The sequence below is a fragment of the Bradyrhizobium sp. Unk1 genome (assembly GCF_059512345.1).
In genome coordinates, this window is record NZ_JCAMOP010000037.1 from 1 (window position 1) to 55920 (window position 55920).

At 64.8% G+C, this 55920-nt stretch carries 55 protein-coding genes and 1 riboswitch (1 of these 56 only partly in view); of the genes, 37 read left to right on the forward strand and 18 right to left on the reverse strand.

Annotated features, from left to right (window positions below; genetic code table 11):
* Positions 1–189: 189 nt before the first annotated feature.
* The 9 genes from AC5ZFO_RS35320 to AC5ZFO_RS35360 all read right to left on the reverse strand — a co-directional run bounded on the left by AC5ZFO_RS35320 (position 190) and on the right by AC5ZFO_RS35360 (position 9205).
* Positions 190–2061 carry a bifunctional sugar phosphate isomerase/epimerase/4-hydroxyphenylpyruvate dioxygenase family protein gene (locus AC5ZFO_RS35320; protein WP_496123240.1) on the reverse strand — a complete coding sequence of 624 codons (1872 nt, stop codon included), beginning with the start codon at positions 2059–2061 and terminating at the stop codon, positions 190–192.
* A complete protein-coding gene (locus AC5ZFO_RS35325; RefSeq protein ID WP_028148065.1) occupies positions 2058–2795 on the reverse strand; it encodes an ABC transporter ATP-binding protein in 738 nt (245 codons plus the stop codon). Before AC5ZFO_RS35325 ends, AC5ZFO_RS35320 begins: the two co-directional genes overlap by 4 nt.
* A gap of 9 nt (positions 2796–2804) precedes the next feature.
* Complete coding sequence (locus AC5ZFO_RS35330) at positions 2805–3548, reverse strand: ABC transporter ATP-binding protein (protein ID WP_282525026.1); 744 nt, start codon at positions 3546–3548, stop codon at positions 2805–2807.
* Positions 3545–4543 (reverse strand): branched-chain amino acid ABC transporter permease, encoded by a 999-nt coding sequence (locus tag AC5ZFO_RS35335; protein WP_282525027.1) that lies wholly within the window; start codon positions 4541–4543, stop codon positions 3545–3547. Before AC5ZFO_RS35335 ends, AC5ZFO_RS35330 begins: the two co-directional genes overlap by 4 nt.
* Positions 4540–5415: a branched-chain amino acid ABC transporter permease gene (locus AC5ZFO_RS35340; protein WP_014491257.1), complete on the reverse strand. Its 876-nt coding sequence runs from the start codon at positions 5413–5415 to the stop codon at positions 4540–4542. Before AC5ZFO_RS35340 ends, AC5ZFO_RS35335 begins: the two co-directional genes overlap by 4 nt.
* Before the next feature lie 210 nt (positions 5416–5625).
* The gene (locus AC5ZFO_RS35345; RefSeq protein WP_282525028.1) at positions 5626–6756 is read right to left on the reverse strand and encodes an ABC transporter substrate-binding protein; all 1131 of its coding nucleotides are present in this window, start codon (positions 6754–6756) and stop codon (positions 5626–5628) included.
* 58 nt (positions 6757–6814) lie between these two features.
* Entirely contained in the window at positions 6815–7693 is an 879-nt protein-coding gene (locus tag AC5ZFO_RS35350) for a shikimate dehydrogenase (RefSeq protein WP_282525029.1), read from the reverse strand.
* Between the two features lie 144 nt (positions 7694–7837).
* The gene (locus AC5ZFO_RS35355) at positions 7838–8776 is read right to left on the reverse strand and encodes a LysR family transcriptional regulator (protein ID WP_282525030.1); all 939 of its coding nucleotides are present in this window, start codon (positions 8774–8776) and stop codon (positions 7838–7840) included.
* 252 nt (positions 8777–9028) lie between these two features.
* Positions 9029–9205 (reverse strand): hypothetical protein, encoded by a 177-nt coding sequence (locus tag AC5ZFO_RS35360; RefSeq protein WP_014491261.1) that lies wholly within the window; start codon positions 9203–9205, stop codon positions 9029–9031.
* 165 nt (positions 9206–9370) lie between these two features.
* Here AC5ZFO_RS35360 and AC5ZFO_RS35365 point away from each other — a divergent pair, with 165 nt between their 5' ends.
* The 7 genes from AC5ZFO_RS35365 to AC5ZFO_RS35395 all read left to right on the forward strand — a co-directional run bounded on the left by AC5ZFO_RS35365 (position 9371) and on the right by AC5ZFO_RS35395 (position 14720).
* A complete protein-coding gene (locus AC5ZFO_RS35365) occupies positions 9371–10108 on the forward strand; it encodes a helix-turn-helix transcriptional regulator (protein ID WP_282525031.1) in 738 nt (245 codons plus the stop codon).
* Positions 10109–10191: 83 nt separating this feature from the next.
* Entirely contained in the window at positions 10192–10851 is a 660-nt protein-coding gene (locus tag AC5ZFO_RS35370) for an acyl-homoserine-lactone synthase (RefSeq protein WP_282525032.1), read from the forward strand.
* 1 nt (position 10852) lies between these two features.
* Complete coding sequence (locus AC5ZFO_RS35375) at positions 10853–11071, forward strand: hypothetical protein (RefSeq protein WP_282525033.1); 219 nt, start codon at positions 10853–10855, stop codon at positions 11069–11071.
* Between the two features lie 309 nt (positions 11072–11380).
* On the forward strand, positions 11381–12298 hold the full coding sequence (locus AC5ZFO_RS35380; RefSeq protein WP_028148057.1) for a branched-chain amino acid ABC transporter permease: 918 nt from the start codon (positions 11381–11383) through the stop codon (positions 12296–12298).
* Positions 12295–13239, forward strand: a complete 945-nt coding sequence (locus AC5ZFO_RS35385; RefSeq protein WP_282525034.1) for a branched-chain amino acid ABC transporter permease — start codon at positions 12295–12297, stop codon at positions 13237–13239. The genes AC5ZFO_RS35380 and AC5ZFO_RS35385 overlap by 4 nt, the downstream gene beginning before the upstream one ends.
* Positions 13232–13999, forward strand: coding sequence for an ABC transporter ATP-binding protein (locus AC5ZFO_RS35390; protein WP_282525035.1), 768 nt, complete (start codon positions 13232–13234; stop codon positions 13997–13999). The genes AC5ZFO_RS35385 and AC5ZFO_RS35390 overlap by 8 nt, the downstream gene beginning before the upstream one ends.
* Positions 13992–14720: an ABC transporter ATP-binding protein gene (locus AC5ZFO_RS35395; protein WP_282525036.1), complete on the forward strand. Its 729-nt coding sequence runs from the start codon at positions 13992–13994 to the stop codon at positions 14718–14720. The genes AC5ZFO_RS35390 and AC5ZFO_RS35395 overlap by 8 nt, the downstream gene beginning before the upstream one ends.
* Before the next feature lie 610 nt (positions 14721–15330).
* On the opposite strand, the gene AC5ZFO_RS35400 is transcribed toward AC5ZFO_RS35395, so the two are convergent.
* Positions 15331–16767, reverse strand: coding sequence for a glutamine synthetase family protein (locus AC5ZFO_RS35400; RefSeq protein ID WP_282525037.1), 1437 nt, complete (start codon positions 16765–16767; stop codon positions 15331–15333).
* 157 nt (positions 16768–16924) lie between these two features.
* Positions 16925–18283 carry an aromatic ring-hydroxylating dioxygenase subunit alpha gene (locus AC5ZFO_RS35405; RefSeq protein ID WP_282525038.1) on the reverse strand — a complete coding sequence of 453 codons (1359 nt, stop codon included), beginning with the start codon at positions 18281–18283 and terminating at the stop codon, positions 16925–16927.
* A 111-nt stretch (positions 18284–18394) separates the two neighbouring features.
* On the opposite strand from AC5ZFO_RS35405, the gene AC5ZFO_RS35410 reads away from it, so the two are divergent.
* The 4 genes from AC5ZFO_RS35410 (at position 18395) to AC5ZFO_RS35425 (ending at position 21614) form a co-directional block, all read left to right on the forward strand.
* The gene (locus tag AC5ZFO_RS35410; protein WP_282525039.1) at positions 18395–19180 is read left to right on the forward strand and encodes an IclR family transcriptional regulator domain-containing protein; all 786 of its coding nucleotides are present in this window, start codon (positions 18395–18397) and stop codon (positions 19178–19180) included.
* 68 nt (positions 19181–19248) lie between these two features.
* Complete coding sequence (locus AC5ZFO_RS35415; RefSeq protein WP_041956976.1) at positions 19249–19581, forward strand: PRC-barrel domain-containing protein; 333 nt, start codon at positions 19249–19251, stop codon at positions 19579–19581.
* Positions 19582–19666: 85 nt separating this feature from the next.
* Positions 19667–21403, forward strand: coding sequence for a YbaL family putative K(+) efflux transporter (gene ybaL / locus AC5ZFO_RS35420; protein WP_282525040.1), 1737 nt, complete (start codon positions 19667–19669; stop codon positions 21401–21403).
* The gene (locus AC5ZFO_RS35425; RefSeq protein ID WP_282525041.1) at positions 21354–21614 is read left to right on the forward strand and encodes a hypothetical protein; all 261 of its coding nucleotides are present in this window, start codon (positions 21354–21356) and stop codon (positions 21612–21614) included. Before ybaL ends, AC5ZFO_RS35425 begins: the two co-directional genes overlap by 50 nt.
* A 64-nt stretch (positions 21615–21678) precedes the next feature.
* On the opposite strand, the gene AC5ZFO_RS35430 is transcribed toward AC5ZFO_RS35425, so the two are convergent.
* Complete coding sequence (locus tag AC5ZFO_RS35430) at positions 21679–22074, reverse strand: group II truncated hemoglobin (RefSeq protein ID WP_282525042.1); 396 nt, start codon at positions 22072–22074, stop codon at positions 21679–21681.
* 258 nt (positions 22075–22332) lie between these two features.
* On the reverse strand, positions 22333–23349 hold the full coding sequence (locus tag AC5ZFO_RS35435) for a helix-turn-helix transcriptional regulator (RefSeq protein ID WP_404979890.1): 1017 nt from the start codon (positions 23347–23349) through the stop codon (positions 22333–22335).
* Positions 23350–23377: 28 nt separating this feature from the next.
* Between AC5ZFO_RS35435 and AC5ZFO_RS35440 the strand changes: the two genes are divergently transcribed.
* From AC5ZFO_RS35440 to boxB, 5 genes are all read left to right on the forward strand, one after another.
* Positions 23378–24919, forward strand: a complete 1542-nt coding sequence (locus AC5ZFO_RS35440) for a benzoate-CoA ligase family protein (protein WP_282525043.1) — start codon at positions 23378–23380, stop codon at positions 24917–24919.
* Between the two features lie 224 nt (positions 24920–25143).
* On the forward strand, positions 25144–25962 hold the full coding sequence (locus tag AC5ZFO_RS35445) for an alpha/beta fold hydrolase (RefSeq protein ID WP_282525044.1): 819 nt from the start codon (positions 25144–25146) through the stop codon (positions 25960–25962).
* A gap of 18 nt (positions 25963–25980) precedes the next feature.
* Positions 25981–26505 carry a DUF309 domain-containing protein gene (locus AC5ZFO_RS35450; protein ID WP_496123241.1) on the forward strand — a complete coding sequence of 175 codons (525 nt, stop codon included), beginning with the start codon at positions 25981–25983 and terminating at the stop codon, positions 26503–26505.
* A 119-nt stretch (positions 26506–26624) separates the two neighbouring features.
* Entirely contained in the window at positions 26625–28313 is a 1689-nt protein-coding gene (boxC, locus tag AC5ZFO_RS35455; RefSeq protein WP_282525046.1) for a 2,3-epoxybenzoyl-CoA dihydrolase, read from the forward strand.
* Between the two features lie 157 nt (positions 28314–28470).
* Positions 28471–29907, forward strand: a complete 1437-nt coding sequence (gene boxB, locus AC5ZFO_RS35460) for a benzoyl-CoA 2,3-epoxidase subunit BoxB (protein WP_282525092.1) — start codon at positions 28471–28473, stop codon at positions 29905–29907.
* A 172-nt stretch (positions 29908–30079) separates the two neighbouring features.
* Here the strand turns inward: boxB and AC5ZFO_RS35465 are convergent, their stop codons facing one another.
* Both AC5ZFO_RS35465 and AC5ZFO_RS35470 read right to left on the reverse strand, forming a co-directional pair.
* Positions 30080–30880, reverse strand: a complete 801-nt coding sequence (locus tag AC5ZFO_RS35465; protein ID WP_282525047.1) for an SDR family oxidoreductase — start codon at positions 30878–30880, stop codon at positions 30080–30082.
* Between the two features lie 104 nt (positions 30881–30984).
* Entirely contained in the window at positions 30985–32043 is a 1059-nt protein-coding gene (locus tag AC5ZFO_RS35470) for a polysaccharide deacetylase family protein (RefSeq protein ID WP_496123242.1), read from the reverse strand.
* A gap of 164 nt (positions 32044–32207) precedes the next feature.
* On the opposite strand from AC5ZFO_RS35470, the gene AC5ZFO_RS35475 reads away from it, so the two are divergent.
* From AC5ZFO_RS35475 to phoB, 13 genes are all read left to right on the forward strand, one after another.
* Entirely contained in the window at positions 32208–33602 is a 1395-nt protein-coding gene (locus AC5ZFO_RS35475; RefSeq protein ID WP_282525049.1) for an OmpA family protein, read from the forward strand.
* A gap of 2 nt (positions 33603–33604) precedes the next feature.
* Complete coding sequence (locus AC5ZFO_RS35480) at positions 33605–33901, forward strand: hypothetical protein (protein ID WP_282525050.1); 297 nt, start codon at positions 33605–33607, stop codon at positions 33899–33901.
* A 121-nt stretch (positions 33902–34022) separates the two neighbouring features.
* Complete coding sequence (locus AC5ZFO_RS35485) at positions 34023–34613, forward strand: TetR/AcrR family transcriptional regulator (protein ID WP_282525051.1); 591 nt, start codon at positions 34023–34025, stop codon at positions 34611–34613.
* Positions 34610–35542 (forward strand): haloalkane dehalogenase, encoded by a 933-nt coding sequence (locus AC5ZFO_RS35490; RefSeq protein WP_282525052.1) that lies wholly within the window; start codon positions 34610–34612, stop codon positions 35540–35542. The genes AC5ZFO_RS35485 and AC5ZFO_RS35490 overlap by 4 nt, the downstream gene beginning before the upstream one ends.
* A gap of 12 nt (positions 35543–35554) precedes the next feature.
* Positions 35555–35665, forward strand: a complete 111-nt coding sequence (locus AC5ZFO_RS35495; RefSeq protein ID WP_496123243.1) for an Rdx family protein — start codon at positions 35555–35557, stop codon at positions 35663–35665.
* Between the two features lie 453 nt (positions 35666–36118).
* On the forward strand, positions 36119–37174 hold the full coding sequence (locus AC5ZFO_RS35500) for a lysylphosphatidylglycerol synthase domain-containing protein (RefSeq protein ID WP_282525054.1): 1056 nt from the start codon (positions 36119–36121) through the stop codon (positions 37172–37174).
* 32 nt (positions 37175–37206) lie between these two features.
* Positions 37207–38505 carry an ATP-binding protein gene (locus AC5ZFO_RS35505; protein ID WP_282525055.1) on the forward strand — a complete coding sequence of 433 codons (1299 nt, stop codon included), beginning with the start codon at positions 37207–37209 and terminating at the stop codon, positions 38503–38505.
* 144 nt (positions 38506–38649) lie between these two features.
* Positions 38650–39663, forward strand: coding sequence for a phosphate ABC transporter substrate-binding protein PstS (gene pstS, locus AC5ZFO_RS35510; protein WP_014491295.1), 1014 nt, complete (start codon positions 38650–38652; stop codon positions 39661–39663).
* A 143-nt stretch (positions 39664–39806) separates the two neighbouring features.
* Positions 39807–40796, forward strand: a complete 990-nt coding sequence (pstC, locus tag AC5ZFO_RS35515) for a phosphate ABC transporter permease subunit PstC (RefSeq protein ID WP_282525093.1) — start codon at positions 39807–39809, stop codon at positions 40794–40796.
* Between the two features lie 4 nt (positions 40797–40800).
* Entirely contained in the window at positions 40801–41646 is an 846-nt protein-coding gene (pstA, locus tag AC5ZFO_RS35520) for a phosphate ABC transporter permease PstA (protein ID WP_282525056.1), read from the forward strand.
* Entirely contained in the window at positions 41643–42464 is an 822-nt protein-coding gene (gene pstB, locus AC5ZFO_RS35525) for a phosphate ABC transporter ATP-binding protein PstB (protein WP_014491298.1), read from the forward strand. Before pstA ends, pstB begins: the two co-directional genes overlap by 4 nt.
* An 11-nt stretch (positions 42465–42475) precedes the next feature.
* Positions 42476–43192, forward strand: coding sequence for a phosphate signaling complex protein PhoU (gene phoU, locus AC5ZFO_RS35530; protein ID WP_028155152.1), 717 nt, complete (start codon positions 42476–42478; stop codon positions 43190–43192).
* A gap of 14 nt (positions 43193–43206) precedes the next feature.
* Positions 43207–43914: a phosphate regulon transcriptional regulator PhoB gene (phoB, locus tag AC5ZFO_RS35535; RefSeq protein ID WP_014491300.1), complete on the forward strand. Its 708-nt coding sequence runs from the start codon at positions 43207–43209 to the stop codon at positions 43912–43914.
* A gap of 102 nt (positions 43915–44016) precedes the next feature.
* On the opposite strand, the gene AC5ZFO_RS35540 is transcribed toward phoB, so the two are convergent.
* The gene (locus tag AC5ZFO_RS35540) at positions 44017–44529 is read right to left on the reverse strand and encodes a GcrA family cell cycle regulator (protein WP_014491301.1); all 513 of its coding nucleotides are present in this window, start codon (positions 44527–44529) and stop codon (positions 44017–44019) included.
* A gap of 456 nt (positions 44530–44985) precedes the next feature.
* Between AC5ZFO_RS35540 and AC5ZFO_RS35545 the strand changes: the two genes are divergently transcribed.
* The 3 genes from AC5ZFO_RS35545 (at position 44986) to AC5ZFO_RS35555 (ending at position 48381) form a co-directional block, all read left to right on the forward strand.
* Positions 44986–46194 carry an aspartate aminotransferase family protein gene (locus AC5ZFO_RS35545; RefSeq protein ID WP_212095151.1) on the forward strand — a complete coding sequence of 403 codons (1209 nt, stop codon included), beginning with the start codon at positions 44986–44988 and terminating at the stop codon, positions 46192–46194.
* Positions 46194–47117, forward strand: coding sequence for an ornithine carbamoyltransferase (gene argF, locus AC5ZFO_RS35550; protein WP_282525057.1), 924 nt, complete (start codon positions 46194–46196; stop codon positions 47115–47117). Before AC5ZFO_RS35545 ends, argF begins: the two co-directional genes overlap by 1 nt.
* Positions 47118–47373: 256 nt before the next feature.
* Positions 47374–48381 (forward strand): Hsp33 family molecular chaperone, encoded by a 1008-nt coding sequence (locus AC5ZFO_RS35555; protein ID WP_282525058.1) that lies wholly within the window; start codon positions 47374–47376, stop codon positions 48379–48381.
* 171 nt (positions 48382–48552) lie between these two features.
* On the opposite strand, the gene apaG is transcribed toward AC5ZFO_RS35555, so the two are convergent.
* A complete protein-coding gene (gene apaG, locus AC5ZFO_RS35560) occupies positions 48553–48945 on the reverse strand; it encodes a Co2+/Mg2+ efflux facilitator ApaG/CorD (protein ID WP_014491305.1) in 393 nt (130 codons plus the stop codon).
* 181 nt (positions 48946–49126) lie between these two features.
* On the opposite strand from apaG, the gene AC5ZFO_RS35565 reads away from it, so the two are divergent.
* From AC5ZFO_RS35565 to AC5ZFO_RS35575, 3 genes are read left to right on the forward strand one after another with little or no spacing between them, the layout of a single operon-like run.
* On the forward strand, positions 49127–50392 hold the full coding sequence (locus AC5ZFO_RS35565) for an OpgC domain-containing protein (RefSeq protein ID WP_282525059.1): 1266 nt from the start codon (positions 49127–49129) through the stop codon (positions 50390–50392).
* Positions 50392–51171 (forward strand): SGNH/GDSL hydrolase family protein, encoded by a 780-nt coding sequence (locus tag AC5ZFO_RS35570; RefSeq protein ID WP_282525060.1) that lies wholly within the window; start codon positions 50392–50394, stop codon positions 51169–51171. Before AC5ZFO_RS35565 ends, AC5ZFO_RS35570 begins: the two co-directional genes overlap by 1 nt.
* A 12-nt stretch (positions 51172–51183) precedes the next feature.
* Positions 51184–52173, forward strand: coding sequence for an SGNH/GDSL hydrolase family protein (locus AC5ZFO_RS35575; RefSeq protein WP_282525061.1), 990 nt, complete (start codon positions 51184–51186; stop codon positions 52171–52173).
* A gap of 175 nt (positions 52174–52348) precedes the next feature.
* Here the strand turns inward: AC5ZFO_RS35575 and AC5ZFO_RS35580 are convergent, their stop codons facing one another.
* Positions 52349–53545, reverse strand: coding sequence for an O-succinylhomoserine sulfhydrylase (locus AC5ZFO_RS35580; RefSeq protein ID WP_282525062.1), 1197 nt, complete (start codon positions 53543–53545; stop codon positions 52349–52351).
* A 71-nt stretch (positions 53546–53616) separates the two neighbouring features.
* Positions 53617–53696: riboswitch (SAM riboswitch) on the reverse strand.
* 80 nt (positions 53697–53776) lie between these two features.
* On the opposite strand from AC5ZFO_RS35580, the gene AC5ZFO_RS35585 reads away from it, so the two are divergent.
* Positions 53777–54913, forward strand: a complete 1137-nt coding sequence (locus AC5ZFO_RS35585; RefSeq protein ID WP_404979889.1) for a 2'-deoxycytidine 5'-triphosphate deaminase — start codon at positions 53777–53779, stop codon at positions 54911–54913.
* A gap of 195 nt (positions 54914–55108) precedes the next feature.
* On the forward strand, positions 55109–55920 hold the 5' portion of the coding sequence (locus AC5ZFO_RS35590) for a hypothetical protein (protein WP_282525063.1). The gene runs 241 nt beyond the window's last position; only the first 812 of its 1053 coding nucleotides appear in the window; its start codon is at positions 55109–55111; its stop codon lies off the right edge, out of view.

A 55920-nucleotide genomic window follows, 5' to 3' on the forward strand; every position in this document is an offset into this window, starting at 1 on the left:
ACGTCTTCAGCCTCAAGAGCCGATAACGCAACAGGCCCCTTGTGGGAGAAGGTGGCGCGAAGCGCCGGATGAGGGGTATGTATCCGCGTATTCAATTGTGAGAGATGTCCTCGCGGAGAGAGACCCCTCACCCGTCTCGCCGCTGCGCGGCGAGCCACCCTCTCCCACAAGGGGAGAGGGTAAGAAAGCCTACACCCGCGGCATGCTCGCAGGCCTTACCTCGCGGGCCTGCGCCGCGAGCCTGATCCCGGCATTGGCTGCGCCAAATCCCTGATAGTCCCTTCGCTCCACGATCTCGAAGAAGAAACGCTCGTCGAAGATGTGGGTGTAGACCTGGAAGAACTCGCCGTCGCCCTCGCGGTCGTAGAGGATGTGGTTGGCGCGCAGCTGCGCCATCAGGTCGGGCGCGAGGTCGTATTTGGCTTCGATGTCGTCGTAGTAATTATCAGGGATATCCAGGAAATCCGCGCCGCGCTTGCGCATCGCGGCGACCGTCGCAAAAATGTCCCGGCAGGAGAACGCGACGTGCTGCACGCCCGAGCCGAAGAATTCCGAGATGAAGCGCGCCGGCAGGGTGCGGTTGGCGGATGAGCCGTTGAGCACGAAGCGCAGGCTCTGGTCGGCGTTGATGACGGCCTGACTCTGCACGAGGCCGCGGGGATCGGCGATTTCCATCTGCGGCAGCCGCATGAGGTCGAGGATGCCGGTGTAGAACAGCAGCCAGGACAGCATCTCGTCATAGGGCATCGACTGCGCGATGTGATCGACGGCGAGCAGGGCGTCGGCGTTCGCGTCACTTGCGACCGGCTCGAAATCGGTATCCCAGTTCTTGCCGGCCTGATCGAGGAAATAGAGCAGGCTGCCGCCGACGCCATGGATCGCGGGAATCTCCAGCTCGCCCGGCCCGACCGGCTGGTAGAAGGTGCGCGTCTTCAGCGCTTCGGCGCGCTGCATGGCGAGACCGGCATTGTCGACGTCGAGCGCAATCGCGCAGACGCCGGGGCCGTGCGTGACGTAGTGCGAATGCGCAAAGCCGTCGGTCTCGCAATTGATCACGAGCTCGACCTTGCCTTGCGACCAGCGCTCCACGGCCTTGCTGCGATGCTTGCCGGTCTTGCGGAAGCCGAGCTGCGCGAGCAGGCGCGCGAGGTCGACCGCCTTGGTCTCGTTGACGGCAAACTCGATGAAGCCGGTGCCGTGGCTCTTGGCCTTCGGCGCCAGAGGCTCGCTGACAAGTTTTGGCCAATCCGGTGCGAGCTTGTCCTCCAGCAGGATCAGCGAACGCAGGCCGTCGACCGCGGTCTGCGCGGACGAGCCGGCGCGGAACTGGTCATTGAAGATTTCGAGCGACAGCGGCCCGGCATAGCCGGTCGCCGCGATGGCCTGCATGAATTCACCGACCGGGAGGTCGCCCTGGCCGGGGAAGGAGCGGAAGTGCCGGCTCCATGAGAGGATGTCGAGCTCGAGCTTCGGCGCGTCGGCGAGTTGCACCAGAAAGATCTTGTCGCCGGGGATCGAGGCCATGGCGCGAACCGGAAAGCCGGGCGCGAGTGCGTGAAAGCTGTCGAGGATGACGCCGATCGCGGAATGATCGGCGCGGCGCACGATCTCCCAGGCGTCGCGGTAGTCGTTGACATGGCGGCCCCAGGCCAGCGCCTCGTAGCCGACGCGCAAGCCGCGCTTGGCCGCGCGCTCGCCGAGCTCGCGAAAATCGTCCGCGGCGCGGTCGATGCCGCCGAGCGAGGCGGGCGAGACGTTGGAGCAGATCAGCAGCAGGTCGGTGCCGAGCTCCTGCATCAGATCGAACTTGCGCTCGGCGCGGGCAAAGTTGCGTGTCCGCTGCGGCTCCGGCATGCCCTCGAAATCGCGGAACGGCTGGAATGCGCAAATCTCGAGATTGAGGTCCTTGCACAGCTGCGCCACCTCGCGCGGGCCCAAGCCGAACGACAGCAGGTCGTTCTCGAAGATCTCGACCGAGTCGAACCCGGCTGATGCGATGGCGCGGAGCTTTTCGTCCAGGCTGCCTGAGAGCGAGACGGTCGCGATCGAACGCTTGTTCATGCTGCGTTGTCCTCCATGGCGCCGCCGAGAAAGAGCTGGCCGATGCGCGGATCGTTCAGAATGCGCTTCGCGCCGTCGACCATGCGGGTCTGGCCGAGCTCGAGCACGATGCCGATGTCAGAAATCTCCAGCGCCGAGCGCGCGTTCTGCTCGATCATCAGGATGGTGACGCCGCGGTCGCGCAAGCCTTTCAGGATGTCGAAAGTCTGCTGCACCATCAGCGGCGACAGGCCGATCGAGGGCTCGTCGATCAGCACGAGCTTTGGCTCGAGCAGCAGCGAGCGCGCGATCTCGAGTTGCTTCTGCTCGCCGCCGGAGAGTGTCGATGCCTGCTGCGCCGACTTGCGGCGCAGCGCGGGAAACAGGTCGAGCGCGGCTTCGATCCGTGCGGGCAGGTCGATACCTTTCCCGGCGGAGACCCCGCCAAGCTCGATGTTGCTGCGTACCGAGAGCTCCGGAAAAATGTTGCGGCCCTGCGGCACGTAGCAGATGCCGGCATTGAGCAGCGCGCGCTGGCTCAAATTCGTGACGTCACGGCCGGCGAAGCTGATCTTGCCCTCGCGCAGCTTCAACAGGCCGAAGATCGCCTTGAACACCGTCGACTTGCCGGCACCGTTGGGGCCGATGATGGTGGTGATGGTGGCCTGCGGCACGGCGAAGGTGGTGCCGTTCAGGATCGTCATCTTGCCGTAGCCGCCGACGAGATTGTGAACCGAGAGGATCGGGTCGCTCATGATGGCTTCCTAATGTCCGAGATAGGCTTCGATCACGGCGGGATTTTTCCGCACTTCGTCCGGCCGTCCCATCGCCAGCACCTTGCCTTCCGCCATCACCATCACGCGCGAGCACAGCGACATCACGAATTCCATGTTGTGCTCGATCACCACGAAGGTGGCGTTCTTCTCGCGGTTGATTGCGACCAGGCGATCCTTCAGGTCTGACAGCATCGACGGGTTGACGCCGCCGGCGGGCTCGTCGAGCAGGACCAGGCGTGGCCCGCCCATGAAGGCCATCGCGGCATCGAGCAGTTTTTGCTGGCCATAGGAGAGCCCGCCGGCCGGCTCGTCGGCGAGATGGTCGAGCTTGAAGAAGCCGATCATCTGGTTGGCGGCCTCAGTCAGCCCGGCATCGGAGCGGCCGACCAGGCGCGAGGCCATGCTGCCCTGGTGCTCCTGTCCCGCAAGGATCAGGTTCTCGCGCACCGAGAGCTTTGGGAACACCTGCAAGAGCTGGAAAGTGCGGCTGACCCCGAGCTTGTTGAGCTCGGCGGGACGCAGGCCCGTGACCAGCTTGCCGTCGAGCTTGACCTCGCCGCCTGATGGTGTGAGCTGGCCGAGGATGCAGTTGAACAGGGTCGACTTGCCGCAGCCGTTCGGGCCGATCAGGCCGAGGATCTCGCCCTCGCGGACGTCGAATGAGACGCCGTCGACGGCGCTGATGCCGCCGAAATTCTTCTTGATGCCGGTGACTTCCAGGACCGCGCTCATTGCACCGTCTCCAGTCGGGACTTTGCGACGGCGCGCAGCGCGGAGGCCGCCTTGGTGCGGCGCTCGGCGAGATAGCGGTCGAGAATTCCCAGAATGCCGGTCGGCGACCAGATCAACAGCAGCATCACCGCGACGGCGTAGAGCATCAGATAATACCCTTCCGTGAAGCGCAGCCATTCCGGCAACAGCACTGCGATCATCGCACCGAGGAAGGGGCCGAAATAGAAGCCGGCACCGCCGACGATCACCATCATCAAGAGGTCGAGCGAGAGTGACAGGTTGAACGGCACGGGATCGATATATTGCGTCAGCGGCGCATAGAGCGCGCCGGCGATGCCACCGAGCGCCGAGCCGATCGCGAACGCCATCAGCGTATAGCGCCTTGTGTCGACGCCGAGCGACTGCGCGCGCAGCGGATTTTCGCGCAATGCCATGAAGGCGCGGCCCCAGGGCGAGCGGATCAGCCACCACACCGCGAGCGACACGATCGCAAGCGAGCCGAGGCAGACATAGTAGAACGGCAGCGGCTTGTTGGTCGCGATGCCGAAGATGTGCGGCCGCGGAATGTTGGAGATGCCGTAGATGCCGCCGGTGAGCCAGCTTTCGTTGCGGAACACCAGGAAGGCGAGGGTGGAGAAGGCGAGGGTGACGAAGGCGAGGTAATGGTGCTGCACGCGCAGCGCGGGATAGCCGAGCACCCAGCCGACCGCGAAGCTCAAGACGATCGCGACCACGATCGCCGCCGGCAGCGGCCAGCCTTGGGTGGTCATGATCGCTGCCGCATAGGCGCCGATGCCGACGAAGGCGCCCTGCGCCAGCGAGACCTGGCCGGCATAGCCGAGCGTCAAATTGAGCCCCATCGCGGCGATGCTCATCACCGCCCACTGGCTCAGGATGAACAGGCCGTAGCGGTTGAAATTCATGGGGACGATGATCAGGCCGGCAATGACGATGAGGCCGAGCGCGATCTTCAACGGTTTGGCGAAGCCGCTCATACGGTGCGCTCCTCGGCGCGGCCGAGCAAGCCCTGCGGCCGAAACAGGATGACGGCGATCAGGAAGATCATCGGCACGGCGGCGCGGTACTGCGTCGAGACATAGGCAGCGGCGAGATTGTCGAGCACGCCGATCAGGAGGCCGCCGGCGATGGCGCCGCGCACCTGGTTGAAGCCGCCGACGATCGCGGCGATGAAGGCGGCTTGGCCCAGCACCTCGCCGGAGGAGAATTTTGCGAGATAGATCGGCGTGATCAAAAGCGACGCCAGCGCGACCAGGAAGGCGTTGATCAGGAACGTCAGCAGGATCATGCGCTCGACCGGCACGCCGATGATGCGCGCCACCGTCGGGTTCTGCGCCGCCGCCTGCATCTGGTGACCGAGCGACGTGCGGTTGAGAAGGCTCGTCAGGCCGAAGACGGCAAGAATGGCGAGGACGAGGACGCCGATGCTTTGCAGCGATACGGCATGTCCGAGAATGGAGATGTCACCGGTCGGCACGATCGAGGGGAAGGGCGAGGCCTCCGCGCTGAAGAACTGCTTCACGGCCTCCTTGATGCCGATCGCGAGCGCCATCGTCGCGATCGCCAGCGGCAGCACGCCATGGCGCATCATCGGATCGACCAGCAGCATCTTGAAGGCGAGGCCCAGCAGGATCATCGAGAGCAGGATGCCGAGGATGATCGCAAGCCAGAACGGCGCGCCGGCATGCATCGTCGCCAGCATCAGGAACGCCGGCAGCATCACGAACTCGCCTTGCGCGAAGTTGATGGTCTGCGAGGTCTGCCACAGCAGCGTGAAGCCGACCGCGACCAGCGCGTAGATCGCACCGGTGGCAAGGCCTGCGACCAGAAGATCGAACAGATTGGACATTTTCCCCTCTCGTGTCCCTCGCCCAGCTCTGTCGTCTCCCTCGCCCCGTTCTTACGGGGAGAGGGAGGGGTGAGGGGCTCTGTCCGCGAGCCCATCTCTCACCGTCCTTGCAGAAGCAGCCCCTCACCCCGCCCTCTCCCCGCGAAGGGCGGGGAGAGGGCGACGAAAGATCTCTCCCCGAAGAGCGGGGCGAGGGAGAGGGGCAGTCCCTCACTTCACCTTCGGCAGCACCTGCTTCACCACCTGCTTGCCTTCGACCACCTCGACCAGAAAGCTCTGCCGGTCGATGTCGCCGGTCTCGCTGAAGGTGACGTCCATCAGGATGCCCGGCTCGTCCGCGGCCTTGATGGTCAGGCCGTGCAGCGTGTCGGCGAACGCCTTGCTGTCGACCTTGCCCATCTTCTCGGTGGTGGCTTTCACCATGTAGACGGCGAGATAGCCCTTCAGGCCGTTATGGTCGGGCACATAATTGTACTTCTTGGCGAACTTGTCGCGGAACGTCTTGATCAGGTCGACCGGTGCGTCCGTGGTGAGGCCGACATGGCCGCGCGCACCGTTGGCGGCATCGCCGGCGAGCTCGATCACCTTCTGGCCGATCAGCGTGGTCTCGCCCATCAGGGGCGCGGTGACGCCTTGGCGCTTCAGCTCTTTCAGGATACGCGCGCTCTCTTCTTCATTCAGGTAGACGAACACCGCATCCGGATTGGCGGCCTTGATCTTGCCGACGTCGGCGGCGAAGTCGGCTTGTCCCGCTTCAGTCGAGAGATCGGCGACCACCTTGGAGCCAAGCCGGTCGAGCTCTTTGACGACGACGTCGCGACCGCCGCGGCCGAAATCGTTGTTGACCCAGACCACCGCGACCGTCTTCGCCTTCATGTCGTCGTGGATGTACTTTGCGACCTTCGGCATCGACGATTGCTGGCCGAACGAGGTGCGGAACAGGAACTTGTTGCCGGCTTGCGTCAGCTCGGCGGCTTCGCCGCCCATGATCTGCGCGATGCCGGCTTCGGCCGCGAGCGGCGCCGTCACCTTGACCGAACCGGAATAGCCGGGCCCGAGCAGCACATAGGGCTCGGCGTCGAGCGCCTTCTGCACCTGGGCGCGGGCAACGCCGGGGTTGGACTGCGAATCGGCGTGGCTGACCTCCAGCTTGCGGCCGAGCACGCCGCCCTTGGCGTTGATCTCCTCGATCGCGAGGTCGATGCCGTTCTTCCAGTTGGTGCCGACGGTGGCGCCGCCGCCCGAGAGTTCGGCGACGTCGGCGAGCTTGATCGCCTGCGCGTGGACGCTGGTTGCAGTCGCGAAGGCAAGCAAGGCGCCTGCCACTAGGGTCGATTTCATGGTCACTCCTCCCATTTTTCGTTGATGTCTTCCGCGGCCTTGTGTCCGGCCGCTTCGGTTACGCCGCGTGGTAGGCTGCGCTTCGTGCCGTCATCACCTCGTCGAATGCCTCTCCCATGACCTCGGTCGATGGGGCAAGGCCCGTGAACAGTTCGAAGGCATCGGCGGCCTGGTAGATCGCGAGCTCCCGCCCGGTCATGATCCGCGCGCCCTTGGCTTGTGCCGCTGCCAGCAGCGGCGTGATCAGCGGCGAATAGACGGCGTCCGCGACCCACATTTTCTCGTGCAGCAAGGCCGCCGGGACCGGCATGCCCCGGTTCGGCAGCATGCCGACCGGCGTGCCGTTGACGAGGCCGGTTGCGCCATCGAGCGCGTCCTCGACGCTTTTCGCCACCGTGGCGCCGCCGTGGCTGGCAAGCAATGAAGCGAGCTTTTCGGCGCGCGCCGTCTCGCTGTCGAAGATGCGGAGGTCGGAGACCTTCAGGCTCGCCAGCGCGAAGGCGATCGCCTTCCCGACGCCGCCGGTTCCGATCACGGCGACTGCATTTCCGGACGGTGCCAGCAGCGGCGCGACCGCGCGCGCAAACCCGGTCGTGTCGGTGTTGTGGCCGATCAGCCGGCCGTTGTTGGCGACGACGGTGTTGACCGCGCCCATGGCGGCCGCGCCCGGCGCCAGCTCGTCGAGCAGCGGGACCACTGCTTCCTTGTAAGGGTAAGTCACGTTGACGCCGGCGAAGCCGAGCCGCCGCACGCCCTCGAGCATCATGCGGAGCCCGGCCGCATCGGCGCCGGCGACCTCGATGAGCTGGTAGTGACCGCGCAGGCCGAGCGCCTCGGCGGCCCGCTCGTGCATGGCAGGGGAGGCGGAATGCGCGATCGGCGCCCCGATCAGGCCGGTGAGAAGCTTCTTGCTGGCGGCGTATCCGCGCTTGGACATGATTGCCTATCGTCTCGTTGGGAGCGTTGGGTCCTGGCCATTAGCGGGGAAATCCGCACAATTCCAAGGGGGCTTCCAGTTGCGACGATAGCCTTTCCCCTGCCTAACACAATTACCCATTTATCGGGCAAACCTAACATAATGTTATTTCTTCCGCCCGCGTGCCGGGGCGGCCTTGCCTTCGCTGCGGGACGGCTCGACCGTGCGCATCTCGGCGCGCAGGGACTCGATGAAATACTCGACATGGAGCGACAACGGCGCGCCGCGCTTCACCGCGATATAGGTCTCGAACCGCGTCGGCTCGGTGATCTTCAACAGCTCGATTCCCGGATAGCCGCCGTGGGCCACCGTGAACTGGTCGATGATGGCGATGCCGAGCCCCGCCTTCACCAGCGCACATACCGTGGTGCCGAAGCGCGCGCGGATCGTGATGTTGTAGTCGAGCCGGTGGCGCGCAAAGATCCCGGCCATGATCCGGCCGTAGGGATCGTTGGGATCGATGCCGATCAGCGGATAGCGGGTGATCTCGGCGGCCGAGACCTGCTTGCGGCCGGCAAGCTCGTGACCCGGCGGCACGATGCAATAGAGCTCACCCGAGGCGAGCGGCATGAAGTCGAGCCCGGAATGCTCGAGCCGATAGCTCATCGCCACGCACTCGCCGCGGCCCAGCATGAGATAGTCGATGGCCTCCTCGAGCTTGAGGATGTTGATGTCGATGCCGAGATCGGGATAGCGGCGCCGGACGCGCTCGATCGCGCGCGGCACCATCACCTGGGAGATGCTCGGAACCGAGCCGATGCGCAATTCCGACAAGCCGCCGCGGCCGATCTTGGAGATGAGCTCGGAGAGGTCGTCGACCTTCTTGTAGACGCCATTGATCTGCTCGAAGATGTTCTCGGCTTCCGGCGTCGGGAAATAGCGCCCGTTCTGGCGCTGGAAGAAGCGGATGCCGAGCGTGCGCTCGGTGTATTTGACCAGCCGGCTGATCCCCGGCGCCGACACGTTGAGCAGCTTCGCCGCGCCGCCGATGGTACCCGTCACCATCACGGCACGGATCACTTCAACCTGGCGCAGCGTCATCATCTCGTGGGCATCCCAAAGAGGATCGTGGTGGCGATCATCTCACGAGAGCCGTGATGTCATCCAGCGGCAAGTGTGCGTTGATGTGGACGGAGCGGGCGGTGCTTTCCGCCTCCAAGGGAGAGTGAGAGCGCAGCGCGCTCACCGGCAACAATTGCTGATTAACTTCGCGGTCAGAAAGTTTCGGCCAAAATCGGCACGTTCGAACGGGGGGCGTCGCTCGCCCAGAACGTACGCCACACCTGTAACTGCGTTCTAGCTCGCCGGGCTCTCGGGCGACGCGCTGCCGGGCCGCTCCGCGCGTTCGCGCTGCAGCACCTCGCGCGCGTACTCGATGATCTTCTGCTTGTTTGCCGTTTCGCGGACGGCGAAAAACACGCGGTTGAGTTCCAGGCCGAGCACGCTGTTGAGGGCGATGTCCTCGTCTTCCATCGTGATTTTCCCGCTTCAGACGCCATAGGTGTAACTTGACGTCACTTCCTCCACAAGTAGATTAAATCTGCGGTGCAGACGAGGGCCGGTAAACTACGGAAGCAGCGAATTGAGGCAGCTCCCAAATACGTGCTATACCGACGGCGAGGCTCAGGAAACGCACCGATGTCCGCCGTAGACGCCGTAGATTATGGCCGGGAAGCGCTCGACTTCATCGAAGGCCTCGGAACCTATCGGAAGGTACCGGACGCCATGGGTGCGCTTGAGGCGGCGTTCGGTCGCTTCGGCTTCGAGACCATCATCGTGACGGGATTGCCGAATCCCGATCAGCGGTTCGCGCAGATGGTGCTCGCCAAGCGCTGGCCGGCGGGATGGTTCAATCTCTACACGCAGAACAATTACGACCGCGTCGACCCCGTGGTGCGGCTGTGCCGGCAATCAGTCAATCCGTTCGAATGGGCGGAAGCGCCTTATAATGCCGAGCTCGAGCCGAACGCGGCCGAGGTGATGAACCGTGCCACCGATTTTCGCATGTCGCGCGGCTTCATCGTGCCGATCCACGGGCTCACCGGCTACGAGGCGGCGGTGTCGCTCGGCGGCGTCCATCTCGACCTCAATTCCCGCAGCAAGCCGGCGTTGCACCTGATGGCAATGTATGGCTTCGACCATATTCGCCGCCTGCTCGATCCGGCGCCGCATCTCTCGACGCGTCTTACGCCGCGCGAGCGCGAGGTGATCGCCTGGGCCTCGCAGGGCAAGTCGGCCTGGGAAATCGGCGAGATCCTGCACATCACGCAGCGTACCGCCGAAGAGCATCTTGCAACCGCCGCGCGCAAGCTCGGTGCCGTCAACCGTACGCATGCGGTTGCACTGGCGATTCGCAACAAGATCATCAATCCCTAAGCGACGTACTGGGAAATTTCCCAATATCGAACCTGCCTCTTTTCGCGGAGGCTGTCCCTCATTCAGGCTGAATGGGGGTTTTCATGATTCACGCAATTTCTTCGGTCAATCGCCACCTTTACGAAGACGTACTCGAGCAGCACTTCCGGCTGCGCCACGACATCTTCGTCGAAGAGCGGCACTGGGAGACGCTGCGCCGGCCTGATTGCCGCGAGGTTGATTCCTACGACGACGAGGACACCGTCTATCTGCTCGCGCTGGAAGGCCGGCGCGTCGTCGGCGGTCACCGGCTCTACCCCACCACCAAACCCTCGATGATGAGCGAGGTCTTCCCGCATCTGGCATCGGTTCGCGGTTGCCCTGCGAATCCGCTGGTCTGGGAATGGTCGCGCTACTTCGTCGTGCGCGATCGCCGCGACGGCGCTCTCAACCTGCAACTGATGGCGGCGGTGCAGGAGTTCTGCCTCGATCAGGGAATCGCGCAGGTCAGCGCGATCATGGAGACCTGGTGGCTGCCGCGCTTCCATGAGGCCGGCTTCGTCGTGACGCCGCTTGGTCTGCCCGCGCTGGTGGAGAACGCCTGGACCATGGCGGCGACCATCGACATTCGCCGCGAGACCCTCGATGCCCTGCATGATCGCATCGGCGTGGATTCGATCGTACAACAGGACGGCCCGCGTCTGGACGCCGTCGCCCGTGCCAACCTCTGCGGCCTTGCTGCCGCGCAACGAAAGAGCGCCTGAGATGTCGAACATGATGCGGGACAGCCAGATCATGGCGCAGACCAAGGACGAGAATCTCGGCTACATGTCCGACATGGCGCTCGAGCTGGCGCAGATGGCGGAAGACACCGGATTGGCAACGCTCGCCTATCTGTTCCGGATGGCGGCGCTGGAAGCCTCGACGGCCAACAACGTGCTGGCCGAGCCGGATGATCTTCCCCGGCAGATGACGTCGCACTAGACGCCTTCTCCTGCTTCCGTCGACCTTCGCGCCCTCTTCCAGGCATGCCTGGGGGAGGGCGATCGTTTGGGTGCGGCAGGTTGACCCATCCTGCACGGCAGCCTTCTTGCAAGGCCAATTCGCAAGGCCAATTTCGATCGCATGCACCGGCATGCAACAAAGTGCATGTCTGGTGTTGAATCGCTCTTGCCTCGGAACGATACTGCCATTACCCATTTTTCCGCCTTGAAGAGGCAGGGGGAGCTCTTTCACTGATGGCGACCGTGTTCGAACTTTGGCGCGACACCGCGTGCGCCTGAAAGAGTTTTGATGCTGCTCGTCGTCGAACAATTCTTGAACGGATTGCAGTTCGGCCTGCTCCTGTTCCTGCTCGCCGCCGGCCTGACGCTGGTGTTCGGGATCATGGATCTCGTCAACCTCGCGCACGGCTCACTCTACATGATGGGCGCCTATTTCGCCGCGACCTTTGCGGCCTGGACCGGCAGCTTCCTGCTCGGTGCGCTGATGGCGCTCGGCGCGACCTTGGTGCTCGGCATCGTGCTGGAGATGACGGCGCTGCGGCATCTCTACGGGCGCGACCATCTCGACCACGTGCTCGCGACCTTCGGCCTGATCCTGTTCTTCAATGAAGCCGTGCGGCTGATCTGGGGCCCGGCCGGGCTTGCGCTGCCGCTGCCGGCCTGGCTCACGGTGCCGGTGCCGATCCTGCCAGGCATCCACTATCCCGCTTACCGTCTCGCCATCATCGTGGTGGCGCTGCTGGTCGCGCTGCTGCTCTATCTCGGCGTGATGCGCACCCGCATCGGCATGCTGATCCGCGCCGGAGCCTCGAACCGCGAGATGATCGGCGCGCTCGGCATCAACATCAAGCTGCTCTACACGCTGGTGTTCGGCCTGGGCGCCGCGCTCGCCGGCCTCGCCGGCCTGATGCAGGCGCCGATCCTCACCGTGCAAATCGGCATGGGCGAGAACATCCTGATCCTCGCCTTCGTCATCATCGTGATCGGCGGCATCGGTTCGATCCGCGGCGCGTTCCTGGCCGCGATCTTCGTCGGCATGATCGACACGCTCGGCCGCGCCTTCCTGCCCAACCTGTTGCGGCAGGTGCTGAGCGGCGCCGCGGCCTCCACCGCCGCGCCCGCGCTGTCGTCCATGCTGATCTATCTGCTGATGGCGATCGTGCTGGTGGTGCGGCCGGAGGGGCTGTTTCCGGCCAACCGTCGATGAAGGCTTTCACTGTGAGCAAGGCCGTCACGGCCCTGATGCTGGCGGGCCTCGTGCTGCTGCCGCTGTATTCGCAACTGTCCGGCAACATCTTCATCCTGACGCTGTTCACCCGCATCGTCATCCTGGCGCTGGCGGCCGCGAGCCTCAACCTCATCATGGGGTTTGGCGGCATGATGAGCTTCGGCCACGCCGCCTATCTCGGCATCGGCGGCTACGCGGTCGGCATGCTCGCGCAGGAAGGCGTCGGCTCCGGCTTCATCCAGTTCCCGGTCGCGCTCGCAGCTTCCGCGACTTACGCGCTGGTGATCGGCGCGCTCTCGCTGCGCACGCGTGGCGTCTACTTCATCATGATCACGCTGGCCTTCGCGCAGATGGCCTATTACGTCGCCTCGGGCCTCGCACGTTACGGCGGCGACGACGGTCTCACCGTCTACAAGCGCAGCGACTTCTCCGGCCTGATCAACCTGTCGAACCGCACGCAGTTCTATTATCTCTGCCTCGCCTGCCTGTTCGCCGTGATCGTCCTGATCTGGCGCATCGCCAATTCGCGCTTCGGCCTCGTCTTGCAGGGCCTGCGCTCCAACGAGCAGCGGATGCAGGCGATCGGCTTTCCGGCAAAACGCTATCAGCTCGTCTGCTTCGTCATCTCAGGCACGATGTGCGGCCTTGCCGGCGCGCTGCTTGCCAACAACACCGATTTCGTCAGCCCGGCCGTGATGTACTGGACCCGCTCCGGCGACCTCATGGTGATGGTGATCCTTGGGGGCATGGGCACGCTGTTCGGCCCGGTGATGGGCGCGGTGGTGTTTTTGCTGCTGGAAGAATTTTTGTCGCAGATCACCGAATACTGGGCGCTGATCATGGGTCCGCTATTGCTGCTGATCGTGCTGTTCGGCCGCGGCGGCATCATGGGCCTGCTCGGGAGGCTCAATCGTGGCTGAACCGCTGCTCCGCGTCGAAAAACTGGTGCGCCGCTTCGGCGGCATCGTTGCGACGGACAACGTCTCCCTTGATGTCGCGGCCGGCGAGCTGCACGCCATCATCGGCCCGAACGGTGCCGGCAAGACCACGCTGATCAGCCAGCTCACCGGACACCTCGAACCGCATTCCGGCAGCGTCTCGCTGGCGGGGCGCGACATCACCTATCTGCCGGCCTATCGCCGCTGTGCGCTGGGGCTCGCCCGTTCGTTCCAGATCACCTCGCTGCTGCTCGACTTCACCGCCGCCGACAATGTCGCGCTGGCGGCGCAGGCGCATGCAGGCCACTCGTTCCGCTTCTTCGCCAACGCCCGCAAGGAAAAGGGTTTGCGCGATGCCGCGCACGCCGCCCTCGACCGCGTCGGCCTGTTGCACCGCGCCGAAGTCGTGGTGTCCAGGCTCAGCCATGGCGAGCGGCGCGAACTCGAGCTTGCGGTCGCGCTCGCGAGCAAGCCGAAATTGCTGCTGCTCGACGAGCCGATGGCGGGCCTCGGCGTCACCGAGTCCCAGCGCATGGTGAAACTGCTCCAGGAGCTGCGCAAGGAGGTCTCGATCGTGCTGGTCGAGCACGACATGCCGGCGGTGTTCGCGCTCGCCGACCGCATCTCGGTGCTGGTCTATGGCCGCGTCATCGCCTCGGGCGATCCGGCCGCGATCCGCGCCAACGACGACGTCAGGCGCGCCTATCTCGGCGACCAGCACGTGGTGACGCACCATGGCTGAAAAGGTGATGGCTGATACGCTGCTCGACGTCGACGGCATCGAGACCTGCTACGGCCTCTCCCAGGTGCTGTTCGGCCTGTCGCTATCGATCAAGCCGGGCGAGATGGTCTCGCTGATGGGCCGCAACGGCATGGGCAAGACCACCACCATCCGCTCCATCATGGGCCTGACGCCGGCGCGCGCCGGTACGATCCGCTTCGCCGGCGCAGAAGTACGGCAGCTGCCGTCCTACCGCATCGCCAAGCTTGGCGTCGGCCTCGTCCCCGAGGGACGCCAGATCTTCCCGAACCTCACCGTGCGCGAAAATCTGGTCGCGGCCGCCGCCGATCGGTTCGGCAGCAGTAATCCGTGGACGCTCGCTGCGATCTACGTGATGTTTCCGCGCCTCGCCGAGCGTGCCTCCAACATGGGCAACCAGCTCTCCGGCGGCGAGCAGCAGATGCTCGCGATCGGCCGTGCGCTGATGACCAACCCAAAGCTGCTGATCCTGGATGAAGCGACCGAAGGCCTCGCCCCGCTGATCCGCGAAGAGATCTGGAACTGCCTGTCGCTGCTCAAGAGCCGGGGCCAGTCGATCCTGGTCGTCGACAAGAACGTCGACCACCTCGCCCGCATCTGCGACCGCCACTACATCATCGAGCGCGGCAAGACGGTGTGGAGCGGCACGTCCGTCGCGCTGATGGCGGAGCCGGACCTCCAGCACAAATATCTGGGAATTTAGCGACGCGTTGAGGTGAGAGGCAGGACGCTGGCCGCTTACTCGGTGTCGTCCTGGCGAAAGCCAGGACCCATACCGCGGAATCTATCGGGTGCGATCGGTATTGGTACCGGGCGACCCATCGTCGCCAGACTTCTCCCTGAGGTGATCGGGATGAGCGCTGCGCTTTACCAATAAATCCCATGCCGGTGCAGTTCCCGGATCACGCGGGCTTCGGTAGACGGCTGGCGGCGCTTTGGCTTCGCCGTTTCGCTCGTGCTTGCAGTGGACTGAGTGCGGGTTGTGGCGCCCGGAGAGGTCGCGACCGGTGCGCATACGGACCCCGTTATCGGGTCAATATGTCTTACCCAAATCGCACTCGTCAGCGACTAACGCGACAAATGATGCGTGCCGATTTCGATCAGGGTGGTCCGGCAGGACAAGCGATAGATCAGACTGAACAATTGACCCCACATGACCGAACTCCGCTGTTGATCATCTGGGTGAAGTCTAAACCCCGTGTCTTTCCGGCGGTTTTCGCGGAGGGAGGAAAATGGCTTCGTCGGCGAGCGCCGCGATGTCGTCGGAACAGACCGGACGAAGTCGCCTCACGCGGGCGTGAGACGTATCTCCATCAAAACACCTCGAAATATTCGCGGTGCTCCCAATCGGTCACCTCTGACAGGAAGCGGTCGATCTCGGCATTCTTGATGTGGGTGTAGTAGTCGACGAACTCAGGCCCGAACTTCTCGCGGAAGAACGGATCGTCCTTCAGCGCGGCGACCGCATCGCGCAGCGACTTCGGCAACGGCGGCGCCTTGGTCTCGTAGGGCGTGTCGGCGGACGGACCGGGGTCGAGCTTGCGGTCGACGCCGTCGAGGCCCGACAGAATCTGGGAGGCCATATAGAGATAGGGATTGGCGGCGGGCTCGCCGATGCGGTTCTCCAGGCGCGTTGCGGCATCATTGGCGCCGCCGAGTACGCGGATCATCACGCCGCGATTGTCGCGGCCCCAGATCGCGCGGTCCGGCGCCAGCGAATAGGAGCGGTAGCGCTTGTAGCCGTTGATGGTCGGGGTGGTGAACACGGTCGAGGCGCGGGCGTGGTCGAGCAGGCCGGCGAGATACGCCTTGCCGAACGCGCTGAGCGGCTCGCTGCCCTCTTTCGTCATGAACTGATTCTCGCCGCTCGCGCGCGAGACGATCGACTGGTGCAAGTGCCAGCCGCTCGCGAACACATTCGGCAGTTTCGGCCGGCACATGAAGGTGGCGTGATAGCCGTGGCGGCGCGCGATCTGCTTCACGGCAGAGCGGAACAGCACCATGTTGTCGGCGGGCTCCAGCCCCTTCTTCGGCGCGAAGGTGAATTCGCACTGGCTCGGCCCGAACTCGACCTCGACCGAGCGCAAGGGCAGTCCGAGCGCGACGATATCGCGGCGCAGGATCTCCAGCACCGGCTCCATCTGATCGAAGCGCTGCTCGGTGAGGTATTGATAGCCGTGGCTGAGCAGGCTCACCGAGGGCGGCGTGCCGGGCTGGCCGGCATCCTCGGGCCGCATATGCGCGTCGTCGAGCTTGAAAATGTGGAATTCAACCTCGAGGCCGGCGACGAAATCGTGGCCCCGGCCGCTGAGATCATCGAGCACCTTGCGGTAGAGGCCGCGGGTCGCGAACGGCACGGGACGGCCGTCGCCAAAATGGAGATCGCAGAGCACCCAGCCCGTCGCGGGCGCCCATGGTAGCACGCGGAACGTGGTTGGGTCGGCGACCATCAACACGTCGGCCGCGCCCTCCATCTCCTTCATCCCGAACCCGCCGCCTGAAGTGAACACCGGAAACACCGTGCGGTGCGAGGTATCCTTGGCGAGCATAGTCGTGGTGATGGAGCAGCCGCTCTCCAGCGAGGCGATCGCTTCGGCGGCGATGATGGTCTTGCCGCGCAAAATGCCGTGCTGGTCCGGGAAGGCGAGGCGGATGACCTCGAGGTTCTTTTCCTCGACGATGCGGCGCAGGCGCGCTGCGGCGTCCTTCTGCTCATCCGACCACAGCGCATGACGCGCGACGAAAGTCACTTCGGTTGCTCCTCAGTCACGATGTTGGACGGGTGCAAGACGCCTGCCACATTCTCCGTCATTGCGAGCGCAGCGAAGCAATCCAGAATCTTTCCGGAGAGGCAGTCTGGATTGCTTCGCTTCGCTCGCAATGACGAGGGGGAGGCGTGCAAGATCGTCACTCCGCCGCCGTCAGCCGGTGCACGTTGTCGGCGATCTCCTTTGGCACCGGCGCGGCCCAAGGCGCGCCGCGGCGGCGCTTGACGTCGACCTCCATCCAGTAGAGCTCCCAACCCTGGGTCGGCCCGATTCCGTCCATGGTGGCCGGTCCCTGGATGCTGCGCGCCCTGCTCTCGTCCAGGAACAGCATCGGCTTCTCGCCGCCGCCGACCTTCTCGATCTCCTGCCGCAGCAGGCGGCGGTACTGCACGATCGCCTTGTCGCTCGAGCCGAGATGCTCCTTGGTGCGGTCCTGGATCGCACCCATCGATTCCACCGCCCACTGGTCGTGGACGTTGATGTCGGTGCCCATGCCGGTGTAGGTCGCGGTCGCCTGCTCGTGCGGATCGAAGCCGTAATCGTTGCCGCTGTTCTTGCACGATTTGTAGTCGGGCAGCTCATAGAGCTCGAGCCGCTGATCGCGCATCTTCTGCTTGTCGACCGGGTTCGAATAGCTGGTGAAGATCGCGTACCAGTAGCAGTTCTCGTCGTCGACCGGCACGTGCCACTGCGTGATCGTCATTTCCGTGCTCATCGGGATGACGAAGCCGTGCGGAAAGAGCTGGTTGGTGACGCGCACATGGGTGCGCACCTCGTCTATCTCGCGCAGCGCGATCAGCCGCAGGCCATATTCGGTGTGCTCGACATTGATGATCGGCCGGTCGTACTCGCGCAGGATCTTTGTCATCGGCAGGTCGCTGCCGGCGGAGGCGCCGCGGAACTGCTTGCCGTAAGCCGTCGACGTATCCTCGTCCTCGAAGAAGCGGTGCAGATAGGAGGCGTGCGCGGGATCAATGCCGACCTCGAGGGCCTGAAGCCAGTTGCAGGCCATGTGGCCCTTGAACGCAAAAGTGTGCGTGCCGGGCGCGACAAAGCAGTCGAGCTCCGGAAATGCCGGCGGCTCACCCTCGCCGAGATAAGCCCAGAGGATGCCGCTCTTCTCGACCACGGGATAGGAACGCTGGCGAATGTTCTGGCAGAGTTTTGAGTCCTTCGGCTCGGCCGGCGTCTCGATGCACTGGCCGGTGGCGTCGAACAGCCAGCCATGGAAGGCGCAGCGCAGGCCGCCATGTTCGAGACGTCCGAAGGCCAGGTCGGCGCCGCGATGGGCGCAGTGACGATCGATCAGGCCGTAGCGTCCGCTCTCGTCGCGGAACAGCACCAGGTTCTCGCCGAGCAGTTTGACGGGACGGATCGGGCGCGCGCCCTCCAGCTCGTCGACCAGCGCCGCCGGCTGCCAGTAGCTCCGCATCAGCTTGCCGCAGGGGTCCTTCGGACCGGTACGGGTGATCAGGTCGTTCTGCTCCTGGCTCATCATGGCGGGCGTCCTTTGTCGGAGAGGCGTTTGTTCGCCTATTGAACGAATGGGCGAATTATGCCATGCCTGGGTCCGGCAGCAAGCAATATTTTGCAGGATGTTCCCGGACCAATGCCCAAGCTGAAGCGCAGCGAAAACGACGAGCGGGCGACGGATTTCGTCGAGAGCCTCGATCGCGGTTTGCGCCTGCTTCAATGCTTCGGCGCGACCAAAGGCCCGATGACGCTGAGCGATCTCGCCCGCGCCGCGGGGCTGCCGCGCGCCACCGCGCGGCGCATGCTGTTCACGCTCCAGCGCGGCGGCTTCGTCGCCGGCGACGGCAAGCTGTTCTCGCTGACGCCGCACGTGCTGACGCTCGCGGCGTCCTACCTGCGCTCCAGCCAGCTCGTCGCTGTGCTTCAGCCGGTGCTCGATCGCGTCGCCACGGCAGCGCAGGAAATTTCCTCGCTCGCGGTGCTCGACGGCGACGATGTCGTGTTTGTCGCGCGCAGCAGCCCGGCGCGGATGTTTTCGGGTGGGCTCGAGATCGGCTACCGGCTGCCGGCGTTCTGCACCTCGGTCGGACGCGCCATGCTCGGGCAGTTCGATGATGCAGCGCTTGCCGCACGCCTGAAGACAATGAAGCGCGATATGTTGACGCCGCAGACGGTGACGGATCCCAAGGCGCTGCTGGCCAGCATCACAGCCGATCGCGACCAGGGCTATTCGCTGGTCGATCGCGAGGCAGAGCCGCATTTCCGCTCGATCTCGGTTCCGGTGCGCCGCTACGACGGCGTGATCGTCGCGGCCATCAACATGGGGGCCCATGTCGACCGCGTGCCGGCAGGGGAGCTGATTGACCGGTTGCTCCCGCTGCTCCGCGAAGGCGCGGAGTCCGTGCGGTCGCAGCTGCTCTAGCAACGATCGTTGGCGCCGCGCGTCCGCGGGCCTATAATCTCGTCACGCAAGACAACGGGGAGGACGCCATGAAACACACCATGGTTCCCAGTGATCGCGTGGAGCACGTCTGCGTCTACGGACGCGACGGCGCGAAGCTCGGCTCGATCGAGCGGCTGATGCTCGACAAGGTGACCGGCACGGTCGCCTACGCCGTGATCAAGACTGGCGGGCTGCTCGGCACGCACCACCATTATCCTGTGCAGTGGGGCGCGCTGAAATACGATCCCGCGCGGCAGGCCTTTCGTGTCGAGGTGACGCAGGACGAACTCGCCAGCGGACCGTGCGAGTTCGACGGCGACGAATTCGACTGGGGCGATCGTTCGCGGCCCTACGCGCACCCGAATTATTGGTCGATCTGACGGCGCGATTGCGGCAGGCGTCGCGCGCTGAGCCGCCTCACTTGGTCGCGGTGCGCCGGCGCGCTCGCTGTGTCAAAAGGCAAAAATGCCGCATGACACACCTCTCATCGCCACCATCGTCGTCGGACTTGGACTAGCGTTCGTACTTGGAACTATAGCGCAGCGGTTCCGCATTCCGCCGCTTGTCGGCTACCTGCTCGCCGGCGTTGCCGTCGGCCCGTTCACGCCGGGCTTCGTCGCCGACCAGGCGCTTGCGACCGAGCTCGCAGAGCTCGGCATTATCTTGCTGATGTTCGGCGTCGGCCTGCATTTTTCGCTCCAGGATCTGCTGAGCGTCCGGCACATCGCCGTTCCGGGCGCCGTCGTGCAGATTGCGGTCGCCACACTGATGGGGCTCGGCCTTGCATGGCTGATGGGTTGGAGCGTCGGTGCGGGACTCGTGTTCGGACTGGCGTTGTCGGTCGCGAGCACTGTGGTCCTGCTTCGCGCGCTGCAGGAGCGGCGCCTGATGGAGACCGATCGCGGCCGCATCGCGGTCGGCTGGCTCATCGTCGAGGACCTCGCGATGGTGCTCGTGCTGGTGCTGTTCCCGGCGATCGCAAGCCTTCAGGGCGGCAGCGGCGACAAGCCGGCCTTCGAGCCGCTGGCCGCGCAGGCCGGCTTCGGGCTTGCCGGCATCGTGATGCTGACCCTGGCCAAGATCATCGTGTTCATCGGGCTGATGCTGGTGGTGGGGCGCCGGGTGATTCCCTGGATCCTGCACTACATCGCGCATACCGGCTCGCGCGAATTGTTCCGCCTCGGCGTGCTTGCGATCGCGCTGGGCATCGCATTCGGGGCGACGAAGCTGTTCGACGTCTCGCTGGCGCTGGGCGCGTTTTTCGCCGGCATGATGCTGCGGGAATCGCCGCTCAGCGCGCGCGCCGCGCAGGAATCGCTACCGCTGCGCGATGCCTTCGCCGTGCTGTTCTTCGTCTCGGTCGGCATGATGTTCGATCCGATGAGCGTGATCCGCGAGCCCTGGCCGCTGCTGGCGACGCTCGCGATCATCATGCTCGGCAAATCACTCGCGGCGTTCCTGATCGTGGTGCTGTTCCGGCATCCGGTCGCGACCGCGCTGACGATCTCGGCGAGCCTGTCGCAGATCGGCGAGTTCTCCTTCATCCTGGCCGAGCTCGGCGTCGCCTCGCAGATCCTGCCCAGCGACGGCCGCGACCTGATCATGGCCGGCGCGATCCTCTCCATCATGCTCAACCCGCTGATGTTCGCGGCCGCCACCTGGCTCGCGCCGCGTCTCGACCCGCGCCGGGATTCACCGCAGGCCGCGGCTGCCGTGCCCGAACCGATCCGCACCACGGACCTGACCGACCATACGATCGTGATCGGCTATGGCCGCGTCGGCGCGCTCGTCGGCGATGCCCTGAAGCAGCGGCAATTACCGTTCCTTGTCGCCGAAGTCGGCGAGGGTGCGTTGGCGAAGCTGAAGCAGGGCGGCATCGAGACCGTCATGGGCAATGCCGCGCAGCCCGAAATTCTCGGCGCCACCAATCCGTCACGGGCGCGGCATCTCGTGATCGCGATCCCCGAGGCGTTCGAGGCGGGACAGATCGTGCAGCAGGCGCGCGCGGCCAATCCGGACATCCGCATCATCGCGCGGGCGCATGCGGATGCCGAGGTCGATCATTTGAAGGGGCTGGGGGCGGATGTCGTCATCATGGGCGAGCGGGAGATCGCGCGCGGCATGATCGAGGAGCTGGAGAGGAGAGTTCCAGATGCTGCCCAGCAAGATCCCCGTCCGCTCGCGATCGGTTCGGTCGTTTGAGCTGATCACGCCGCAGGGCCGGACCTACCGCTTCCCGCCGCCGACATTGTCGCAGCGGTTGTTGCGGTTGCTGCTCGCGCATGCGGAGACAATGGCGATCTCCGCGGCGATCCTGGCGTTGATCTATGTGGCGGGCTTTGCCGCCGAAGCACTCGACCGTTCGGTGTTCGATGCGTGCAACGATCGGGCTGGGGTGCGCAGGGTCGGTTAGCCTGCAACTGCGCGAAGCGCAGTCCGCTGGCGTAACCCACCGCGTCCCCGCCTCGCGCTCTGTGTCACTGTCGGTTGCGCATCCAGTCGGCAAGACCGGACAGCGCCTTGTCGAGGTCTTGCCGCGCGGCAGCGTCCGTGACCGTCTCGTCCAGCGCGCCGCGCATGCAGAGTAGCCACGCATCGCGCTCGGCGTCGCCGATGGCAAAGCTGATGTGCCGCTGCCGTAGCCGCGGATGGCCCTTCTCGACCGAATAGAGTTTTGGGCCGCCGGTCCATTCGGTGAGGTAGCGCTTCAGCACGTCCCTGATCAGTCCGAGGTCATCCGCGTGCATCGCGCGGATCATCTTCGCCTCCGGCAGCGTGTCCATGCGCTCGTAGAAGCGGTCGACCAGAAGGTCGATCGTGCCGCTGCCGCCGATCCGCTCGAACATGGAGATTGCGACGTCGCTGGAGGTCATCGTGAGTCCTGTCTGATGCAAGGCTCTTCATATCGTCTCCCTTTGCGAAATGAAAAGGGGACGCATGGCGTAGCTGCGCGCTCAGCTCTGCTCCCTCCCCCCTTGCGGGGGAGAGGGGTCGCCCAGGAAATGGTATTGGTTGTCGCGAAGAAGAAGCGCGTTTCGCGAGTGATGGAGTCCCCGTGTGGTACCCCTCTCCCTAACCCTCCCCCGCAAGGGGGGAGGGAATGCAGCGGAGAACGGAGTTAGCAGATCGCTCTACAGCGCCACGCTGCGCAGGCCGAAACTCCGCGCTTCGTTCTGCAGCACCGGCCGCACCGCATCGATCAGCCTTGCAGCCGCCGCATCGACCGACAGCCCTGCCGTATCCACCACCGCCGTCGCACGCGAATAAAGCGGCTCGCGGCTCAGCAAGATGTTGCGCAGCTCGGCCATCGCGGAGCGGTCGTCCGCCATCGGGCGCAGGTCGCCCTGGCGGCGCACGCGGGCCATGTGCTCCTCAGGCTCGGCCTTCAGCCAGATCGTGTAGAACGACGACAGGATCTGGTCGAAGGTCAACGGCTCCGACACGATGCCGCCGCCGGTCGCCAGCACCATCAGCTCGTTGCGTGCGAGCAGCTGTTGCAGCGCGGCCTGCTCCATGCGGCGAAAGCCTTCCTGGCCGTAGAGCGCGATGATCTCGGCGACCGAGAGCCCGTTCTGCTGCTCGACCTCCTTGTTGAGCTCGACAAAACTCCAGCCGACCTTCTTCGCCAGCATCCGCCCAAGCGTCGATTTGCCGGCGCCGCGCAGGCCGATCAACGCAATGCCGCAGAACGGGGCGCGCCGCGGCGCCGACGCGCTGCCGCCGGCGAGAACGTCCTTGGCCTGAGCGATCTGCGCCGGCGTCGCCTTGCGCAGGAGATCGCGAAACATCTGCCAGTCCGGCGTCGGGTCGGCCGAGGGCAGCAGGTCTTCGAGATGCGCGCCCATCGCGTCGGAGACGCGGCGCAGCAGCACGATGGAGACATTGCCCTTGCCGCTCTCGAGCTGCGCGATGTAGCGCTCCGAAATCCCTGATACCTTGGCGAGCACCTTGCGCGACATGCCGCGCAGCGCGCGCATGGTGCGCACGCGCTGGCCGAGCTGTTCGAGAAATCGGGATTCGGCGTCGGGACTGTCGGTCATGGACTGCAGATCATGGGCCTTCTTGAGAGGGTGTCCTGCGGCGCATTTTAATGAAACATAGTGCCTGCCAGCATTGACAGCAAGCCGCGGCGGTGTCTTTCTATGAATTATAATTCTAAATTCGGGGGAGAAGTCCGTGAGCGAGGGATCCTATAACGCGGTGACCTGGCTGCTCGACCGCAACGTCGAGGACGGCAGGGGCGGCAAGCTCGCCTTCGACGACACCGCCTCGCGGCTCACCTATGGCGAGCTCCAGCGCGAGACCCGACGCGCCGCCAACATGCTGCGTCGGCTCGGGGTCCGCCGCGAGGAGCGCGTGGCGATGATCATGCTGGATACGGTCGATTTCCCGATCGTGTTCCTGGGCGCGATCCGCGCCGGCATCGTGCCGGTGCCGCTGAACACGCTGCTGACCGCGGATCAATACGCCTACATCCTCGCCGATTGCCGCGCGCGTGTGCTGTTCGTCTCCGAGGCGCTCTATCCTGTTATCAAGGACGTCGTCGGCCGCATGCCGGATCTCGAGCACGTCGTGGTGTCCGGCGCCAAGCAGAACGGTCACAAGCAGCTCGCGGAAGAGCTCGCCGATGAGAGCGACCGGTTCACGACCGCCGCGACGCATCCGGACGAGCCGGCGTTCTGGCTCTATTCGTCGGGCTCGACCGGCATGCCCAAGGGCGTGCGCCATCTGCATTCGAACCTGCAGGCGACCGCTGACACCTATGCAAAGCAGGTGCTTGGCATCCGCGAGAGCGACGTCTGCCTGTCTGCGGCAAAACTGTTCTTCGCCTATGGCCTCGGCAATGCACTGACTTTTCCGATGTCGGTCGGCGCCACCGTGGTGCTGAACAGCGAGCGCCCGACGCCGGCGCGCATGTTCGACCTGATGAACAGGTACAATCCCTCGATCTTCTACGGCGTGCCGACATTGTTCGCGGCGATGCTCAACGACGAAACCATGAAGAGCGAGCGCGGTGGCAAGTCGCTGCGCATCTGCACCTCGGCCGGCGAGGCGTTGCCGGAATCCGTCGGCAACAGCTGGAAGGCGCGCTTCGGCGTCGACATCCTCGACGGCGTCGGCTCGACCGAGCTGCTGCACATTTTTCTCTCGAACGCGCCCGGCGACATCAAATACGGCTCCTCCGGCAAGCCGGTGCCGGGCTATGCGGTGCGGCTCGTCAACGAGGCGGGCCAGGATGTCGCCGACGGCGAGGTCGGCGAGCTGCTGGTTGATGCGCCCTCCGCCGGCGAGGGCTATTGGAACCAGCGCCACAAGAGCCGCCGCACCTTTGAAGGTCCGTGGACCCGCACCGGCGACAAATATGTCAGGGATGGCGAAGGCCGCTACACCTTCTGCGGCCGCGCCGACGACATGTTCAAGGTCTCAGGCATCTGGGTCTCGCCGTTCGAGGTCGAGAGCGCGCTGATCACGCATCCCGCCGTGCTCGAAGCCGCCGTCGTGCCGGAAGCCGATCCGGAAGGCCTGTTGAAGCCGAAGGCGTTCGTCGTGCTGCGTCCGGGCGCGGCGACGGCGGACTTGCAGGAGATGCTGAAGGAGCACGTCAAGCAGAAGATCGGCCCGTGGAAATATCCGCGCTGGATCGACGTGGTGGAGTCGCTGCCGAAGACCGCGACGGGGAAGATCCAGCGGTTCAAGCTGCGGGAAGGGGCGAATTGAGCGCGCAGGCGGTGGACTCGCTTGCTTACCCTCCCCTGGAGGGGGAGGGTCGCTTCGCATGGTGCGAAGCGCAATGCGAAGCGGGGTGGGGTGATCTCTCCACTCGGGCACCGCATCCGCCGAGAGACTGTCACCCCACCCCGTCTCACATCTCGCTGCGCTCGATGTGAGCCGACCCTCCCCCTCCAGGGGAGGGTACAGACGGAGCGAACAGGAATACGACCATGACCAACCTCACCCCCACCGGCTTCCTGACCATCGGCAGCGCCAGCCTCGAATATAAATGGCTTGCGCCACAAGCCGCTGACGGCCCCACCATCGTCATGCTGCACGAAGGCCTCGGCTCCGTCGGCCTGTGGGGCGACTTGCCCGAGAAGCTGCAGCAAGCCACCGGCGCCGGCATCTTCGTCTATTCGCGTGCCGGCTACGGCCAGTCGAGCCCGGTCACGCTGCCGCGGCCGCTCGATTACATGCAGCGCGAGGCGCTGGATGTGCTGCCGAAGATCCTCGATGCGATTTCCTTCAAGCGTGGCCTCCTGCTCGGCCATTCCGACGGCGCCTCGATCGCGACGATCTATGCCGGCGCGCATCAGGATCACCGTCTGCAAGGCCTCGTGCTGATGGCGCCGCATTTCATCGTCGAGGACATCTCGGTGAGATCCATCGCAGCGATCAAGACGACCTTCGAGACCACCGACCTCAAGGTGAAGCTGGCGCGCTGGCACAAGGATGTCGACAACGCCTTCTACGGCTGGAACGGTGCCTGGCTCGATCCGAAATTCCGCGACTGGGACATCTCGGAATATCTCGCCTACATCCGCGTTCCCATCCTGGTCGTGCAGGGCAAGAACGACCAATATGGGACACTGCGTCAGGTCGATATTGCGCAAGAAGAGTGCTATTGTCCGGTAGATTTGAAAATTATTTCAGACGCGGGACATTCCCCGCATCGTGAAGCGCCGGGGGCGACGCTTGACGCGATTGAGCAATTTGCAAAAGCGGCCCTGCGCGACGACCAGGGACTTCAAGGACGCGCCGCGTGATCCTGCGGAGGCACATTTATGAATGTGCCTTCGGATGCGAGCGGCCCGTTGCCGTGGCCGCGATGGGCCTATGTGCCGGGCGAGACCGGCGGGGTCGACGCGGATTACAAGACGCTTGATTTGGCCAAGGCACTGGTGCCCCCGGCGTTCCGCGGCTACGTGCCGGCGCGCCATCCGGCGCTGCGCTACGGGCTCGCGCTCAACGACCGCGGCTATTTCTGGGAATCGCAGGAGGTGCTGGAAGCGGTGTGGGCCGCAGCCCCGCAAGGCGGCCGCGAGCGCATCCTGCTGCGCGCCTGCATTCACATCGCCAATGCCAATTTGCGACTGCGCATGCAGCGGCTGCATTCGGCCGCGCGCCTGTTCGGCGACGCGCAGGCGGAGTTGCGGGCGCTGAGCTCGCGCAAGGCGGCCGCGGGAGGCGACGGCTTTGTCGAGAGCTTCCCCATTCCGGCGCTGGCGGCTCTGCTCCAGGCCAAGCTGGGCCGTCCCCAACTCTCCAAGGCGGACTGGATCACCCTCGGCGCCATTGTGCGGTCTTGATAGGCCTCATGAAACAAAGTGCATGCGGCAGCCGTTAAGGGCTAGACGCTTTCGAAAAGATGCACTATTGTGCATCTAACGCTACAGCCAGAACGCATAATCAAGCTCAAGGGTGGCCCATGGCCGGGGAAGATCGGCGCCTCGCAGGCGGCGCGACATTCATCGATTTCCAGACCGAACCGTCCCGCTACAAGCACTGGAAGCTCGCGGTCGATGGCGACGTCGCCACCCTGACCATGGACGTCGACGAGAATGGCGGCCTGTTCGAGGGCTATCTGCTCAAGCTCAATTCCTACGATCTCGGCGTCGACATCGAGCTGGCAGACGTCGTCCAGCGCCTGCGCTTCGAGCACCCCGAGGTGAAGGTCGTGGTGATGCGCTCGGCCAAGAACCGCGTGTTCTGCGCCGGCGCCAACATCCGCATGCTCGCGGGCTCGACGCATGCCCACAAGGTGAACTTCTGCAAATTCACCAACGAGACCCGCAACGGCATGGAAGATTCGTCGGAGAATTCCGGCCAGCGCTTCATCACGGTGGTGAACGGCTCGGCCGCCGGCGGCGGCTATGAGCTGGCGCTCGCGACCGACCACATCATCCTCGCCGATGACGGCTCGTCGGCCGTCGCCCTGCCGGAAGTGCCGCTGCTCGCGGTGCTGCCCGGCACCGGCGGCCTCACCCGCGTCGTCGACAAGCGCAAGGTGCGCCGCGACCACGCCGATTTCTTCTGCACCATCGAGGAAGGCGTGAAGGGCAAGCGCGCCGTGCAGTGGCGCCTCGTCGACGAGATCGCGCCGAACTCCAAACTTGAAGCCAAGGTCGCCGAGCGCGCCAAGGCGTTCGCAGGCCAGTCGAAGCGCAAGGGCAGCGGCAAGGGTATTGCGCTGACACCGCTCAGGCGCGTCATCGACGAGACCAGCATCCGCTACGGTTTTGTCAGCGTCGACATCGATCGCACGGCGCGCATCGCCACCATCTCGATCAAGGCGCCGGAGGCCGCGCCGCCGGCCGACATCGATGGCATGATGGCGCAGGGGTCATCGTTCTGGCCGCTCCAGGTCGCGCGCGAGCTCGACGACGCCATCCTGCATCTGCGCATCAACGAGCTCGAGATTGCGATGCTGGTGTTCAAGAGCCATGGCGACCGCGCCCACGTGCTGGCATCCGATGCCTTCCTCGATGCCCACAAGGCGCACTGGCTGGTCAACGAAATCAGGCACTATTGGAAGCGCGTGCTGAAGCGCATCGACGTCACCTCGCGCACGCTGGTGACGCTGGTCGAGCCCGGCTCCTGCTTTGCCGGTACGCTCGCCGAGCTCGTCTTCGCTGCCGACCGCTCCTACATGCTGATCGGCACGCGTCAGGGCGACAACCGTCCGCCGCCGTCGATCGAACTCTCCGCGATGAATTTCGGTCCGTATCCGATGAGCCACGGCCTGACCCGGCTGGAATCGCGCTTCCAGGCCGATCCGTCCGACGTCGAGCGTGCGGAAGCCACCATGGGCACCGCGCTCGACGCCGAGCAGGCGGAAGAGCTCGGCCTCGTCACCTTCGCGCTCGACGACATCGACTGGGACGACGAGGTCCGTGTGTTCCTGGAAGAGCGCGCCAGCTTCTCGCCCGACAGCCTCACCGGCATGGAAGCCAGCCTGCGCTTCGTCGGCCCCGAGACGATGGAATCAAAAATCTTCGCGCGCCTCACCGCGTGGCAGAACTGGATCTTCCAGCGCCCGAACGCGGTCGGCGAGGAAGGTGCACTGCGCCGCTACGGCAGCGGCCAGAAGCCGAAATTCGATATGACGAGAGTTTGATGACTCTCGTGTCCCGGGCGCGCTGCGGCACGAAGTGACGCCGCGCAGAACCGGGACCCACAGGATCAGACAATAGGTCCCGGCTCAGCAGTGCAGCACTTCGCGCCGCACTGCGTCCGGGACACGAGACGGAGCAAGGAGCACGGCCATGAACATCATGAACGTCGACTACTCGACCAAGATTCCGAACAACGTCAATCTCGCCGAAGACCGCCAGGTGCTGAAGGCGCTGGAAGGATGGCATCCCGGCTATATGGATTGGTGGAGCGACATGGGGCCGGAAGGCTTCCAGGAGTCGCTGGTGTATCTTCGCACCGCGTACTCCGTCGATCCGCGCGGCTGGGCCAAGTTCGACTATGTCCGCATGCCCGACTATCGCTGGGGCATCCTGCTTGCGCCGCAGGAGGAGAACCGCGTCGTTCCGTTCGGTGAGCACTTTGGCGAGCCGGCCTGGCAGGAAGTCCCGGGCGAGTATCGCGCCATGCTGCGCCGCCTGATCGTGATCCAGGGCGACACCGAGCCGGCTTCCGTCGAGCAGCAGCGCCATCTCGGCAAGACCGCGCCCTCGCTCTACGACATGCGCAACCTGTTCCAGGTCAATGTCGAGGAAGGCCGCCATCTCTGGGCGATGGTCTATCTGCTGCAGAAGTACTTCGGCCGCGACGGTCGCGAGGAAGCGGATGACTTGCTGCGCCGCCGCTCGGGCGATGCCGACGCGCCGCGCATGCTCGGTGCGTTCAACGAGGCCACGCCGGACTGGCTGTCCTTCTTCATGTTCACCTATTTCACCGACCGCGACGGCAAGATGCAGCTGCACTCGCTCGCGCAGTCGGGCTTCGATCCCTTGTCGCGCACCTGCCGTTTCATGCTGACGGAAGAAGCGCACCACATGTTCGTCGGCGAGACCGGCATCACCCGCGTCGTGCAGCGCACTTGTGACGCGATGCGCGAAGCCGGCATCACCGATCCCACCGACATCGCAAAGGTCCGTGCGCTCGGCGTGATCGACCTGCCGACCATCCAGAAGAAGCTGAATCTGCACTATACGCTGTCGCTCGACCTGTTCGGCTCGGAGGTCTCGACCAACGCGGCCAACGCCTTCAACACCGGCATCAAGGGCCGCTATCACGAGACCCAGATCGACGACGATCACCAGCTCAAGAACGCCACCTATCCGGTGCTCAAGTTCATCAACGGCGAGATCAAGCTCGTCGACGAGCCGGCGCTGACCGCGCTCAACATGCGCCTGCGCGACGATTACAGCCAGGACTGCGTCAAGGGCATGCTGCGCTGGAACAAGGTGATCTCCACCGCGGGCTATGATTTCAAGCTGACGCTGCCGAATGTCGCCTTCCACCGCCACATCGGCGAGTTCAAGGGCATCCATGCGACGCCGGATGGTCTTTTGATCGACGACGCTACCTGGGCCAAGCGCAAGGATGATTGGTTGCCCTCGACCGCCGATGGCGACTTCATCACCTCGCTGATGCAGCCCGTCACCGAGACCGGCAAGTTCGCCTCCTGGATCTCGCCGCCGAAAGTCGGCATCGACAACAAGCCCGGCGATTTCGAGTACGTGAAGATCGAGTCGTAGACGTTAGACGACGACGCTCGCGCCACACGAATGCTGTCATCACCCGCGGAAGCGGGTGATCCAGTATTCCAGAGGCGGTCGTTCTAGAGCCGAGAAGCCGCGGCGTACTGGATGCCCCGCTTTCGCGGGGCATGACAGCGGAGTGTGCGGCACGGCTTCTCCTGAAGCTCGCCTACCCCGCAATCTCCAGTCCCGCATTCGCATAGACCACGCCGCCATCGACGGCGATGGTGTTGCCGACCACGTAATCGCCCGCGCGCGAGGCGAGGTAGATCGCCACGCCGGCCATGTCCTCATCGGTTCCGATCCGCCGCGCCGGGATGCGCTTTGCGACCTCGTCCGCATGGTCGCGCGCGGCGCGGTTCATGTCGGACTTGAACGCGCCCGGCGCGATCGCGGTGACGTTGATGTTGTCCTTGATCAGTTTCGTCGCCATGCGCCGCGTCAGGTGGATCACGGCGGCCTTGCTGGCGGCGTAGGAATAGGTCTCGCTCGGATTGACGAAGATGCCGTCGATCGAGGCGATGTTGATGACCTTGGCGGGCCGCTCGTGCGACGCCGCCGCACGCAGAGGTGCGGCAAGCGCCTTGGTCAGGAAGAACAGCGACTTGACGTTGAGGTCCATCACCTTGTCCCAGCCGCTCTCCGGGAATTCGTCGAACTCCGCGCCCCAGGCCGCACCCGCATTGTTGACGAGGATGTCGAGCTTCGGCTCCAGCTTGATGATCTCGGAGGCCAGCCTGTCGCAGCCTTCGATGGTCGAGATGTCGATCGGCAGCGCGATGCATTCGCCGTCATATTGGGCGGAGAGCTCCTTCGCCGTCGCCTCGCAGGGACCTGCCTTGCGCGCGGTGATGTAGACCTTCGCCGCGCCCTGCGCGAGGAAGCCCGCCGCGATCATCTTGCCGATGCCGCGCGAGCCGCCGGTCACGAGCGCGACACGGCCTTTGAGCGAGAACAGATCGTTGAACATGGTGCCTCCCTTGGTTGGCGCCGTTTTGAGCGCGGCGGAGAGGGGAGTCAATCTCCGCCGTCGCTCTTACTGAGCGCTCCTCAGGATGAGGTCTGAGTGATGGATCAGGCCGCGGCGATCCGGCGAAAGCCGTTCCACATCGCGGTCGCGGCGCCTGAGGTCAGCACCGGCAAAATTCGCGCGTCCTGGTAATTGCCGTTGAGCGAGACGCGCGGCAGCGCGGTCATGTGGCCGGCGTTCTCGGCGAACAGCATGCCGGGCCGGGTCGTCACGGCGGTCTTGAAGCCGGCCGATGCAGCGAGTGCGAATTCGCGCTCGCCGGCCGCTTCGCGGTCGCCATAGGGGTAGGCGAAGTGCAGCACGGTACGGCCGAGCGCCTGCTCGATCCGCGCGCGGCTGACCGCCATCTCCTGCGCGGCGATCCCCTCGCTCTGCTTGGCCAGATTACAATGGCTGATGGTGTGCGCGCCGATCGTGACCAGCGGATCGGCGGAAAATGCCCTCACCTCGTCCCAGGACAGGCACAGGCTGCGGCACAGTGCGGCCATGTCGACGTCGTATCTGGCGCAGAGCGCCTCGATCTCGCGTTTGAGATCATGTTCGCCCGGCAGCGCGCGCAGCCAATCGTGCAGGCGGTCGAACGCCATTTGTTTTGCGGCTGGGGTCGTTGCATCCAGCCGCAGGGCGGAATTGCCGATCTGGATGTCAATCTGTTCGGCCTTGGCGATCACGGCCTCCAGCGCGGTCCACCACAGACGTCCGGTGCCCTCGGCAAACTCGCTCGCGACATAGACGGCCAAGGGCGCGTCAAATTCGCGCAGAACCGGCAGCGCGAATTCGAGATTGTCGCGGTAGCCGTCGTCGAGGGTGAAGGCGGCGAAGGGGCGGATGAACCGGCCCTGCACCAGCCGCTCATGCAGCTCGTCCATGCTGACGATGTCGATCCCGCGCGAGCGCAAATGGCTCAGGGTGGCGCGGAGGAAATCGGGGGTGACTTCGAGGTGCCGGTTCGGCTGGAACGCGGCCTCGCGGGCCGGCCGCACGTGGTGCAGCATGAAAATGGCGCCGACGCCCGACAAGAGCGGGCGCAACAGGTGGTGCGCCCCGCTGAAATAGAGTGCCCCCAGCCCTGCGCGGATGACGTTGTTTCGGAGTTGTTTCATGACCGGCTGGCGAACTCTGGCATTCCACTTTCAACTTACGGAAGAACCCTTGAAGAAAAAGTTATTCCAATTGTCGACGCATGGCCCTCGGAAGGGCATCATTTCCGGTTTGACAGCCCGCCAAGGGTTTGTTTTGTCTCCGGTTCCAGAGTTCGGGTCGTTGAATGCAGAAGCTTTTCAGGTGGGCCAGCAAATGGTGGCCAGGGCTGATCCCCCTGGCCGTCATGTGGGGATTTGCGGCCTGGAATAATACCTTGCCGGTCGAGGCGGACCTGTCCGCCCGCAGCTCGGCGGCGCTCAAGGAGACTGTTCTGGACAAGACCCGGATCGCGGTCGACGGCCGGGACGTCAGCCTGGCCGCGGACGCCTTTTCCGAGGAGGGGCGCCGCGATGCCGTGATGGCGGTCGAGCTCGTCCCGGGCGTGCGCCTGGTCGACGACCGGACCCGCCTTGTTCCCGAAGCGACGCCCTTCGTCTGGAATGCCGAGCGTGACGTGGTGCGGGTAACGCTGTCCGGCTCCGCGCCCCTGCCGTCGATGAAGGCACGCCTGACCGAGGCCGCGCGCAAGGAGGTCAACGGGACCGAGGTCGCCGATCAGATGGGCCTCGCGCGCGGCGCGCCGCCGCGGTTCGAGGCGGCCGCGATGCTGCTGCTCGACCAGATCGGCAAGCTCAAGGACGGCAAGATCACGATCACCGACACCAAGGTTAATCTGTCGGGCATGGCGCGCGACCTCGGCGGCCGTGAGGCGATCGCGGCCGCGCTCAAGAACCTGCCCGAGGGCTTTTCGGTCGCCGCCAACGACGTCAAGGCGCCGCCCTACATCTTCCAGGCCTACAAGGACCCGGTCGCGGCGACCGTGACGCTGACGGGCTACGTGCCTGACAACAGCGTGCACGCGGCCATTGCAACCAGTGCCTCGCGAAAGTTCTTCACCGAAAAGGTCGTCGACAATCTCAAGGCCAGCGTCGGCGCACCCGGCTCCTTCAATACTGCCGTGGTCGCAGCGCTCGGCGCGCTGTCGCGGCTGTCGACCGGTACGCTCGTGGTGTCCGATCGCGAGGTGAAGCTGTCGGGCGATGCCCTCTACGAGGGCGCCGCCAACGACATCCGCGCAGGCCTCGGCAAGGACTTCCCGAAGAACTGGCAGTACAAGCCGGAGATTACGGTGAAGCCTGCCGCGGGTCCGGTCGATGGCACGGTCTGCCAGCAATTGTTCTCGGAGCTCCTGAACAAGGGCAAGATCCGCTTCGCAACGAAACGCGCCGACATCGACCCGGATTCCGCCGGCATTCTCGACCATCTGATCGAGACGGCGCTGCGCTGCCCCACCACCAATATCGAGGTGGCCGGGCACACCGATGCCGATGGTGAGGACTCCTTCAACCAGGCTCTCTCGGAGAAGCGCGCGCAGGCCGTGATCGACTATCTGGTCAAGGCCGGGTTGCCGGCCACCCGCTTCACTCCGGTTGGCTATGGCGCCACGCAGCCCCTCGCCGGCAATGACACCGACGAAGGCAAGGCGCAGAACCGCCGCATCGAATTTCTGGTGAGGTGACGATGCCCTATCTCGTCTCGTTCCATCTGGGCTGGCTGATCGGCTCGCTGCTGCTGGGCTTTTGCATGGGCTGGATCTCGGTGGTCCAGCGCGGCAACGGCACCTCGAAGGTGACCGCGCGCTGGCTCGGCGCGCTTGCTGCCGCCCTGGTCGCTGCCTCCTTCGCGCATGTGGTGCCCGGCCGCTTCGGCTATTGGCTCGATCTCGGGCTGGTCATGTTCGCCTGCTACCTCGTCGGCTGCACCATCGGCGCCTGGCTGCGCGACAGGGTGGTCTCGCGGAGCCAGCCTGCGGCTTAGATATTCAGGTTCGCTCGGAGGGCGGGGCCTCTATCCAACATTGCAATAACGGCCTGATCGGCAAGCAAATTGCCGATCAGAATGCGCTTGACAATAATACGTACGTACGTATTATTCGCTCATGCCAAAGCCCTCACTCAAAGACGCCATCCTCGATGCCGGCCTGAAGGTCATGTTCCGGACCGGCTATCACGGCACCAGCGTGCGTGATGTCACCGCCGCGGCCGGCGCGCCGCAGGGGTCCTTCACCAACCATTTTCGTTCCAAAGAGGTGTTCGCCTCCGAGGTGCTCGACCGCTACTTCGACACCACGAGGGGACTGGTCGCGGAGGCGCTCGACGACACCTCGCTGACGCCGCGCGCGCGGCTGCGCCGCTATCTCGACATCATCACCGGCCGTCTGGAGGCCGACGGCTATGGGCGCGGCTGCCTGATCGGAGATCTCAGCTTGGAGGCATCAGCCAGCAGCGAAATGCTGCGCGCGCGTCTCGCCGAAATCTTCGCTGAGTGGCGCACGCCGTTCGCCGCCTGCATCAGGGACGCCCAGACGTGCCGCGAGATCGCATCCGATTTCGAGCCCGAAGATCTCGCCGATTTCCTGCTCGCATCCTGGCAGGGCGCGATCCTGCGCATGAAGGTCGACCGCAATCCCAACGCCCTCGAACGTTTCAAGACCATCGCCTTTCAAACCGTCTTCAGGGAGCTGACATGAGCAAGCCAATCGAAATCGAGATTCGCAAAGCGTCTGTGCTGGGAAGCACGATGGCCTATCGCGAGATGGGAGATCGCGATGCGCCCGCTGCCCTGTTCCTGCACGGCAACCCGACGTCGTCGCATATCTGGCGCAACATCCTGCCGCTGGTATCGCCGGTCGCACATTGCATCGCGCCCGATCTCGTCGGCTTCGGCCAATCCGGCAAGCCCGACATCGGCTATCGCTTCGTCGACCACGTCCGCTATCTCGATGCATTCATCGAACAGCGCGGCATCAAATCGGCCTATCTCGTCGCGCAGGACTGGGGCACCGCGCTCGCGTTCCATCTCGCCGCGCGCCGGCCCGATTTCGTGCGCGGCCTGGCCTTCATGGAGTTCATCCGGCCGATGCCGACCTGGCAGGACTTTCACCACACCGAGGTCGCGGAGGAGCAGGATCACGCCGAGGCGGCGAGGGCGGCGTTCCGCAAATTCAGGACGGAGGGCGAGGGCGAAGCGATGATCCTGGAGGCGAACGCGTTCGTCGAACGCGTGCTGCCCGGTGGGATCGTCCGCAAGCTCGGCGAGGACGAGATGGCGCCTTACCGTGCGCCATTCCCGACGCCGGAGAGCCGCCGGCCCGTTCTCGCCTTCCCCCGCGAGCTGCCGATCGCGGGCGAGCCCGCCGACGTCTACCAGATGCTCCGATCCGCGCATGCCGCGCTCGCTGCATCGTCCTATCCGAAGCTGTTGTTCTCGGGCACGCCCGGTGCGCTCGTCGCGCCCGAATTTGCCGAGCGGTTCGCGGCCTCGCTGAAGCACTGCGCATTGGTCCGCCTCGGAGCAGGCCTGCACTTCCTCCAGGAGGATCACCCCGAGGCGATCGGCCGTTCCGTCGCCGGCTGGATCGCCGGCATCGAGGCGGTGCGTCCGCAGCGCGCGGCCTGATAGGAGGGCGCGATGCCTGACGTGACCATCATCTATTGCCGTCCCTGCGGCTACGAGAAGCGCGCCAAGGAGGCCGCTGCTGCGCTGCGGCAGCGTGCCGCCGTCACTTCCGTGTGGCCCTGATCCGGGGCGGAATCTGATCGCCTCCCTGAGGCCACGGCCGTCGCCGCGGCCTTTCAGCCCGCCGGAAATCCCTGAACAACAGCTCCGGCCAGCCCTCTTTCGCCAGGCGGGGGCGGCCCATAGATTGACGTTGGCTTAAGTCGTGACGGAACATTGTGCGGTCGAAATCATCAAAACTTCATGGCGCCTGCGCAGGATTGCCATGGAGATTCGCGTCAGTCTTGCCGCCGAAAGCGCCAATCCGTGCATCAGGAGCCCGCAACCCTGCCTAAAATATTGAAGGCACGAGTTTTTGTTCGAATTGCTGAATTCCACTCCGCCCCAAAACGCGCTAGTGGAGGGGCATGGGGCACGCGCGATGCCGGAGCCGGCGGCAAGGGTTCGTTGAGTGCCTGTACGTCGTCCGCCTGTCCGCCGGCCGCCCTGGCCGCTGAAGCGTTGTTCGAGGTCTAGATGCTGGAAGCCATACGCAGGGCGATGACGTTTCTGCGCCAGAAGCAAGTCCTGCATAAACTTGGAGTTGTGATCAGCGTCGCGGTCATCGGCATCGCTTGCTATGTGCTCTACCACATGCTGCGGGGCATCGACGTCAACGAGGTCCTCGAAGCGATCAAGAGCACCGAGCCGAGCCAGATTGCGATGGCGGCGCTGTTCGTGGCCGCGGGCTATTTCACCCTGACCTTCTACGATCTGTTCGCCGTGCGCGCGATCGGCCATGCCCATGTGCCCTACCGCATCAATGCGCTCGCCGCCTTCACCAGCTATTCGATCGGCCACAATGTCGGCGCCAGCGTCTTCACCGGCGGCGCGGTGCGCTACCGCATTTATTCCGCCTATGGCCTGAACGCGATCGACGTCGCAAAGATCTGCTTTCTCGCCGGCCTGACCTTCTGGCTCGGCAATGCCGCGGTGCTCGGCCTCGGCATCTCCTACCATCCGGAAGCCGCGGCCTCGATCGACCAGCTTCCGCCCTGGCTGAACCGGATGCTGGCGATGATGATCATCGTGGGGCTGGTCGCCTATGTGGTCTGGGTCTGGACCCAGCCGCGGGTGGTCGGCCGCGGGCCCTGGACCGTGGTGCTGCCGGGCGGACCGCTGACGCTGCTCCAGATCGCCATCGGCATCATCGATCTCGGCTTCTGTGCGCTCGCGATGTACGTGCTGGTCCCGGACGAGCCCAATCTCGGCTTCGTCGTGGTGGCGGTGATCTTCGTCTCGGCGACGCTGCTCGGTTTCGCCAGCCACTCGCCGGGAGGGCTCGGCGTGTTCGATGCCGCCATGCTGGTCGGCCTCTGGCAGATGGATCGCGAGGAACTGCTGGGTGGCATGCTCCTGTTCCGCGTCCTCTATTATCTCTCCCCCTTCGTCATATCTGTAATCTTGCTGACGTTTCGCGAGGTTATAATCGGCGCTCGATCGAAGCGCTTGCAGCAGGCGGCGCTCAAGCTCGACCCCGGCCCGGCACGTGAAGCCGCCTATGTGAGAGAGCGCAGCGACAGCGGCGCCTGACCGGCGCATCCCCTTAGGAGAAGCCCGCCCCGATGGCGATCGACGCCCCATCTTCTCCCTCGGCGCAGCCCTGGTCCGACCGGCTGCGGCACTCGACCGTCATCCTGATCGCCGCGGCGCTGGCGCTGTCGGTGGTGGTCTCGCTCGGCGAATTGTCGGTGATGCGGGCGGCGACGGTGTTCCTCTGCATCGCGGCCGCGGCGCTGATCCCCTGGCGGCTGCACGACAACGCCGCCTCGCGCGACGACACCCGCCGCGTCAACCAGGTCGAGAGCGCGGCGGTGGCTGCGGTCGTCGCCGGCATGCCGGATCCGGCGGTGCTGCTCGACCGCGCCGGGCGTGTCATCCATCTCAATGCCGCCGCCGCCCAGCTGGCGCCGGCGCTGCGCAAGAACGAGCTCGCCCAGTTCGCGCTGCGCTCGCCGGAGATCATCACGGCGCTGCGTGAATCGATCGCCACCACCGAACCGCGGCGTGCGACCTATCTCGACCATGTCCCGGTCGATCGCTGGATGGAGCTGATCATCACGCCGGTGCCGGTGCCGACCTCCTTCGGCGGCGCCGACAAATGCATGCTGATGACCTTCCACGACCAGACGCCGCTGCGCCGGGTCGAGGAAATGCGCGCGGACTTCGTCGCCAATGCCAGCCACGAGCTGCGCACGCCGCTCGCCGCGCTGTCGGGCTTCATCGACACGCTCCAGGGCCAGGCCAAGGACGATCCCAAGGCGCGCGAGCGCTTCCTCGGCATCATGCACAACCAGGCGACCCGGATGGCGCGCCTGATCGACGATCTGCTCTCGCTGTCGCGGGTCGAGCTGTCGGCCCATGTGCGGCCCGACACCCTGGTCGACCTGTTGCCGATCATCTTCCAGGTCGCCGACGGGCTCGAGCCACTGGCGCGGGAGCGCCAGGTCGAGGTCGAAACCCATCTGCCTGAGACCCCGGTGATGATCGCGGGCGATCGCGAGGAATTGCTCCGTCTGTTCGAGAACCTGATTGAGAACGCGCTCAAATACGGGGCGTCGGGCGGACGTGTCATCGTGTCGCTGGCGGCCGCGGCAGCCACTGATGGAACTCAGGAAATCCGGGTCATGGTCCGCGATTTCGGCCCTGGCATCGCGCCCGAGCACCTGCCGCGGCTGACCGAGCGGTTCTACCGGGTCGACGTCGGCGACAGCCGGTCGCAGGGCGGGACGGGGCTCGGATTATCGCTGGTGAAACATATTCTTAACCGCCATCGCGGCCGGCTTTTGATCGAGAGCGTGCCCAAGCAGGGTGCCGTTTTCACGGCCTGTTTTCCCCAGGCGAAGACCGCGACTCTAACCTGATATTCAAGCGATTTCAAACGCTTGTATGTGTCATCCAGCTGTCACGAAACCTTCGTAAAAGCACAGCCGACCGCTCCTAAAGGGGCGGCACGGGGAGCGCGATCGGGCGCGGATGGCGCTTCGCTCCCCTGTATGGAGACCACCATGAATTTCATCAAAACGATCGTCGCTGCCGGCTTGGTCGCCGCATCGGCGACGGCGGCCTTTGCTGCCGACATTACGGGTGCCGGTGCGACGTTCCCGTTCCCGATCTATTCCAAGTGGGCTGACGCCTACAAGAAGGAGACCGGCAACGGTCTGAACTACCAGTCGATCGGCTCCGGCGGCGGCATCAAGCAGATACAGGCCAAGACCGTGACCTTCGGCGCCAGCGACGCGCCGCTCAAGGCCGAGCAGCTCGAGAAGGACGGCCTCGTCCAGTGGCCGATGGTGATGGGCGCCATCGTTCCGGTCGTCAACATCGAGGGCGTGAAGCCCGGCGAGCTGGTGTTCGACGGCGAGACCCTGGCCAGCATCTATCTCGGCAAGATCACCAAGTGGGACGACGCCGCGATCAAGAAGCTCAATCCGAACGTGAAGCTGCCGTCGGACGCCATCACCGTGGTCCGCCGCTCGGATGGTTCGGGCACCACCTTCAACTTCACCAACTATCTCTCCAAGGCCAGCGCGGACTGGAAGAGCAAGGTCGGTGAGGGCACCGCGGTCGAGTGGCCGGTCGGCGTCGGCGCCAAGGGCAACGAAGGCGTGTCGGGCAACATCAGCCAGACCAAGAACTCGATCGGCTACGTCGAGTACGCCTATGCCAAGCAGAACAAGCTGACCTACACCGGTCTCGTCAACAAGGCCGGCAAGCCGGTGCAGCCGACGGTCGAAGCCTTCCAGGCCGCGGCTTCCAACGCCGACTGGGCCAAGGCTCCCGGCTACTACGTCATCCTGACCGACCAGCCCGGCGACAAGTCCTGGCCGATCACGGCGGCGACCTTCATCCTCATGCACAAGGATGCCACCGACAAGGCAGCCTCGCAGGAAGCCATCAAGTTCTTCCGCTGGGCCTTCAAGAGCGGCGGCAAGGCGGCTGAAGAGCTCGACTACATCCCGATGCCGGACCCGGTCGTCCAGCTGATCGAGAAGACCTGGGCTGCCGAGATCAAGAGCTAAGCGCTCTTGTCCCGGACTGGGCGCCGGAATCTCACAAGACCTCCGCTCCGGATCGGCCTCGCGCCGCATCCGGAGCGCAACACCAACAACAAGACCGACAACAAGCGTATATCAAACGGGCACAGGGGATCGGCGTGGCAGAGATGGCCGTTCAGAGCGATATAATCGACGACGCCGGACCGTATGACCGCGCCAAGGCCTTGAGCGCCTTCAAGCTCGGCGACGTCACCTTCTACTGGATCACGCGGCTTTCCGCGATCTCGGTGCTGCTGATCCTCGGCGGCATCATCATTTCGCTGATCGTCGGCGCCTTCCCGGCGATGAAGGAATACGGCCTCTCCTTCCTGTGGACGCAGCGCTGGGCGCCGTCCGCCGATCCGCCGGTGCTCGGCGCGCTCGGACCGATGTACGGCACGCTCGTGACCTCCTTCATCGCGATGCTGATTGCCATTCCCGTGGGTCTCGGCATTGCGATCTTCCTCACCGAGCTCTGCCCGCAATGGCTGCGCCGCCCGATCGGCATGGCGATCGAGCTGCTCGCCGGCATCCCCTCGATCATCTACGGCATGTGGGGCTTCTTCGTGCTGGGCCCGTTCCTGGCCAACACCTTCCAGCCCTTCATGATCAAGATCTTCGACGGCGTCCCCGTGCTGGGCGCCATCTTCGCAGGTCCCCCGTCCTATCTCAGCCTGTTCAACGCCGCGCTGATCCTCGCGATCATGGTGCTGCCCTTCATCACCTCGATCTCGGTCGACGTGTTCAAGACGGTGCCGCCGGTGCTGAAGGAAGCCGCCTACGGCGTCGGCTGCACCACCTGGGAAGTCGTCCGCAGCGTGGTGATCCCCTACACCCGCGTCGGCGTCATCGGCGGCGTCATGCTGGCGCTGGGCCGCGCGCTCGGCGAGACCATGGCCGTGACCTTCATCATCGGCAACTCGTTCCGGATCTCCTCCTCGATCTTCGCCCCGGGCACCACGATCTCGGCGGCGATCGCATCCGAGTTTGCCGAGAGCGACGGCCTGCACCAGTCCGGCCTGATCCTGCTCGGCCTGCTGCTGTTCGTGCTGACATTCTTCGTGCTCGCAGCGGCGAGGTTGATGCTGATGCGGCTGGAAAAGAAGGCGGGGAACTAGCGCCATGAACCCGATCTATTCACGCCGCCGCCGCAAGGACATCGTTGTTCGCGGGCTCTGCATGGGCGCCGCCGCCTTCGGCGTCACCTGGCTTGCGCTGATCCTGATCACGCTGCTCTACAACGGCATCGCCGGTCTGAACCTGGAGCTCTTCGTCGCGGACACGCCGCCTCCGGGCTCGACCGAAGGCGGCCTGCGCAACGCCATCGTCGGCTCGATCATCATGACCGTGCTCGGCGTCGGCATCGGCGCGCCGCTCGGCCTGTTCGCCGGCACCTATCTCGCCGAGTACGGCCGCAACGACCGCCTGACCTCGGTGATCCGCTTCATCAACGACATCCTGCTGTCGGCGCCCTCGATCATCATCGGCCTGTTCATCTACGGCGCGGTGGTGGTGCCGATGCGCGGCTTCTCGGCGATCGCAGGCGCGCTCGCGCTCGCCGTCATCGTCATCCCGGTGGTGCTGCGCACCACCGAGGACATGCTGCTGCTGGTGCCGAACGCGCTGCGCGAGGCGGCGTCCGCGCTCGGGCTGCCGCGCTCGCTGGTGATCAAGCGCATTGCTTATCGTGCCGCCCGATCGGGTCTCATCACCGGCGTGCTGCTCGCGACTGCCCGCGTCGCCGGCGAGACCGCGCCGCTGCTCTTTACCGCGCTGTCGAACCAGTTCTTCAGCCTCGGCCTGAACAAGACGATGGCGAACCTGCCGGTCACCATCAACAACTTCGTGCAGAGCCCCTACGCCTATTGGAAGCAGCTTGCCTGGAGCGGCGCGCTGCTGATCACCCTGACCGTTCTTGCCCTGAATATTGGTGCGCGCATCCTTGGCGCCGAGAGGACCGCAAAATGAGTGAGCTTTCCGTATCGATGAGCGCGGCCGGTGGCCTGCCCCAGGCGCCGGTGCTGCCCGAAGCCCCGGCCAAGGTGACGGTGCGCAACCTCAACTTCTATTATGGCGAGCACCACGCGCTGAAGAACATCAATCTGGCGCTCGGCACCAACCGCGTCACGGCGTTCATCGGTCCGTCGGGCTGCGGCAAGTCCACCCTGCTGCGCATCTTCAACCGGATGTACGACCTCTATCCGGGCCAGCGCGTCACCGGTCAGCTCATGCTCGACCAGACCAACATCCTCGACCCCAAGCTGGACCTCAATCTGCTGCGCGCCCGCGTCGGCATGGTGTTCCAGAAGCCGACGCCGTTCCCGATGACGATCTACGAAAACATCGCCTTCGGCATCCGTCTCTACGAGAAGATCTCGAAGTCCGAGATGGACGACCGCGTCGAGAAGGCGCTGCGCGGCGGCGCGCTGTGGAACGAGGTCAAGGACAAACTCAACGCCTCCGGCCTGTCGCTCTCCGGCGGCCAGCAGCAGCGCCTCTGCATCGCCCGCACGGTCGCGGTGCGGCCCGAGGTGATCCTGTTCGACGAGCCCTGCTCGGCGCTCGACCCGATCTCGACCGCGAAGGTCGAGGAACTGATCCAGGAGCTGTCCGAGAACTACACGATCGCGATCGTCACCCACAACATGCAGCAGGCGGCGCGCGTCTCCGACAAGACCGCCTTCATGTATCTCGGCGAGCTGATCGAGTTCGACGACACCAGCAAGATCTTCACGTCGCCGACCGACCGGCGCACGCAGGATTACATCACCGGCCGGTTCGGCTGAGGAGACGGAACATGGGTTCTGAACATACCGCAAAGGCCTTCGACACCGACCTCCAGGAGCTCACGCGCCTGGTCGCCGAGATGGGCGGCATCGCCGAGCGCATGATCGTCGATTCCGTCGACGCGCTGATCCGCCGTGACGTCGCGCTCGGCCAGCGTGTCGTCACCATCGACGCCGAGCTCGACGCGCTTCAGAAGAAGATCGAGGAGCGCGCCGTGCTCACCATCGCGCGCCGCCAGCCGATGGCGGTGGATCTGCGCGAGATCGTCGGCGCCATGCGCGTCGCGACCGATCTCGAGCGGATCGGCGACCTCGCCAAGAACATGGGCAAGCGCGTCGCGGCGCTGGAGACCGATTTCCATCCGCTCAAGCTGTTCCGCGGCCTGGAGCACATGACCGACCTCGTGCAGCAGCAGGTCAAGTCGGTGCTGGATGCCTATGCCGCGCACGATCTGCCGGCGGCGATGGCGGTGTGGAAGGGCGACGAGGAAGTCGACGCCATCTGCACCTCGCTGTTCCGCGAGCTCCTCACCTACATGATGGAGGATCCGCGCAACATCTCGTTCTGCATCCATCTGATGTTCTGCGCCAAGAACATCGAGCGCATCGGTGACCACGCCACCAACATCGCCGAGACCGTGTTCTACATGATCGAGGGCCAGGCGATCACCGACAAGCGGCCGAAGGGCGACATGACGACCTTCGCCACGACGGTCCCGAACACTTAAGGAGCGACGACACCATGGGCGCACGCATTATGGTGGTTGAGGACGAGGAAGCTCTCACCGAGCTTCTCCGCTACAACCTCGAAGGCGACGGCTATGACGTCGAGACGGTGATGCGCGGCGACGATGCCGACACCCGCCTCAAGGAGCACATCCCCGATTTGATCGTGCTCGACTGGATGCTGCCGGGCCTCTCCGGCATCGAGCTGTGCCGGCGGCTGCGCACCCGGCCCGAGACCAAGCAGCTCCCGATCATCATGCTCACCGCGCGTGGCGAGGAGAGCGAGCGGGTGCGGGGCCTTGCGACCGGCGCCGATGACTACATCGTCAAGCCGTTCTCGGTGCCGGAGCTGCTGGCACGCGTGAAGGGCCTGCTCAGGCGCGCCAGCCCGGAGCGGCTCGCCACGGTGCTCGCCTATGGCGACATCGAGCTCGACCGCGACAAGCGCCGCGTGGCGCGTTCGGGCCGGCCGATCGATCTCGGTCCAACCGAATATCGCCTGCTGGAGTTCTTCCTGGAGCATCCCGGCCGCGTGTTCTCGCGCGAGCAGCTGCTCGACAGCGTCTGGGGCCGTGACATCTACATCGACGAGCGCACCGTCGACGTCCATATCGGCCGCCTGCGCAAGCTGCTCAATCTCGGCCGCGAGCAGGACCCGATCCGCACCGTCCGCGGCGCGGGCTACGCACTGGACGATCGCTTTGCGAAGGCGGAGCAGGCGTAGGGTCCGCCGCAAGCCAGCAAACAAAAAGCGCGCCGGGTGGCGCGCTTTTTTCTTGCTCGATCGTCCCAGCCCTGTGCCGGGACAAGGTTGTCTGGAGCTAACTCAGCGCGGACCCGGCTTCGCCGGCGCGCGACGGCGATCGGCCGCGGGCTGATACGCCACGCGCGAGTGCTGGGCGCAGTAGGGCAGGCCGGAGAGCGCCTTGCCGCCGCAGAAGAAGAAATCCGGGCTCGAGGGATCGCCGACCGGCCAGTGGCAGGTGGCCTCGTTCAGCTCCAGCAGCGACAGCCGCTGGCTCATCGGCACGACGTTGTCGTAGGTGACCGGTTCGGCCTCGACCTCGACCTCGAAGGCCTGCGCCAGCGCGGTGTTGCCGCGCGCGATCGGGCGGGTCACCCGCATCATGTGCTGGGCGGGGCGCGCCTTGCGCGGCCGGGGCGCTGCCGATGAAGGGCTCTTGGCGCGGCCCGACAGGCCGAGCCGGTGCACCTTGCCGATCACGGCATTGCGGGTCACATTCCCGAGTTCAGCGGCGATCTGGCTGGCCGAAAGTCCGGCCTCCCAGAGCTTTTTCAGCTGCTCGACGCGATCATCCGACCAGGTCAAAACGGTCATTGCACCCTTTCCTTCGCCGGCGCCTGCCATCCTGGCGGCCGCACGGCGAATGCCTAAGCTTCGAAAAACCCGTGCCGCCAGAATCCCTTAAGGCTCGCCGGGCGCGCCAGATGCGCCCGAACGCTTACGCCGGTACATGAGGACTTAGAGGATCAGAACTGCTGCACGAGATGTCGTATCTGACAAGCCAAACGCTACAATATGGCGTGACTCACGCGCAAGAGTCCGCCGACTCGCTTCCACATGTTCCGTGGCGGAAATACGCAAAATCGACACCGCAAGACTACGGATTCTGCGTTTCGCGAGGCTTTCCGGGCGGCATTGACACCGGTTTCACCAGGCATAAGATAGTCGTGCGTGCCGCCCTTAAAAGGCGGCACGTTTCGTTTTCCGGGCCGGTCAATGGTGCGTTGCGCAATGCACGCTCACACCGTCCGCAACATTCAAGTGATCGTCATGACTAACAGCGCAGCGCCGCACTTGCTCCCCGTTTTCGCCAGGTCCGACCTCGGTTTCGAGCGCGGCGAAGGCTGCTGGCTGATTGCGACCAACGGCGATCGCTATCTCGATTTCACCTCGGGCGTGGCGGTGAATGCGCTCGGCCATGCTCATCCTGCGTTGGTCAAGGCGTTGCAGGAGCAGGCCACCAAACTCTGGCACATGTCGAACCTGTTCCAGAGCCCGGACGGCGAGAAGCTTGCCGCGCGTCTGTGCAATGAAAGCTTCGCGGACTTCGTGTTCTTCTGCAATTCCGGCGCTGAAGCGCTGGAAGGTGTGATCAAGCTGGTCCGCCATCATCACTTCTCAAAGGGGCATCCGGAACGTTACCGCATCATCACCTTCGAAGGCGCCTTCCACGGCCGCACGCTGGCAACGCTCGCCGCGACCGGTTCGGCAAAATATCTCGAGGGGTTCGGCCCGCCGATGGACGGCTTCGACCAGGTCCCGCATGGTGATATCGAAGCCGTCAAGAAGGCGATCGGTCCGCAGACCGCCGGCATCCTGATTGAGCCGATCCAGGGCGAGGGCGGCGTGCGTTCGGCAACGCCCGCCTTCCTGAGGGCGTTGCGCCAGCTCTGCGACGAGAAGGGTCTGCTGCTCGCGTTCGACGAGGTGCAGACCGGCATGGGCCGCACCGGCGATCTGTTCGCGCATCGCCGCACCGGCGTCACGCCTGACGTGATGTCGCTGGCCAAGGCGCTTGGCGGCGGCTTCCCGATCGGCGCGGTGCTGGCGACCGCGGACGCGGCTGCCGGCATGGGGCCCGGCTCGCACGGCTCGACCTTCGGCGGCAATCCGCTCGCGATCTCGGCTGCCAACGCCGTGCTCGACGTCATGCTCAAGCCCGGCTTCTTCGATCACGTGCAGAAGATGTCGCTGCTGCTCAAGCAGAAGCTCGCCTCCGTGATCGATCGTTATCCTGACATCGTCAGCGAAGTGCGCGGCGAAGGCCTTCTGATCGGCATCAAGGCCGTGGTGCCGTCAGGCGATCTCGGCGCGGCGCTGCGCAACGAGAAATTGCTCACGGTCGGCGCCGGCGACAATGTCGTGCGCTTCCTGCCGCCCTTGATCGTCACCGAAGCCGAAATCGAGGACAGCGTCGGTCGGCTCGAACGCGCCTGCGCCGCGATCTCGTCCAGTCAGACCAAGCGGGCGGCAAGCTGATGAGCAAGTCCCCGAAGCACTTTCTGGATATCAACGAGCTCCCGCTGTCGGAGCTCAAGAGCATGCTCGCGGCCTCCTCCGCCATGAAGGCGAAGCAGAAAGCGCACCAGCCGGTGAAGCCGCTGGAAGGCAAGACGCTGGCGATGATCTTCGAGCGTCCCTCCACCCGCACCCGCGTCTCGTTCGACGTCGCCATGCGCCAGCTCGGTGGCGAGCCCATCATGCTGACCGGCGCCGAGATGCAGCTCGGCCGCGGCGAGACCATCGCCGACACGGCGCGCGTGCTGTCGCGCTATGTCGACGCCATCATGATCCGCATCCTCAATCACGAGGCCCTGCTGGAGCTGGCGGAATATGCGACGGTGCCCGTCATCAACGGCCTGACGCGGCGCTCGCACCCTTGCCAGGTGATGGCCGACCTCATGACCTACGAAGAGCATCGCGGCCCGATCGAGGGCAGGACGGTGGCCTGGACCGGCGACGACAACAATGTGCTGGCGTCCTGGGCGCATGCCGCCGAGCGTTTCAAGTTCAAGCTCAATGTCGCGACGCCGCCGGAGCTTGCGCCGAAAAAGGTGATGCGGGACTTCATCAAGGCCACCGGCGCGCCGATCGTGCTCGGCACCGATCCCGAGGCCGCCGTGAAGGGCGCCGACTGCGTCGTCACCGACACCTGGGTGTCGATGGGCGACAAGGAGGGCGAGCACCGTCACAACGTGCTCAAGCCCTATCAGGTCAATGCGAAGCTGATGTCGCTGGCCAGGCCCGATGCGCTGTTCATGCATTGCCTGCCCGCCCATCGCGGCGAGGAAGTCACGGACGAGGTGATCGACGGCCCGCAATCGGTCGTGTTCGACGAGGCCGAAAACCGCCTGCATGCGCAGAAGGGCATTCTGGCCTGGTGCTTTGACGCGGTGAAGTAATCTCACTTGTAGCCCGGATGGAGCGCAGCGAAATCCGGGTTTGTGTCCGCAGTTGGAGTGGTCCCGGATTGCGCTACGCTCCATCCGGGCTACGCGGGCTATCGCGTAATCCTGTGGCTATGGGTCCCGTATCAGCGCTTCGCGCGCCCCGGGACGACATCGAATTTGCAGGATCCTGTGCGATCATAAGTGCATCCGGAACACACCACCCTTGCGCCCTCTTCCATTTTCCTCCATCGACCCCAGATAAAGCGCCATGGTTTCCCAATCCCCTGACATGAATACCGGGCCTGAAGGCCCGGTTCGCGCGCCATCAGCGGTTCCCATCGATGACGCCGTGCTGCCTTACGAGGTCGACGCGCTCGACGTGCGTGGCCGCCTGGTGCGGCTTGGTCCCGCGCTCGACGAGATCCTGACCAAGCACGATTATCCCGCTGCCGTGGGCAAGCTGCTCGGCGAGGCCATCGTACTGACGACGCTGCTCGGCTCGGCGCTGAAGTTCGAGGGCCGCTTCATTCTCCAGGCCCAGACCGACGGTCCGGTGTCGTTCCTGGTCGTCGACTACATGGCGCCGGATCGCCTGCGCGCCTATGCGCGCTACGATGCCGAGCGCCTCGGCGAGATAAAAGATTCCGGCACGCTCCTCGGTAACGGTCATCTCGCCATGACCATCGACCAGGGTCCCGACATGAGCCGCTACCAGGGTCTGGTCGCGCTCGACGGCGGTAGCCTGGAAGATGCCGCCCACGAATATTTCCTGCGCTCCGAGCAGATCCCGACGCGCGTGCGTCTCGCGGTCGGCGAGGAGTGGCGCTCGAACGACGGCGGCAAGCATCGCTGGCGCGCCGGCGGCATGCTGATGCAGTTCCTGCCGAAGGCGCCCGAGCGCGCGCGGCAGGCCGATTTGCATCCCGGCGATGCGCCCGAAGGCGCGGAGGTGCATGCTGTCGCCGAAGACGACGCCTGGGTCGAGGCGCGTTCGCTGGTCGAGACCGTCGAAGACGTCGAGCTGATCGACCCCGAGCTCTCCGGCGAACGACTGCTGTTCCGCCTGTTCCACGAGCGCGGCGTGCGCGTGTTCAATCCGCTGGTCCTGAAGGCGCAATGCTCCTGCTCGCGCGATGCGGTTGGCGCGATGCTGAAGAGCTTCTCGCCCGACGACCGCGCCGCCATGGTCAAGGACGACAAGGTCGTGGTGACCTGCGAGTTCTGCTCGTCGGTGTACCAGTTCACGCCGCCCGAGGCGGGCGTCGAGGGTGCGTAGGCATCGCATCCTTCGTCATTGCGAGCCACACACTTGGTGTCGTCGCCCGGCTTGACCGGGCGATCCAGTACTCCGAGACGGCAGTGATTGAGCCGAGAGGCTGCGGCGTACTGGATGCCCCGCCTTCGCGGGGCATGACGGCTGCAAGTGTTGCGACGATCTCGGCGCGCCCTAGTTCAACACCCGCTTGTTGTCCGGGCTGTCCAGCGAGAACGTCGGCACGTCGATCTCGAAGCGTTCGCCGCTTTCGCTGACCATCTGGTAGCGGCCGGTCATGAAACCCGAGGCGGTCGCGAGCGGCACGCCGGAGGTGTACTCGAAGCGCTCGCCGGGAGCCAGGGTCGGCTGCTCGCCGACGACGCCCTCGCCCCTGACCTCCTGCTGGCGGCCGGTGGCGTCGGTGATGATCCAGTGTCGCGTCTTCAGCTGCACGGTTTCGTCGCCGGAATTGGTGATGACGATGGTGTAGGACCAGAAATAGCGGGAGCGGTCGGCCGACGACTGCTCCGGAACAAAGTTCGGCTCGACGGTCACTTCGATCTGGCGGGTCACGGCGCGATACATGGCTGCCATCATAACGAAAACCCGGCCGGGAACCAACGGCCGCAGGCGGTTTTGGCGACATCGTGCCGCCAGAATTACCGAGGAAGTAGATCCCAATGTGATCCGGCCGCTTTGCGAGACGACGGCCGGACCTGTACACTCCTTGATACGTCGCGATTTGCGGAAGGGTTTCGAACCCCCGATGACCATTGCCGACCAAGTGACGGGATCGACGATCGCGGGAACCGGCAAGCCTGCGGAGGCCAGACCTGCGGAGGCGAAGCCGCGCTCCGCCGCGCCGGCCATCACGCTGCCCGCCATCGGCGAGCGCGAGCTCCGGCTCGACCTGTTCCGCGGGCTCGCGCTGTGGCTGATCTTCGTCGACCATCTGCCGCCGAGCCTTTTGACCTGGTTCACGATCCGCAATTACGGCTTCAGCGACGCTACCGAGATCTTCATCTTCATCTCCGGCTATACTGCGGCGTTCGTCTACGGTCGTGCCATGCTCGAAAGCGGCTTCGTCGTCGCCACCGCGCGCATCCTGCGGCGCGTCTGGCAGATCTATGTCGCCCACGTCTTTCTGTTCACGATCTTCCTCGCCGAAATCTCCTACGTTGCGACCAGGTTCGAGAACCCGCTCTACACCGAAGAGATGGGCATCATGGATTTCCTCAAGCAGCCGGACGTCACGATTGTGCAGGCGCTGCTGCTGCGCTTTCGTCCGGTCAACATGGACGTGCTGCCGCTCTATATCGTGCTGATGCTGGCGCTGCCCTTGATCTTGTGGCTGATGAAATGGCGGCCCGACGTGACGCTCGGCCTCTCGGTCGTGCTCTACGCGGTGACCTGGGAATACGACCTCTATCTGTCGGCCTATCCGAACGGCTTCTGGGCGTTCAATCCCTTCGCCTGGCAATTGCTTTTCGTCTTCGGTGCATGGTGTGCGCTCGGAGGTGCGCGACGCATGTCGCGCATCCTGGCGTCCCGCGTCACGATGTGGATCTCGATCGCCTATCTGGTCGCGGCGTTCTACGTGACGCTGACCTGGTATGTGCCGCAGCTCTCCCACTTCATGCCGAAGCGGCTCGAGCAGTGGATGTATCCGATCGACAAGGCCGATCTCGACGTGCTGCGCTTCACGCATTTCCTGGCGTTCGCCGCACTCACCGTTCGCTTCCTGCCCCGGGAATGGCCGGGCCTGAAATCGCCCTGGCTGCGGCCGCTGATCCTCTGCGGCCAGCATTCCCTGGAGATCTTCTGTCTCGGCGTCTTCCTCGCCTTCGCCGGCCATTTCATCCTGGCCGAAGTCTCCGGCGGCGCAGCCATGCATGCGCTGATTAGTCTCTCCGGAATCCTGATCATGTGGGGCGTTGCCTGGGTGATTTCGTGGTACAAGCGCGTGGCTGACAAGAGCGGTGCGAAAACCAAAAACGCCGTCGGCAACGCCGATCTGGCGGGAGGGGGCTGATGAAGGCGAAGGTTCTCCTGAGCCTGGTCCTGCTGTGCGGTAACCTCGCCGCGCCCCTGGCGCGCGCGGGCGATGCTGCGTCGACTGCTCCGGCCGCACCCCCGGCCTGCGAATTGCCATCCTATCTGCTCACCACTGAAAGCCAGCTTCCCAGGGTCGCCGACGCCATCAAGGCCGGCAAACCGCTGGAAATCCTGGTCATAGGCAGCCGTTCGACCACGATTCCGGCCTCGGAGGACAGCTCCTATCCGGCGCGCATGCAGGCCATTTTGAAGGACAGGCTGCTGCCGTCGGAGGCCGTGCATGTCTCCGTAGAAATACAGAGCAAGAAGACGGCCGAGGAAGCGGCCACCACCTTCGTTAAGCTGATGGAAGCAAAAAGGCCTACTTTGGTCATCTGGCAGACCGGGACTGTCGATGCTATCCGAGCGATTGATCCCGATGATTTTCGCGGGGCGGTGACCGGAGGGGTTTCCGCGTTGCAAAAAGCAGGGGCTGACGTCGTCTTGATGAACTTGCAGTACAGCCCACGTACCGAAACCATGATCTCGGTGCCGCCCTATCTCGACAATATGCGGGTGGTGGCGCAGGAGCATGACATCCCGCTGTTCGACCGTTTCGCGATCATGCGGCAGTGGAATGATCAGGGTCAGTTCGACCTGTTCAGCCCGTCCCGCGGGCCAGAGCTGGCGAAACAGGTCCATGATTGCCTTGGCCGGGCGTTGGCACAGTTCGTGATCGACGCAGCCCATCTGGGGCCGGCTGAGCAGCAAAATTGAGGTCTAGCGTTAATGAGTTCTCTCCGCCCTTTTTGCCTGACGGCGTGGCTGGCTGCCCCCGCGGCGGCTCTGCTGTTGCTGACGCCGGTGTCGCTGGCACCGGTGCAGGCGCAGGCCATGCAGGCAACGCCCGCGCCGCAGCAGGCCGCTAGTCCGGCTCCCGCTTCGCCCTCCCAGACCACCGTCGCCGTGACGTCCCCCGAACAGCGCGGCGTGACCGCGCGCGCCATCGACAAGGTGAAGCAGGTCGCGAAATCCGCCGGCGACATTTTCAGCCGCGTGCCTTGCCTCGCACCGAAGGGCGGCGCGAAGACGATGGGCTCGCTGCCGCATGTCGCGGGCAAGCTCGCCGCCGGCAAACCCGTCGCGATCGTTGCGTTCGGCTCGTCGTCGACGGCAGGCTATGGCGCGAGCTCGCCCGATTTCAACTATCCGAACCGCCTCGCCGCGCAGCTCCGGCGGCAATATCCGAGCGCCGACATCACCGTCATCAATGCGGGCGTCGGCGGCGAGGACGCGCCCGAGATGATGAAGCGCCTCCAGAAGGAGGTGATCGACGTGCATCCGGATCTCGTGATCTGGCAGGTCGGCACCAATGCGGTGCTGCGCAATCTCGATCCCGGTGACACCGCCAAGATGGTCGAGGACGGCATCTCCCGCATCCAGGCCGCCGGCGGGGCCGACATCGTGCTGGTCGATCCGCAATACTCGCCGGCCGTGAACCAGCGCAAGGAGAGCGCCGGCAAGATGGTGCAGCTGCTCGGCAAGGTCGCCGAGCTTCGTCACGTCGGCATCTTCCCCCGCTTCGAGGTGATGCGCGACTGGCACGAGAAGCAATCGATCCCGGTCGAGAGTTTCGTGATCGCCGACGGCCTGCACATGAACGATTGGGGCTATGCCTGCTTCGCCCAGCTCCTCGGCGACGACATCATCCGCTCCGTCGGTCAGATCAAGCTCGGCGTGAATGTGCCGGCTGATGTGCGGACGTATCGGCCGATGTGAGCTTCGCTCACCCTCCCCTGGAGGGGGAGGGTCGCTTCGCATGCAGCGAAGCGGAATGCGGAGCGGGGCGGGGTGACGGTGCTTCCGCATCGAATACTGCCCGCTTGGAGAGATCACCCCACCCCGCTCGCGCTTCGCGCGATCGACCCTCCCCCTCCAGGGGAGGGTAAGAGCCTCACGCCTTCTCCAGCGCCGCGGTCAGATCCTCGATCAGATCATCCGCATGCTCGAGCCCCGCCGAGAAGCGGATGAAGCCCTCGCTGATGCCGAGCGCGGCGCGGTCTTCCGGCTTGAGGCGCTGATGCGTCGTGGTCGCCGGATGCGTGACGAGGCTCTTGGCATCGCCGAGATTGTTCGAGATTTTTGCAAGCTTGAGCTCGTTGAGCACGCGGAACGCGCCCTGCTTGCCGCCCTTGACCTCGAAGCCGACCAGCGTCGAGCCGCCGCGCATCTGCTTCTTCACGAGAGCTGCCTGCGGATGGTCGGCGCGGCCGGGATAGACCAGGCGCGAAATCTTCGGATGGCTCGCCAGCACGTCGGCGATGCGTCCCGCCGTCTCGGTCTGCGCACGCACGCGTACGCCGAGCGTCTCCAGGCCCTTGAGCAGGACCCACGCGTTGAACGGCGAGATCGACGGGCCGGTCTGGCGCATGAAATTGTGGATGTGCTCGGCGATGAACGCTTCCGACGACAGGATGATGCCGCCGAGACAACGGCCCTGGCCGTCGATGTGCTTGGTCGCGGAATAGACCACGACGTCGGCCCCGAGTGCGAGCGGGCTCTGCCAGATCGGTGTCGCAAACACGTTGTCGACGACGAGCCGCGCGCCGCCGCCGTGCGCGATCTCGGCAATGCCGGGAATGTCGAGCACGTCGAGCGTCGGATTGGTCGGGCTTTCCAGGAAGAACGTCTTGGTGTTCGGCCTGAGCGCACGCTGCCACTGGTCGAGATCGGCCCCGTCCACCAGCGTGGTCTCGATGCCGTAGCGCGGCAGCAAGTCCTGGATGACGTAGAGACACGAGCCGAACAGGGCGCGCGAGGCGACCACGTGATCGCCGGCCTTCAGCGGCGCCAGGATCGCGGTCGTCACCGCGGCCATGCCGGTTGCGGCCGAGCGCGCCGCCTCGGCGCCCTCGAGCTCGATCATGCGGCGCTCGAACATCGCGATGGTGGGGTTGGAGTAGCGCGAATAGATGAAGCCGGGGTCCTCGCCCTTGAACCGCGCCTCGCACTCCTCGGCGCTGTTGTAGACATAGCCCTGGGTCAGGAACAGCGCCTCCGACGTCTCGCCATATTGCGAGCGCAGGGTGCCGGAATGAACCAGACGGGTTTCAGGACGGTATTGCGTGGTGGACGCCGGGGACTTCGACATAGGACCTCCTCTGCGTGACCATCGAAAATGGTCACAAAAAAACCGGCCTGGATAACTTCCACGGGCCGGGATCACAGAGGTCCCCGGCCTGTTTAGCGACTTATTTAACGTGGCTGCAAGCCGGCCGGCTCAAATCACCACGGGATAAGTGATGCTCATATTCCGCAATGGCCTTTCCGTCAAGGCGTCCATCGGATAGCCGTAAAAGGCTAGTATTTCCCGCATGTCCGGATGCGTTTGACCCCCGACGAGGACCCCTGGTTGAGCTTCACGGTTGCCGCCGACGCCAATGGTATCCTGCCCGACCGCATGATCGCAGCGATGGCGGAGGCAGGCCTCATCCTGCCCGCTTATGACTTCGTCGAGAGCCAGATCCAGCCGGCGAGCCTCGACCTCCGCCTCGGTGACATCGCGTATCGCGTTCGCGCCAGCTTCCTGCCCGGTCCCGGCGCGACCGTCGCCGAGCGCATCGACGAGTTGAAGCTGCACGAGTTCAGCCTCACCGATGGCGCGGTGCTGGAGACCAATTGCGTCTACATCGTGCCGCTCTTGGAAAGCCTGGCGCTGCCGCCGGAGATCGTCGCCGCCGCGAACCCGAAAAGTTCGACCGGCCGGCTCGATGTCTTCACACGCGTCATCGCCGACGGCACCCGCCGCTTCGACATGATCGGCGCCGGCTATCACGGCCCGCTCTACGCCGAGATCAGCCCGAAGACGTTTCCGGTGCTGGTCAGCGAGGGCTCGCGCTTGAGCCAGGTGCGCTTCCGCACCGGAGATGCCATCCTCAACATCGACGAGCTCGAGGCGCTGCATGCGACCGAGCGTCTGGTCGATCTCGACGATGCTGATCTCACCGGCGGCGTCGCCGTCTCCGTCGACCTCTCCGGCGAGAAGGCCAACGGCTTCGTCGGCTACCGCGCCAAGCGCCACACCGGCGTCGTCGACGTCGACCGCCGCTCCGGCTATGCGGTGGAGGATTTCTGGGAGCCGATCTCGGCGCGTCCCGATGGCAGCCTGATCCTCGACCCCGGCGAGTTCTACATCCTCGCCTCCAAGGAAGCCGTGCAGGTGCCGCCCGATTACGCCGCGGAGATGGTGCCGTTCGATCCCCTGGTCGGCGAGTTCCGCGTGCACTATGCCGGCTTCTTCGATCCCGGCTTCGGCTATGCCGGCGCCGGCGGGCAGGGATCGCGCGCCGTGTTGGAAGTGCGCTCGCGCGAAGTGCCGTTCATTCTCGAGCACGGCCAGATCGTCGGCCGTCTCGTCTACGAGAAGATGCTGGCGCGCCCCGACGCGATGTACGGCCAGCGCATCGGCTCGAACTACCAGGCGCAGGGGCTGAAGCTGAGCAAGCATTTCCGGGTGTAGTAATAGCCCACCCTCCGCTGTCATTCCCCGCGAAGGCGGGGAATCCAGTACGCCACGGCCTCTCGACTCAATCACAAGCGCCTCTGGAATACTGGATCGCCCGGTCTTCGCAGGGTGATGACACCGAGCTTGTGGCGTGTTGCGTCACCCCATCCGCGATGACACACTCCCGCAAAACAACGATCGGGAGCGAACATGACCGCCGCATCAGACGCAGCACAAGAAGCGCAATGGAAGCGCTGGCGCGCGGTCGCCGACCTCTATCACGCCTACTTCACCGGCCTCATCCTCACCGTCGTCACGCGGCGCGGTACGGCGGATGCTGCCGAATTCGTCTTCCGCGTGTTTCGCCGCCAGCAGCAGGAGCGCTTCCTGCCGGGGCTCGAGAAGCTCGGTCTCAGTCATCTGCCGCCGGCGGTGGCCGCCGCGCAATATCACTATCTCTCCAACTGGATCGGCGGCGTGCATGTCGAGTACATGTATGAGAGCGACTGCAAAGCCTGGATCCGCTATCCGCCGCCGCGCTGGATCTGGAAGGGTACCGCGATCTGTGGCGTGCCGGGTGAGGTCTCGCGCGCGATGCTGCGCGGCTGGCACGCCAACAATGGCGTCGCGCTCGGCGATCTCAGGCTCGGCTTCGTCTGCACCAAGCAAAGCGTCGACGGTCAGGACGGGCTCGAAGGCTATTATCATCAGTACGACCACCCGCTCGAGGTGGACCAGCGCCTGGTGTTCGCGCGCCATCTGGAAGCGCCATTGTTCGACGCTAAGACCGCGCCTGCCTTGCCCGTCGCGAGCTGGCCGAAGCCGCGGCTGGAAAAAGCCTACCGCAACTACGCGATGGAATATGTGCGCACCGCCGCGCCCGTCATGGTGCAATTGTTCGGCCCGGAAGACGCCGGCTATCTCCTGCATCTCACGGGCAAGCTGATCGGGATGCAGTATTTCGACGAGGTTGCAGCGGCGCTCGCAATGAGCCGCGGCGGCGCCAGCGAGTTCGCAGCGTT

Coding starts and splice junctions, on each gene's coding strand:
- AC5ZFO_RS35320 (WP_496123240.1), bottom strand. CDS start 2,061: ATGAACAAGCGTTCGATCGCGACCGTCTCGCTCTCAGGCAGCCTGGAC.
- AC5ZFO_RS35325 (WP_028148065.1), bottom strand. CDS start 2,795: ATGAGCGACCCGATCCTCTCGGTTCACAATCTCGTCGGCGGCTACGGC.
- AC5ZFO_RS35330 (WP_282525026.1), bottom strand. CDS start 3,548: ATGAGCGCGGTCCTGGAAGTCACCGGCATCAAGAAGAATTTCGGCGGC.
- AC5ZFO_RS35335 (WP_282525027.1), bottom strand. CDS start 4,543: ATGAGCGGCTTCGCCAAACCGTTGAAGATCGCGCTCGGCCTCATCGTC.
- AC5ZFO_RS35340 (WP_014491257.1), bottom strand. CDS start 5,415: ATGTCCAATCTGTTCGATCTTCTGGTCGCAGGCCTTGCCACCGGTGCG.
- AC5ZFO_RS35345 (WP_282525028.1), bottom strand. CDS start 6,756: ATGAAATCGACCCTAGTGGCAGGCGCCTTGCTTGCCTTCGCGACTGCA.
- AC5ZFO_RS35350 (WP_282525029.1), bottom strand. CDS start 7,693: ATGTCCAAGCGCGGATACGCCGCCAGCAAGAAGCTTCTCACCGGCCTG.
- AC5ZFO_RS35355 (WP_282525030.1), bottom strand. CDS start 8,776: ATGATGACGCTGCGCCAGGTTGAAGTGATCCGTGCCGTGATGGTGACG.
- AC5ZFO_RS35360 (WP_014491261.1), bottom strand. CDS start 9,205: ATGGAAGACGAGGACATCGCCCTCAACAGCGTGCTCGGCCTGGAACTC.
- AC5ZFO_RS35365 (WP_282525031.1), top strand. CDS start 9,371: ATGTCCGCCGTAGACGCCGTAGATTATGGCCGGGAAGCGCTCGACTTC.
- AC5ZFO_RS35370 (WP_282525032.1), top strand. CDS start 10,192: ATGATTCACGCAATTTCTTCGGTCAATCGCCACCTTTACGAAGACGTA.
- AC5ZFO_RS35375 (WP_282525033.1), top strand. CDS start 10,853: ATGTCGAACATGATGCGGGACAGCCAGATCATGGCGCAGACCAAGGAC.
- AC5ZFO_RS35380 (WP_028148057.1), top strand. CDS start 11,381: ATGCTGCTCGTCGTCGAACAATTCTTGAACGGATTGCAGTTCGGCCTG.
- AC5ZFO_RS35385 (WP_282525034.1), top strand. CDS start 12,295: ATGAAGGCTTTCACTGTGAGCAAGGCCGTCACGGCCCTGATGCTGGCG.
- AC5ZFO_RS35395 (WP_282525036.1), top strand. CDS start 13,992: ATGGCTGAAAAGGTGATGGCTGATACGCTGCTCGACGTCGACGGCATC.
- AC5ZFO_RS35405 (WP_282525038.1), bottom strand. CDS start 18,283: ATGATGAGCCAGGAGCAGAACGACCTGATCACCCGTACCGGTCCGAAG.
- AC5ZFO_RS35410 (WP_282525039.1), top strand. CDS start 18,395: ATGCCCAAGCTGAAGCGCAGCGAAAACGACGAGCGGGCGACGGATTTC.
- AC5ZFO_RS35415 (WP_041956976.1), top strand. CDS start 19,249: ATGAAACACACCATGGTTCCCAGTGATCGCGTGGAGCACGTCTGCGTC.
- ybaL (WP_282525040.1), top strand. CDS start 19,667: ATGCCGCATGACACACCTCTCATCGCCACCATCGTCGTCGGACTTGGA.
- AC5ZFO_RS35425 (WP_282525041.1), top strand. CDS start 21,354: ATGCTGCCCAGCAAGATCCCCGTCCGCTCGCGATCGGTTCGGTCGTTT.
- AC5ZFO_RS35430 (WP_282525042.1), bottom strand. CDS start 22,074: ATGACCTCCAGCGACGTCGCAATCTCCATGTTCGAGCGGATCGGCGGC.
- AC5ZFO_RS35445 (WP_282525044.1), top strand. CDS start 25,144: ATGACCAACCTCACCCCCACCGGCTTCCTGACCATCGGCAGCGCCAGC.
- AC5ZFO_RS35450 (WP_496123241.1), top strand. CDS start 25,981: ATGAATGTGCCTTCGGATGCGAGCGGCCCGTTGCCGTGGCCGCGATGG.
- boxC (WP_282525046.1), top strand. CDS start 26,625: ATGGCCGGGGAAGATCGGCGCCTCGCAGGCGGCGCGACATTCATCGAT.
- boxB (WP_282525092.1), top strand. CDS start 28,471: ATGAACGTCGACTACTCGACCAAGATTCCGAACAACGTCAATCTCGCC.
- AC5ZFO_RS35465 (WP_282525047.1), bottom strand. CDS start 30,880: ATGTTCAACGATCTGTTCTCGCTCAAAGGCCGTGTCGCGCTCGTGACC.
- AC5ZFO_RS35470 (WP_496123242.1), bottom strand. CDS start 32,043: ATGAAACAACTCCGAAACAACGTCATCCGCGCAGGGCTGGGGGCACTC.
- AC5ZFO_RS35475 (WP_282525049.1), top strand. CDS start 32,208: ATGCAGAAGCTTTTCAGGTGGGCCAGCAAATGGTGGCCAGGGCTGATC.
- AC5ZFO_RS35480 (WP_282525050.1), top strand. CDS start 33,605: ATGCCCTATCTCGTCTCGTTCCATCTGGGCTGGCTGATCGGCTCGCTG.
- AC5ZFO_RS35485 (WP_282525051.1), top strand. CDS start 34,023: ATGCCAAAGCCCTCACTCAAAGACGCCATCCTCGATGCCGGCCTGAAG.
- AC5ZFO_RS35490 (WP_282525052.1), top strand. CDS start 34,610: ATGAGCAAGCCAATCGAAATCGAGATTCGCAAAGCGTCTGTGCTGGGA.
- AC5ZFO_RS35495 (WP_496123243.1), top strand. CDS start 35,555: ATGCCTGACGTGACCATCATCTATTGCCGTCCCTGCGGCTACGAGAAG.
- AC5ZFO_RS35500 (WP_282525054.1), top strand. CDS start 36,119: ATGCTGGAAGCCATACGCAGGGCGATGACGTTTCTGCGCCAGAAGCAA.
- AC5ZFO_RS35505 (WP_282525055.1), top strand. CDS start 37,207: ATGGCGATCGACGCCCCATCTTCTCCCTCGGCGCAGCCCTGGTCCGAC.
- pstS (WP_014491295.1), top strand. CDS start 38,650: ATGAATTTCATCAAAACGATCGTCGCTGCCGGCTTGGTCGCCGCATCG.
- pstC (WP_282525093.1), top strand. CDS start 39,807: ATGGCCGTTCAGAGCGATATAATCGACGACGCCGGACCGTATGACCGC.
- pstA (WP_282525056.1), top strand. CDS start 40,801: ATGAACCCGATCTATTCACGCCGCCGCCGCAAGGACATCGTTGTTCGC.
- pstB (WP_014491298.1), top strand. CDS start 41,643: ATGAGTGAGCTTTCCGTATCGATGAGCGCGGCCGGTGGCCTGCCCCAG.
- phoU (WP_028155152.1), top strand. CDS start 42,476: ATGGGTTCTGAACATACCGCAAAGGCCTTCGACACCGACCTCCAGGAG.
- phoB (WP_014491300.1), top strand. CDS start 43,207: ATGGGCGCACGCATTATGGTGGTTGAGGACGAGGAAGCTCTCACCGAG.
- AC5ZFO_RS35540 (WP_014491301.1), bottom strand. CDS start 44,529: ATGACCGTTTTGACCTGGTCGGATGATCGCGTCGAGCAGCTGAAAAAG.
- AC5ZFO_RS35545 (WP_212095151.1), top strand. CDS start 44,986: ATGACTAACAGCGCAGCGCCGCACTTGCTCCCCGTTTTCGCCAGGTCC.
- argF (WP_282525057.1), top strand. CDS start 46,194: ATGAGCAAGTCCCCGAAGCACTTTCTGGATATCAACGAGCTCCCGCTG.
- AC5ZFO_RS35555 (WP_282525058.1), top strand. CDS start 47,374: ATGGTTTCCCAATCCCCTGACATGAATACCGGGCCTGAAGGCCCGGTT.
- apaG (WP_014491305.1), bottom strand. CDS start 48,945: ATGTATCGCGCCGTGACCCGCCAGATCGAAGTGACCGTCGAGCCGAAC.
- AC5ZFO_RS35565 (WP_282525059.1), top strand. CDS start 49,127: ATGACCATTGCCGACCAAGTGACGGGATCGACGATCGCGGGAACCGGC.
- AC5ZFO_RS35570 (WP_282525060.1), top strand. CDS start 50,392: ATGAAGGCGAAGGTTCTCCTGAGCCTGGTCCTGCTGTGCGGTAACCTC.
- AC5ZFO_RS35575 (WP_282525061.1), top strand. CDS start 51,184: ATGAGTTCTCTCCGCCCTTTTTGCCTGACGGCGTGGCTGGCTGCCCCC.
- AC5ZFO_RS35580 (WP_282525062.1), bottom strand. CDS start 53,545: ATGTCGAAGTCCCCGGCGTCCACCACGCAATACCGTCCTGAAACCCGT.
- AC5ZFO_RS35585 (WP_404979889.1), top strand. CDS start 53,777: ATGCGTTTGACCCCCGACGAGGACCCCTGGTTGAGCTTCACGGTTGCC.